General features: G+C 64.2%; 47 protein-coding genes (1 of these 47 running past the window's edge). 37 read left to right on the plus strand and 10 right to left on the minus strand.

From position 1 onward, the window contains the following. Nucleotides 1-613, plus strand: the 3' portion of a protein-coding gene (locus tag Q5923_RS05130) for a 2-keto-3-deoxygluconate permease (RefSeq protein ID WP_303132557.1). 383 nt of this gene lie to the left of the window's left edge; the window shows 613 of its 996 coding nt (coding positions 384-996); its start codon lies off the left edge, out of view; it ends in the stop codon at nucleotides 611-613. A gap of 305 nt (nucleotides 614-918) precedes the next feature. On the opposite strand, the gene Q5923_RS05135 is transcribed toward Q5923_RS05130, so the two are convergent. Continuing rightward, a complete protein-coding gene (locus tag Q5923_RS05135; protein ID WP_303132558.1) occupies nucleotides 919-1,965 on the minus strand; it encodes an aldose epimerase family protein in 1,047 nt (348 codons plus the stop codon). 330 nt (nucleotides 1,966-2,295) lie between these two features. Here Q5923_RS05135 and Q5923_RS05140 point away from each other — a divergent pair, with 330 nt between their 5' ends. The 10 genes from Q5923_RS05140 (at nucleotide 2,296) to Q5923_RS05185 (ending at nucleotide 15,284) form a co-directional block, all read left to right on the plus strand. Continuing rightward, complete coding sequence (locus tag Q5923_RS05140; RefSeq protein ID WP_303132560.1) at nucleotides 2,296-4,806, plus strand: phosphoketolase; 2,511 nt, start codon at nucleotides 2,296-2,298, stop codon at nucleotides 4,804-4,806. A 396-nt stretch (nucleotides 4,807-5,202) separates the two neighbouring features. After that, nucleotides 5,203-6,201, plus strand: a complete 999-nt coding sequence (locus Q5923_RS05145; RefSeq protein ID WP_303132562.1) for a Gfo/Idh/MocA family protein — start codon at nucleotides 5,203-5,205, stop codon at nucleotides 6,199-6,201. A gap of 150 nt (nucleotides 6,202-6,351) precedes the next feature. Next, the gene (locus Q5923_RS05150; RefSeq protein ID WP_303132564.1) at nucleotides 6,352-7,203 is read left to right on the plus strand and encodes a MurR/RpiR family transcriptional regulator; all 852 of its coding nucleotides are present in this window, start codon (nucleotides 6,352-6,354) and stop codon (nucleotides 7,201-7,203) included. A 194-nt stretch (nucleotides 7,204-7,397) separates the two neighbouring features. Then, nucleotides 7,398-7,862, plus strand: a complete 465-nt coding sequence (locus tag Q5923_RS05155; protein ID WP_303132566.1) for a PTS transporter subunit EIIB — start codon at nucleotides 7,398-7,400, stop codon at nucleotides 7,860-7,862. A 5-nt stretch (nucleotides 7,863-7,867) separates the two neighbouring features. After that, nucleotides 7,868-8,830 (plus strand): PTS transporter subunit EIIC, encoded by a 963-nt coding sequence (locus Q5923_RS05160; RefSeq protein ID WP_303132637.1) that lies wholly within the window; start codon nucleotides 7,868-7,870, stop codon nucleotides 8,828-8,830. A 153-nt stretch (nucleotides 8,831-8,983) separates the two neighbouring features. Next, nucleotides 8,984-9,370: a cupin domain-containing protein gene (locus Q5923_RS05165; RefSeq protein WP_303132568.1), complete on the plus strand. Its 387-nt coding sequence runs from the start codon at nucleotides 8,984-8,986 to the stop codon at nucleotides 9,368-9,370. A gap of 181 nt (nucleotides 9,371-9,551) precedes the next feature. Continuing rightward, nucleotides 9,552-10,586, plus strand: a complete 1,035-nt coding sequence (locus Q5923_RS05170; RefSeq protein WP_303132570.1) for a Gfo/Idh/MocA family oxidoreductase — start codon at nucleotides 9,552-9,554, stop codon at nucleotides 10,584-10,586. Nucleotides 10,587-10,602: 16 nt separating this feature from the next. After that, complete coding sequence (locus Q5923_RS05175; RefSeq protein WP_303132572.1) at nucleotides 10,603-12,144, plus strand: Gfo/Idh/MocA family oxidoreductase; 1,542 nt, start codon at nucleotides 10,603-10,605, stop codon at nucleotides 12,142-12,144. Between the two features lie 376 nt (nucleotides 12,145-12,520). Continuing rightward, nucleotides 12,521-13,918, plus strand: coding sequence for a hypothetical protein (locus Q5923_RS05180; RefSeq protein WP_303132574.1), 1,398 nt, complete (start codon nucleotides 12,521-12,523; stop codon nucleotides 13,916-13,918). A 172-nt stretch (nucleotides 13,919-14,090) separates the two neighbouring features. After that, nucleotides 14,091-15,284: a 5-bromo-4-chloroindolyl phosphate hydrolysis family protein gene (locus Q5923_RS05185; protein WP_303132576.1), complete on the plus strand. Its 1,194-nt coding sequence runs from the start codon at nucleotides 14,091-14,093 to the stop codon at nucleotides 15,282-15,284. A gap of 155 nt (nucleotides 15,285-15,439) precedes the next feature. Here Q5923_RS05185 and Q5923_RS05190 read toward each other — a convergent pair whose 3' ends face one another. Both Q5923_RS05190 and Q5923_RS05195 read right to left on the minus strand, forming a co-directional pair. Continuing rightward, nucleotides 15,440-16,588: a toxic anion resistance protein gene (locus Q5923_RS05190; protein WP_303132578.1), complete on the minus strand. Its 1,149-nt coding sequence runs from the start codon at nucleotides 16,586-16,588 to the stop codon at nucleotides 15,440-15,442. A gap of 74 nt (nucleotides 16,589-16,662) precedes the next feature. Next, entirely contained in the window at nucleotides 16,663-17,661 is a 999-nt protein-coding gene (locus Q5923_RS05195) for a LacI family DNA-binding transcriptional regulator (RefSeq protein ID WP_303132579.1), read from the minus strand. 406 nt (nucleotides 17,662-18,067) lie between these two features. Here Q5923_RS05195 and Q5923_RS05200 point away from each other — a divergent pair, with 406 nt between their 5' ends. Next, nucleotides 18,068-19,585 carry a flotillin family protein gene (locus tag Q5923_RS05200; protein WP_303132580.1) on the plus strand — a complete coding sequence of 506 codons (1,518 nt, stop codon included), beginning with the start codon at nucleotides 18,068-18,070 and terminating at the stop codon, nucleotides 19,583-19,585. 192 nt (nucleotides 19,586-19,777) lie between these two features. On the opposite strand, the gene Q5923_RS05205 is transcribed toward Q5923_RS05200, so the two are convergent. Next, on the minus strand, nucleotides 19,778-20,674 hold the full coding sequence (locus tag Q5923_RS05205; protein ID WP_303132582.1) for a MurR/RpiR family transcriptional regulator: 897 nt from the start codon (nucleotides 20,672-20,674) through the stop codon (nucleotides 19,778-19,780). A gap of 113 nt (nucleotides 20,675-20,787) precedes the next feature. Here Q5923_RS05205 and Q5923_RS05210 point away from each other — a divergent pair, with 113 nt between their 5' ends. Beyond that, a complete protein-coding gene (locus tag Q5923_RS05210; protein ID WP_303132583.1) occupies nucleotides 20,788-22,239 on the plus strand; it encodes a glycoside hydrolase family 1 protein in 1,452 nt (483 codons plus the stop codon). A 74-nt stretch (nucleotides 22,240-22,313) separates the two neighbouring features. Beyond that, nucleotides 22,314-23,141 (plus strand): Cof-type HAD-IIB family hydrolase, encoded by an 828-nt coding sequence (locus Q5923_RS05215; RefSeq protein WP_303132585.1) that lies wholly within the window; start codon nucleotides 22,314-22,316, stop codon nucleotides 23,139-23,141. 46 nt (nucleotides 23,142-23,187) lie between these two features. On the opposite strand, the gene Q5923_RS05220 is transcribed toward Q5923_RS05215, so the two are convergent. Continuing rightward, a complete protein-coding gene (locus Q5923_RS05220) occupies nucleotides 23,188-23,790 on the minus strand; it encodes a histidine phosphatase family protein (protein WP_303132587.1) in 603 nt (200 codons plus the stop codon). Nucleotides 23,791-23,905: 115 nt separating this feature from the next. Between Q5923_RS05220 and Q5923_RS05225 the strand changes: the two genes are divergently transcribed. From Q5923_RS05225 to Q5923_RS05250, 6 genes are all read left to right on the plus strand, one after another. Further along, nucleotides 23,906-24,424, plus strand: coding sequence for a PTS glucose transporter subunit IIA (locus Q5923_RS05225; RefSeq protein WP_303132589.1), 519 nt, complete (start codon nucleotides 23,906-23,908; stop codon nucleotides 24,422-24,424). Between the two features lie 223 nt (nucleotides 24,425-24,647). Then, the gene (xylB, locus tag Q5923_RS05230) at nucleotides 24,648-26,126 is read left to right on the plus strand and encodes a xylulokinase (protein WP_303132591.1); all 1,479 of its coding nucleotides are present in this window, start codon (nucleotides 24,648-24,650) and stop codon (nucleotides 26,124-26,126) included. Nucleotides 26,127-26,413: 287 nt separating this feature from the next. Next, a complete protein-coding gene (gene nudC, locus Q5923_RS05235; RefSeq protein ID WP_303132593.1) occupies nucleotides 26,414-27,277 on the plus strand; it encodes an NAD(+) diphosphatase in 864 nt (287 codons plus the stop codon). Nucleotides 27,278-27,365: 88 nt separating this feature from the next. Then, nucleotides 27,366-28,031, plus strand: a complete 666-nt coding sequence (locus Q5923_RS05240; RefSeq protein ID WP_303132594.1) for a phosphoribosylanthranilate isomerase — start codon at nucleotides 27,366-27,368, stop codon at nucleotides 28,029-28,031. A gap of 73 nt (nucleotides 28,032-28,104) precedes the next feature. Further along, nucleotides 28,105-29,157: a Gfo/Idh/MocA family protein gene (locus Q5923_RS05245; protein ID WP_303132595.1), complete on the plus strand. Its 1,053-nt coding sequence runs from the start codon at nucleotides 28,105-28,107 to the stop codon at nucleotides 29,155-29,157. A 172-nt stretch (nucleotides 29,158-29,329) separates the two neighbouring features. Next, nucleotides 29,330-30,673: an ATP-binding protein gene (locus tag Q5923_RS05250; protein ID WP_303132596.1), complete on the plus strand. Its 1,344-nt coding sequence runs from the start codon at nucleotides 29,330-29,332 to the stop codon at nucleotides 30,671-30,673. Here Q5923_RS05250 and Q5923_RS05255 read toward each other — a convergent pair. After that, nucleotides 30,670-30,942 carry a hypothetical protein gene (locus Q5923_RS05255; protein ID WP_303132598.1) on the minus strand — a complete coding sequence of 91 codons (273 nt, stop codon included), beginning with the start codon at nucleotides 30,940-30,942 and terminating at the stop codon, nucleotides 30,670-30,672. The genes Q5923_RS05250 and Q5923_RS05255 overlap by 4 nt on opposite strands. 235 nt (nucleotides 30,943-31,177) lie before the next feature. On the opposite strand from Q5923_RS05255, the gene Q5923_RS05260 reads away from it, so the two are divergent. From Q5923_RS05260 to Q5923_RS05270, 3 genes are read left to right on the plus strand one after another with little or no spacing between them, the layout of a single operon-like run. After that, nucleotides 31,178-31,843: a GTP pyrophosphokinase family protein gene (locus Q5923_RS05260; protein WP_303132600.1), complete on the plus strand. Its 666-nt coding sequence runs from the start codon at nucleotides 31,178-31,180 to the stop codon at nucleotides 31,841-31,843. Then, the gene (locus Q5923_RS05265; RefSeq protein WP_303132602.1) at nucleotides 31,840-32,508 is read left to right on the plus strand and encodes a response regulator transcription factor; all 669 of its coding nucleotides are present in this window, start codon (nucleotides 31,840-31,842) and stop codon (nucleotides 32,506-32,508) included. Before Q5923_RS05260 ends, Q5923_RS05265 begins: the two co-directional genes overlap by 4 nt. A gap of 13 nt (nucleotides 32,509-32,521) precedes the next feature. Further along, on the plus strand, nucleotides 32,522-33,757 hold the full coding sequence (locus Q5923_RS05270; RefSeq protein WP_303132604.1) for a cell wall metabolism sensor histidine kinase WalK: 1,236 nt from the start codon (nucleotides 32,522-32,524) through the stop codon (nucleotides 33,755-33,757). 127 nt (nucleotides 33,758-33,884) lie between these two features. Here the strand turns inward: Q5923_RS05270 and Q5923_RS05275 are convergent, their stop codons facing one another. Both Q5923_RS05275 and Q5923_RS05280 read right to left on the minus strand, forming a co-directional pair. After that, the gene (locus tag Q5923_RS05275; protein WP_303132606.1) at nucleotides 33,885-35,006 is read right to left on the minus strand and encodes a DUF4179 domain-containing protein; all 1,122 of its coding nucleotides are present in this window, start codon (nucleotides 35,004-35,006) and stop codon (nucleotides 33,885-33,887) included. Further along, complete coding sequence (locus tag Q5923_RS05280; protein ID WP_009278644.1) at nucleotides 34,990-35,517, minus strand: RNA polymerase sigma factor; 528 nt, start codon at nucleotides 35,515-35,517, stop codon at nucleotides 34,990-34,992. Before Q5923_RS05280 ends, Q5923_RS05275 begins: the two co-directional genes overlap by 17 nt. Before the next feature lie 485 nt (nucleotides 35,518-36,002). On the opposite strand from Q5923_RS05280, the gene Q5923_RS05285 reads away from it, so the two are divergent. The 3 genes from Q5923_RS05285 to Q5923_RS05295 all read left to right on the plus strand — a co-directional run bounded on the left by Q5923_RS05285 (nucleotide 36,003) and on the right by Q5923_RS05295 (nucleotide 38,373). Next, nucleotides 36,003-36,758 carry a methionine ABC transporter ATP-binding protein gene (locus Q5923_RS05285; RefSeq protein ID WP_303132609.1) on the plus strand — a complete coding sequence of 252 codons (756 nt, stop codon included), beginning with the start codon at nucleotides 36,003-36,005 and terminating at the stop codon, nucleotides 36,756-36,758. Then, a complete protein-coding gene (locus tag Q5923_RS05290; RefSeq protein WP_303132611.1) occupies nucleotides 36,751-37,422 on the plus strand; it encodes a methionine ABC transporter permease in 672 nt (223 codons plus the stop codon). The genes Q5923_RS05285 and Q5923_RS05290 overlap by 8 nt, the downstream gene beginning before the upstream one ends. A 114-nt stretch (nucleotides 37,423-37,536) precedes the next feature. Beyond that, complete coding sequence (locus tag Q5923_RS05295) at nucleotides 37,537-38,373, plus strand: MetQ/NlpA family ABC transporter substrate-binding protein (protein ID WP_303132613.1); 837 nt, start codon at nucleotides 37,537-37,539, stop codon at nucleotides 38,371-38,373. Nucleotides 38,374-38,682: 309 nt separating this feature from the next. On the opposite strand, the gene Q5923_RS05300 is transcribed toward Q5923_RS05295, so the two are convergent. Continuing rightward, on the minus strand, nucleotides 38,683-39,444 hold the full coding sequence (locus Q5923_RS05300) for a MerR family transcriptional regulator (protein WP_303132615.1): 762 nt from the start codon (nucleotides 39,442-39,444) through the stop codon (nucleotides 38,683-38,685). A 422-nt stretch (nucleotides 39,445-39,866) separates the two neighbouring features. Between Q5923_RS05300 and Q5923_RS05305 the strand changes: the two genes are divergently transcribed. Then, on the plus strand, nucleotides 39,867-41,489 hold the full coding sequence (locus tag Q5923_RS05305; protein ID WP_303132617.1) for an aminotransferase class I/II-fold pyridoxal phosphate-dependent enzyme: 1,623 nt from the start codon (nucleotides 39,867-39,869) through the stop codon (nucleotides 41,487-41,489). 161 nt (nucleotides 41,490-41,650) lie between these two features. On the opposite strand, the gene Q5923_RS05310 is transcribed toward Q5923_RS05305, so the two are convergent. After that, nucleotides 41,651-41,845 (minus strand): hypothetical protein, encoded by a 195-nt coding sequence (locus Q5923_RS05310; protein WP_062531798.1) that lies wholly within the window; start codon nucleotides 41,843-41,845, stop codon nucleotides 41,651-41,653. Nucleotides 41,846-42,218: 373 nt separating this feature from the next. Between Q5923_RS05310 and Q5923_RS05315 the strand changes: the two genes are divergently transcribed. The 10 genes from Q5923_RS05315 to cas2 all read left to right on the plus strand — a co-directional run bounded on the left by Q5923_RS05315 (nucleotide 42,219) and on the right by cas2 (nucleotide 51,656). Continuing rightward, nucleotides 42,219-42,797 carry a xanthine phosphoribosyltransferase gene (locus Q5923_RS05315; protein WP_303132619.1) on the plus strand — a complete coding sequence of 193 codons (579 nt, stop codon included), beginning with the start codon at nucleotides 42,219-42,221 and terminating at the stop codon, nucleotides 42,795-42,797. A 292-nt stretch (nucleotides 42,798-43,089) separates the two neighbouring features. After that, nucleotides 43,090-43,368 carry a type II toxin-antitoxin system RelB/DinJ family antitoxin gene (locus tag Q5923_RS05320; RefSeq protein ID WP_009278652.1) on the plus strand — a complete coding sequence of 93 codons (279 nt, stop codon included), beginning with the start codon at nucleotides 43,090-43,092 and terminating at the stop codon, nucleotides 43,366-43,368. 9 nt (nucleotides 43,369-43,377) lie between these two features. Then, a complete protein-coding gene (locus tag Q5923_RS05325; RefSeq protein WP_072500645.1) occupies nucleotides 43,378-43,659 on the plus strand; it encodes a type II toxin-antitoxin system YafQ family toxin in 282 nt (93 codons plus the stop codon). Between the two features lie 248 nt (nucleotides 43,660-43,907). Continuing rightward, the gene (gene cas3, locus Q5923_RS05330; protein ID WP_303132622.1) at nucleotides 43,908-46,256 is read left to right on the plus strand and encodes a CRISPR-associated helicase Cas3'; all 2,349 of its coding nucleotides are present in this window, start codon (nucleotides 43,908-43,910) and stop codon (nucleotides 46,254-46,256) included. A 32-nt stretch (nucleotides 46,257-46,288) separates the two neighbouring features. Then, nucleotides 46,289-46,966, plus strand: coding sequence for a type I-C CRISPR-associated protein Cas5c (gene cas5c / locus Q5923_RS05335; RefSeq protein ID WP_303132624.1), 678 nt, complete (start codon nucleotides 46,289-46,291; stop codon nucleotides 46,964-46,966). Next, entirely contained in the window at nucleotides 46,963-48,792 is a 1,830-nt protein-coding gene (cas8c, locus tag Q5923_RS05340; RefSeq protein WP_303132625.1) for a type I-C CRISPR-associated protein Cas8c/Csd1, read from the plus strand. Before cas5c ends, cas8c begins: the two co-directional genes overlap by 4 nt. Nucleotide 48,793: 1 nt before the next feature. After that, complete coding sequence (gene cas7c / locus Q5923_RS05345) at nucleotides 48,794-49,681, plus strand: type I-C CRISPR-associated protein Cas7/Csd2 (RefSeq protein WP_303132627.1); 888 nt, start codon at nucleotides 48,794-48,796, stop codon at nucleotides 49,679-49,681. 18 nt (nucleotides 49,682-49,699) lie between these two features. Then, complete coding sequence (cas4, locus tag Q5923_RS05350) at nucleotides 49,700-50,347, plus strand: CRISPR-associated protein Cas4 (RefSeq protein ID WP_303132629.1); 648 nt, start codon at nucleotides 49,700-49,702, stop codon at nucleotides 50,345-50,347. After that, nucleotides 50,344-51,363 carry a type I-C CRISPR-associated endonuclease Cas1c gene (gene cas1c, locus Q5923_RS05355; protein ID WP_303132631.1) on the plus strand — a complete coding sequence of 340 codons (1,020 nt, stop codon included), beginning with the start codon at nucleotides 50,344-50,346 and terminating at the stop codon, nucleotides 51,361-51,363. The genes cas4 and cas1c overlap by 4 nt, the downstream gene beginning before the upstream one ends. A 2-nt stretch (nucleotides 51,364-51,365) precedes the next feature. After that, the gene (gene cas2, locus Q5923_RS05360; RefSeq protein WP_303132633.1) at nucleotides 51,366-51,656 is read left to right on the plus strand and encodes a CRISPR-associated endonuclease Cas2; all 291 of its coding nucleotides are present in this window, start codon (nucleotides 51,366-51,368) and stop codon (nucleotides 51,654-51,656) included. Nucleotides 51,657-52,086 lie beyond the last annotated feature (430 nt).

Here is a 52,086-nt window from a genome sequence, read left to right on the forward strand (position 1 = left end):
CTCGCTCTATGCGGGGCTCATGGGAGACTACGGCACCGAGGTCGAGCGTGGCGCCGTCGCCGTGACCACCCTGGTGGTCGGTCCTCCCGTCACCATGATCGTGCTAGGGGCTGCCGGACAGGCGCCCTTGGGCTGGAGCCTTCTGGGCGCCGTACTGCCCATCCTGCTGGGCATCGTGCTGGGCAACTGCTTCCCCAGCCTCAAGAAGACCCTCTCGGCCGGCCTTCCCGGCATCATCATCCTGACCTTCTTCGCGATGGGCTCCACGATGACCCTGAGCCAGATCGTGCAGGCGGGACTTCCCGGCATCCTGCTGGGCGTCATCTGCTCCGTGGGCGGCGCGCTCGTGACCGTCGCCGCCGACCGTGCGACGGGCGGTACCGGCGTGGCCGGCGCGGCCATCTCGAGCTGCGCGGGTGCCAACGTGGCCACCCCGGCGGCCATGGCCTCCGTCAGCGCCGAGCGCTTCGGCGGGGCCGTGCTGGCCACGGCGACGGCGCAGGTGGCGGCAGCCGCCATCGTGACGGCCATCCTGACACCGCTCATCACGGCTTACGTGTACAAGCGCTACCACGTGGAGGACGCAGCGGAGCAGCAGCCCACGACGGCGTAGGCGGGCGACTCTCGCCTGGCGCCACGTGCGCTTTGTCTCGCGATGGCGTCCAACGCGTGCAGCCTGCAGCCGAGTACGTCCGATGCGTCTGAATTTCCGCCGAGTACGTCCAACGCGTCTGAGAGCCTCACGTTTGCCCAGTTGGCGGTGAGCTCAAAGACGCGTTGGACGTTTTCGCGTTTGTATCGCACGCGTTGGACGCTTTCGAGCGCGAGGCGGACGCGTCGGACGCGCTCGTGCACGGGCGGAGCACGGCATGCGCACGGGTGGCGCATGCGATGAGGGAGCTTGCGGCGCTGGCGGCCCTAGCGTTCGGCGTGCCCGAAGGCGAAGACCGTGCGCGAGACGAAGGGGTGTCCCGGCGCGTAGACCGGCTGGGGGAAGTTCTTGTGGTGGATGGCGTCGGGGAAGAACTGGGTCTCGAGGGCGACGCCGTCGAAGCGGCCATGATGCACGCCGCCCTTGCCCAGGGCGTCGAGCCCGCCTGCGGTGTAGAGCTGCAGGCCCGGGGCATCGGTCCAGACGTCCATCCAGATTCCGCTCTGGTCACCCGTGAGGCGGGCGACCCTCTCCACCCTCTCGTCGTTCTTCAGGACGAAGTTGGTGTCATAGCCTCCGGGAACGAGCCATATGTCGCGACCCAGCACCTTCGTGCTGCGGAAGTCGTACGGGGTGCCCGTGACGTCGGCGAGCTCTCCGGTGGGGATGAGTCGGGCGTCGGAGGGGGTGTAGCGGTCGCAGTCGAGCCAGAGCTCGTGCGAGAGGACCGAGCCGGCGGCATGTCCGTTGAGGTTCCAATAGGCGTGGCAGGTCAGGTTGACGATGGTGGTGGCGGAGGGCATGGCCTCGAAGCTCAGCTCGAGATGGCCGTCCTCGAAGAGGCGGTAGGTGAGAAAAACGTCGAGCGCACCGGGGAATCCCTGGTCGCCCGACCTGCTCAGGAGGTTGAGCGTGAGCTGGCAGCTGCCGTCCCCGTTCCGGCGCGGGCCGTCGGCGAGCTTCCAGAGGCGCTCGAACCAGAAGTGCGGGCCCGAGTGCAGGCTGTTGGGGCCGTCGTTTGCCGCGAGGTGGTAGGTCGTGCCGGCCAGCTCGAAGCTCGCGCCGGCGATGCGGTTGGCGTTTCTGCCCACGATGGCCCCGAAGTCTGCGCCGTTGTGCAGGTAGCCGGGCGCGCCGTCGTAACCCAGGGTCACATCGACGAAGCTGCCCCTCCCGTCGGGGACGACGACCGCCTGCAGGCAGGCGCCGAGGTCCGTGACGCAGGCGCGCATGCCCGAGGAGTTCTGAAGCTCGTACAGGTGGACCTCCCGGCCATCCTCGCAGTGGCCAAACGGTCTGGTGGCAACCGGCATAGGAGCTCCTCTCCCCAAGGAATGAGCATGAGCGGGTAGGCCCGCTGACCCGTAGGCTAGCGCGAACGGGAGGGTCCGCGTCCGTGGTTGGTGGGGTTTTCGGCGGGGCAGCACGGGCTGTCGGCGGGGGAGAGGTGCGCCCACTGGTACTAAACGCGCTATTCCATGTTTAGCAAAATTTAGCCAGCAGCAATCGGCCAACGGTCAAAATGAGGGGACGATTATCCACTCGTAGGCTAAAATGGGCAAAGTCATATTGGTGTTTTTTGCGTTTTGGCAGTGTTTATGCGCAAGCGCGTCACCTGGACGTTCGAATGAAGGGAAGTCCGCATGGCAGAAGATTTGGGTACCCCCTGGAAGAAGCTCGACGCCCCCGTCGCTGAGGAGGAGGTGGCCTGGGTCGACAAGTACTGGCGCGCCGCCAACTACATGTCCGTCGGCCAGATCTACCTGCGCAGCAACCCCCTCATGCGCGACGACTTCGTGGACGAGAAGAGCGGCCAGCCCCGCGACTTCGGCCGTGCCGACGTCAAGCATCGCCTCGTGGGCCACTGGGGAACCACTCCGGGCCTCAACTTCCTGATGGGCCACGTCAACCGCTTCATCCACGACCACGGCCAGAACGTCGTGTTCTTCATGGGGCCGGGCCACGGCGGACCCGCCGGCACCTCGCAGTCCCTGCTCGACGGCACCTATCGCGAGTGCTATCCGCAGATCACGGACGACGAGGCTGGCCTGCAGCGCTTCTTCCGCCAGTTCAGCTACCCCGGTGGCATCCCCAGCCACTTCGCGCCCGAGACCCCTGGCTCCATCCACGAGGGCGGCGAGCTGGGCTACACCCTGAGCCACGCCTATGGTGCGGTCCTCAACAACCCCAGCCTCCTCGCCTTCGCCGTCGTGGGTGACGGCGAGGCCGAGACCGGTCCCCTTGCCACCTCCTGGCAGACCAACAAGCTGATCAACCCCCTCACCGACGGCATCGTCCTGCCCGTCCTGCACCTCAACGGCTACAAGATCGCCAACCCCACGATCCTCGCCCGCATCTCTGACGAGGAGCGCAACGAGTTCTTCCGCGGTATGGGCTACCACCCCTACACCTTCGTCGCCGGCTTCGACGACGAGCCGCCGATCTCGATCCACCGTCGCTTCGCCGCCCTGCTCGAGCAGGTCTTCAACGAGATCTGCGACATCAAGTGGCGCGCCCTCGCCGGCGAGACCGAGCGTCCCGCGTACCCCATGATCGTCTTCAAGACCCCCAAGGGCTGGACCTGCCCCAAGTACATCGACGGCAAGAAGACCCAGGACAGCTGGCGTGCGCACCAGGTGCCCCTGGTGTCCGCCAAGGACACGCACGAGCACTTCCGCGTGCTGCGCAGCTGGCTGCGCTCCTACAAGCCCGAGGAGCTCTGGAACGAGGACGGCAGCCTGCGTCCCGAGGTGACCGAGTTCATGCCCGAGGGCGAACTGCGCCTGGGCGCCAACCCCAACGCCAACGGTGGCCTGGTGCGCGAGGAGCTCGAGCTCCCCGACATCCACGACTACGAGATCCCCGTCGCCGAGAAGGGCCACGGCTTCGGCACCACCGAGGCGTCGCGCGTCTTCGGCGACTACACCCGTGACGTCATGAAGCTCAACTTCACCAAGTTCCGCGTCTTCGGCCCCGACGAGACGGCCTCGAACCGCCTGCAGGCCGCCTACTCGCTGACCGACAAGCAGTGGGACGCCGGCTTCAACGCCGACCCCGAGAACGACGTCCACATGAGCTCCGTGGGCTCCGTCATCGAGCAGCTCTCCGAGCACCAGTGCGAGGGCCTTCTCGAGGGCTTCCTGCTCACCGGTCGCCACGGCGTCTGGTCGAGCTACGAGAGCTTCATCCATGTCGTCGACTCCATGGTGAACCAGCACGCCAAGTGGCTCGAGGCCACCGTGCGCCACATCCCCTGGCGCGCGCCCATCGCCTCGCTCAACATCCTGCTCACCAGCCATGTCTGGCGCCAGGACCACAACGGCTTCTCTCACCAGGACCCCGGCTTCGTGGACGTCCTCCTCAACAAGAACTTCCACAACGACCACGTGGTCGAGGCCTACTATCCCGCCGACGCCAACATGCTGCTGGCCGTGGGCGAGGAGGCCTACAAGTCCACCAACAAGATCAACGCCATCTTCGCGGGCAAGCAGCCCTCGCCGACCTTCCAGACCATCGACGAGGCCAAGGCCGAGCTGGCCGAGGGCGTGGCCGAGTGGGAGTGGGCCGGCAACGTCAAGAAGGGCGAGAAGGCCGACATCGTCCTCGCCTGCTGCGGCGACGTGCCCACCCTCGAGCTCCTCGCGGCGTCCGACGCCCTGCAGGACATGGGCCTCAAGGTCAAGTTCGTCAACGTGGTCAAGCTGCTGAGCATCCAGAACGCGGGCGAGAACGACGCCGCCATCAGCGACGAGCGCTTCTCCGAGCTCTTCGGCACCGACGTGCCTGTGCTCTTCGCCTACCATGCCTACGCGCACACCATCCACGGCCTGATCTTCGACCGTCCGGGCCACGACAACTTCCACGTGCACGGCTACATGGAGGAGGGCTCTACCACCACGCCCTACGACATGCTTCGCCTCAACGAGATGGACCGCTGGGCGCTCGCGTCCCACGCGCTCGAGCTCGTGGACGCCGAGAAGTACGCCGAGAAGATCGCCGAGTGGCGCGCCTTCCGCGACGAGGCCTTCCAGTTCGCCTGCGACAACGGCTACGACCACCCGCGCTTCACCGAGTGGGTCTGGCGTGACGTCGTGGGCCACCAGGACAACAGTGCCGCTGCCATGTCCTCGACCGGCGGCGACAACGACGAGTAGCGCCTACTTCGTCGAGCTCGCCCTCTAGGCGAGAGTGACACAGCGTCCGCTCCGGGGGCCGCTTCCAGCTTCAGGCTGGGGGCGGCCCCTCGCCGTATGCGCACGCCCCCCCCGGCGCGTCGTGCCCGCCGCGCGCCAGGACCCGCCGGCGGCGCGGCGAATGCGCGCCCCTCTCGCCTGGTTAGTGTGCACGAACTTGGTAATACGCCGCGAGAGGCGCGATGGGGTGAGTCGCGTCCCGCCTGGACATTTTGTCCGCCCATCGGACGGTTGCCCCAGCCCATTGCGGACCTGCCGTCCAGCAATGCGAACCGTTTCGGATCGCCTCTTGCTGCTGGCTATCTTCTAGCTGGAGGGAAGACACGGAAGGCCGAGGTGCCGGAAGAGGAGACAGAGATGAAGCTCGCAGTCGTTGGGACGGGAATGATCGTAGACCTGCTCGGCTCGCACTTGATCGAGTGGGGGTGCGAGGTGGTGGCAATCGTGGGCACACCGGACACCATGGACCGCGTGCGGGAGCTTGCTGGCAAGATCGGCAGCGAGGGCTGCACCGCCTGGTCCGATTACGCCGAGATGCTGGCCAGTACCACTCCCGACGAGGTCGACACCGTCTACGTCGCGGTTCCAAACTTCTTGCACTACGCCTTCTGCAGGCAGGCGCTCGAGGCTGGTCGTCACGTGGTCGTGGAGAAGCCCATGTGCTCCAACGCGCGCGAGTCCGAGGCGCTCGCGAGCATGGCACGCCAGAGGGACCTGTTCCTCTTCGAGGCCATCACCACCCTCTACCAGCCCAACTTCCTGAAGATTCGCGAGCTCCTCCCCCGCGTGAGCACGATCAAGATGGTCAGCGTGAACTACTCGCAGTACAGCAGCCGCTACGACGCCTTCCGAGGTGGAACCGTGCTTCCCGCCTTCGATTCCGCGAAGTCTGGCGGTGCGCTGATGGACCTGGGCCTGTACTGCCTCCAGTGGATCTGTGGCCTGTTTGGCGAACCGAAGAAGGTCGAATATCTTGCCAACATGGAGCGCGGCATCGACACCTCTGGGGTCACGACTCTTGACTACGGCGATTTCAAGGCCGTCTCCGTTGCCGCGAAGGACTGCATGGCCCCCTGTCAGACCCTCGTCGAGGGTACCGACGGATACATCCTGCAGCTGACTCCCCCCAACAACTGCGGTCCCGTCGAGCTGCACCTCAACGATGACAGCGTCGAGCGTTTCGACCTCAATCCAGAGCTGCAATGGGAGAGCGAGTTCCGCGCCTTCGTCCGCATGATGGGTGCCAGCGACCTCGAGGGCTGCCGCGGGATGCTCGACCAGAGCCTGCTCGTGAGCCAGGTCCAGACCGAGGCGCGCCGCTCTGCGGGCGTTGTGTTCCCCGCCGACCGCGACTAGTCATCCGGCCGCCTCCCGACGACAACCCATCCGAGCCCGTCCTTGCCCCGCTACACTGATGGCGGGGCATTTCCTTTGACATTTGGCATGCGTTGCCGGCGGATGGGCCAACCGGTGCATCGTGCGTTCCGTCGAGAGGGGCGGGGTTTCATGGCGGTTCTTGAGGCGCTCGAGCGCGAGGACGGGTTCACGGACATCGAAGCCGGTCTCGCTCGCTACATCTGCTCGAACGCAGGCGAGGTGTGCCGCATGGGCATCGCTGAGCTTGCAAGGGCTTCCTACACCTCCAACGCCACCATCGTCAGGCTCTGCCGGAAGGTGGGGGTCAAGGGCTTCCGAGACCTGCGCGTGGAGCTCGCCTCCGACCTGGAGAAGCGCCGAAACGGAAAGAGCAACGTCAACGTCAACGTTCCGTTCGAGGCAAGGCAGGACGTCGAGGAGGTCGCCACGAGCGTCCTGGCCCTGATGCACGAGGCGCTGGACGTCTGCTACGCATCGCTTGACCCGGGCGAGGTCGAGCGCGTCGCCCGTGCCATTCGTGGCGCGAGCCAGGTCTACCTGTACGCGCACGGCGACTCCGAGATCACTGCCTTCGCGTTTGCCAACCTCCTCGTGAAGGTGGGCATCCGGGCCGTCGTCGCCAACCAGTTCGGCGAGAGCAGCTCGATGACGCACAGCGCCCGGAGCGGCGACGTGGTGATGGTGGTGAGCTACTCGGGACAGGTGTACGACGACATCGCGCGCTGCCTGCCCATATTCAAGGAGCGGAAGTGCAAGCTCGTCTTCGTGTCCTCCGCCAGGGCGCCCCTGGGCTTCGACTACTCGTTTCGCATCCCCGCGAAGGAGGCCGGCGTTGGCAAGGTGGCGACGTTCTACTCCCAGACCTGCTTCCGCTACATCCTCAACTGCATCTACAGCGAGATCTACATGCTCGACTACGACGCGAACAAGGCCCACAAGGACGCGAGCGAGAGGGGCAACCTCAACGTCTCGAGGGACTAGCGCTTCGCTGACGTGCCCGCCGGCGTTCCGCTGAACAAAAAGTCCAATGCACCCATCTGCCGCGCCACCTCTTGAGAAAACCCTTTTCTGGAGCTTCCGTGATGGCCGGAGACGACCTGCCCGGACCGTACCGTGTGTCCCAGAGCCAAGGGACATCGTCCAGGAAGCTGACGAAGCATCGGGAAGGGAAAGAAATGGCAGACAACAAGCAGGTTGCCACCGACGTCCTCGAGGCGGTGGGCGGCAAGGAGAACGTGAGGAACGCCACACATTGCATGACGCGCCTGCGCTTCAACCTCAAGGACGAGTCGATCGTCTCGGACGACGCGGTCAAGGCGGTCGACGGGGTCTTGGGCGTCGTTCGTCAGGGGGGCCAGTACCAGGTGATCATCGGCCAGAAGGTGCCCCATGTCTACAAGGAGCTCTGCTCCGTCGCCGGCCTGGAGGAGCAGGCGGCCGTTGACGAGAACCTGGACGACGCGGGCGAGAAGAAGCTGACCCCCAAGGCCGTCGGTGCCGCCATCCTCGACTACCTCTCGGGCTCGATGGTGCCCATCGTCCCCATCATCACCGTCGCCGGCCTCTTCAAGGTCATCCAGGTAATCTTTGGGCCCACCATGCTCAACCTGATCGCGAGGGTTCCAACATCTACTTCGTGACCAACATGGTGTACAACGCGGGCTTCTACTTCCTGCCCATCTACCTCGGGTACACCGCTGCCAAGAAGCTCGGCGTGCGCCCGGTGCTGGGGCTCCTGCTCGTGGCAATCCTCATCGAGCCCAGCTTCGTCGCACTCGCCGGAACCCAGGACCCCGCGCTCACGGTGTTTGGCATCCCGGCACCCGTGGTGAACTACTCCCAGTCCGTCATGCCCATCCTGCTCTCCGTCTGGGTCATGAGCTACGTGGAGCGCTTCTTTGACAAGCACGTGCCTGACACGCTGGTCACGGTGTTCGTTCCCTTCCTCACCATGCTCGTGATGGTCCCCCTGTCGCTCTGCGCGCTCGCTCCCATCGGCGCCGAGCTCGGCAACCTCCTTGGCAACTTCCTCTTCTCGCTCGGCAACGCCGGTGGCATCGTCTCGATCATCGCCATCGTCGTCCTCATGGCAGTCCAGCACTTCCTCGTCATCACCGGCATGCACATGGCGCTGGTCACCCTCGCCCTTGTCGCGTACGCCCAGAACGGCGTCGAGACCTACGCCCTCGTGTGCAACCTGATCTCCAACTTCGCGGTCTGGGCCATGGCCTTGGCCGTGTTCCTCAAGGTGAAGGACCCCAACGAGAAGTCCGTCGCGCTTGGCGCCTTCGTGTCCGGCATCGTCGGCGGCGTGTCCGAGCCCTCGCTCTTCGGCGTCGGCTTCAAGTACACTCGCTGCCTGGTGGGCGTCTCCATCGCCAACGCGGTCGCGGTCCTGTTCATCGGCATAACGCACGTGTACTTCTACAACATGGGCGCCACCTCGATCCTGAGCCTGCTCAACTTCATCGCCCCGGACAAGCCCATGAACGTCGTCTTCGCGGCCATCGCGGGCGGCATCGGCTTCGCGCTCTCGCTCGGCATCAACTACTTCTTCGGCGTGACCAAGGAGCAGGCCGAGGCCGGAGTCGAGAAGGCTACGGCGTAGCGTCCGAACAAGCTCAACTTCCTGGCCCACCGACAGCTTCCTGCCGGTGGGCCTCTGGCTTGTCGGTGACAAGGCGACTGGTTGCCCTGAGCGGCCGTCAATCGGCGTGAGACGACGGATCTTGTCCGCGCCTCCGCCAAGAGAGGGGAACGAATGGGCAAGAGTCAGAACGGCGTCACGGTGTTTCTCCCCCAAGACCTGAACCCGGCAGAACACGTCTTCGTGAGTCCGCGCTCGGGTGCCAAGCACCAGGCCATCACCCTGCACGACGATCCCAAGACCGGTATGAACGTGCAGCTCACGCGCTACGAGAAGGGCATGCCGCTCTCGGTTCACACCCACGAAAGCGGCAAGGGCATGTACGTGCTGCGCGGCACGCTCCACACCGATCAGGGCGACCTGCCCGCCGGCAGCTTCGTCTGGTGGGACACGGGCACTCCGATGTTCCACGGCGCGACGGCCGCCGAGGACGTCGACGTGCTCTTCATCATGGACGGTCCCTTCGACATCTCCTACACCGGTGACGTCGAGAGGGTGTAGCAGGCCTTCGGATGCGATCGCCTCTTGGAAAAAAGGTACGGCAAGCTTGCTGCAGGGGCGGGAGGCCGTGAACCTCTGTTCCCACTTCGCGGGTAGGGACCGTCGTCGCCGGACCGCACCCTACAATGGCAACAACAAGCAGGAGAATCGTACGTAGCACGTCACCCAGGGAGGACTTACCATGCAGGACGGCAAGGTCATCGTCGGCTACATCGGCAACGGCAAGAGCGCCAATCGCTACCATGCCCCGTACGTCCTCGACCGGAGCGACAAGTTCCGCATCAAGACGATGCAGGCCCGCCACGTCGACCACTCCGCCTGGGCGGCCATCCCCGGCGTCGAGTACGTCACGGACACGGAGGCGATCCTGGGCGACCCCCAGATCGACGTCGTGGAGATCACCACCCCCTCGGCGCTGCACTACTCCATGGCCAAGCGCGCGCTCGAGGCGGGCAAGCATGTGACGGTGGACAAGCCCTTCTCGGCCACCTACGAGGAGGCCGCCGAGCTCTTCGACCTGGCAGCCAAGAACGGCGTCACGGTCCAGTGCTACCAGAACCGCCGCTTCGACTCCGACTACCTCACGGCCAGGAAGGTCGTGGAGTCAGGCAAGCTGGGCAAGGTCTTCGAAGTCGTCACCAGCTACGACTACTGGCGCCCGACCATGATGGACGGCATGGCCAACGACCCCGTCAACAACGCCCCCTACGGACATGCGAGCCACTGCCTCGACCAGATTATCTCTTGGTTCGGGACGCCCGACCGCGTCCACTCCGACCTGCGGCAGCTCCAGGGCGCGGGCATGGTCTGCGACTACTTCGACTACGACCTGTACTACGACGAGCTGGGCGTCAAGGCCACCGCTCACGCGAACTACCGCATGGCCATCCAGCGTCCGAGCTTCGAGATCTGCGGTGACAAGGGGGCGTACGTCAAGTTCGAGAAGGACCAGCAGGAGCGGGACCTCAAGCACTTCTACCTGCCCGCGGGTCATCCCGACTTCGGCCTGGACGCGCCCGAGCAGTGGGGGACCCTGCGCTACCAGGACGAGGACGGGCTGCACGAGGAGCGCGTGCCCTCCGAGCGAAGCTCCTACTCGCAGTGGTACGACGCGCTCTTCCATACCGTCGCCAACGGCGCGCCCCAGCTCGTGACCCCCGAGGAGACCCTGGCGCAGATGCGCATCCTCGAGGACGGCATGGGCCAGCTGGCGTAGGAGGGGGCAGACGGGCATGGCAGAAGAGGGAGTCGTTTGCTGGGGCATCCTGGGTGCCGGCAACATCGCGCGTCGCTTCGCGAGCAGCCTGAGCAACGTGGAGGCCGCCGAGCTGGTGGCGCTGAGCTGTCGCTCAGCGGACAAGGCGCAGGACTTTGCCAAAGAGCACGGCATCGCGCCCTCCGGTGCCCTGTCCGACGAGTTGCTAGGTAGGCCGGGCGCCGCCCACGAGGCCTTGCTTGCCGACCCCAGCGTGGACGCGGTCTACCTCTCGCTCCCGCACGCCCTGCACCACGACTGGGCCATCCGGGCGCTTCGTGCAGGCAAGGCCGTGCTCTGCGAGAAGCCCGCCTGTCTGGGCGTCGAGGAGGCGGCCGACGTGGCGCGGGTGGCACGCGAGTGTGGCTCGCTCTTCATGGAGGGCATGAAGGCGCGCTTCACCCCCTGTTATCGGACGGTGTGCGAGCTGGTGGACAAAGGCGAGATAGGCGATGTGGTTCGTGTCGAGACCATCCTCTGCAACGATATGCGCGAGCTCGTCCGATCTGGCAAGACGTACCACAGCAATCCCGTGGGGGGAGGGGTGCTCCTCGACTGCGGCATCTATTGCGCGAGTTGGCTCGATGACTTCCTGCCGGCGGGAGAGGCGCAGGTGACTGCCTTCGCGGGCGTCGCCAATGACCAGGGCATCGACATGTACGCGAGCGCCACGCTCGAGGTCGCAGGGCTGAGCGCCACGCTCGAGTGCGCCTTCGACCGTGCGAAGCCCCGCCAGGCCGTGCTGGTGGGCACGAGAGGGCGTGTCGTGATCGAGGAGTTGCATCGCTGCCAGCGTGCGACGGTGTACGCGGACGGATGCGAGCCGCGCGTGATAGACGCCCCCTACGAGGTGGACGACTTCTACGGAGAGGCGCTGCACTTCACGAAGCTCGTAGCCGCCGGAGCAGAAGAGAGCGACGTGATGCCGCTCCAGGCTACGGTGCGTTGCGTGCGCATCGTCGACGCCGTCAAGGCTCGCTTCTCGCTTGGCCGGGACGCCTTGCGCGCCCTCGAGGTTCAGGAAGGGGCGCTGCGCTGGCACGGCGAGTTCACCAGTTCCGACGCACTCGAGCTGGGCAACGCCGTTGCGCGCCTGTCACGGGAGTACGACCGCGGCGTCACCGTGCGCGTCGTGCGCGAGCCGGACGGCCTGGCGATGCTCGAGTGGGCCGCGGACGACAAGGCGCCACGCAACCAGGAGTTCGCCCAGGGCAAGCGTCGGGCGTCTCTCGCTTGCGGCCACTCCTCGCTATGGGCTGACGTGGCACACGAGGTGGACGGCAGCTTCCAGGACCTCGTCGACCGCAGCACACCCGACAAGTTTGGCACGTTCGAGTTCGCCTGTCCGGTGGCCGGGGCCTTCCCCATCCGAGACGAGCGCGGCACCCTGCTGGCCACGCTCTGCGTGAGCGGCCTCCACGAGGGCCTCGACCACGAGCTTGCCGTGCGCGCCCTCGCGGAGGCGGAGGGGAAGGAATGCGGGCGGGACGTCCCCGTCTACGCCTGGCTGGCGAGGTAGCGGGTGATCGTAGGGCTGCGAAGTCGGATTCCCACGGCACGTCCAAGCCCCACGGCACGTCCAAGCCCCACGGCACGCCCAAGCCCCACGGCATGCCCAAGCCCCACGGCACGCACGCTACGCACAGGTCGGGGCCGTGGCTGCCTGCTGGCGCGACGTCCAATCTTGCAAACGCGGACACTTTTCTTGCCCTCCGGCGGCAATTCTGTCCACAACCACAAGATTGGGCCGGTGGAGAGGAGTGGGGCCAGCAAGCGCAGAGAAGCAAGCGGCATGTCTCGCCCGTGAAGGCTGATGTCGTGGCTTGTCCGTATACTGGAAAACGTCTGGTTCCGGGCGAGAGTATCGCCCCCGGTCGCGTGGAGGGCGTGCTCTCATGGAGAACAAGGCTTTGCGGGAGCTGGAGGCAAGGATGGCGCGCCAGGGCTCACGCGCCGACGGCATGCGGTTCGCCCATGGCATGTTTGACCTCCTCGCCCTGGTGGACTTCGCCAGCCTCGCGACCTCCGTCGACGAGCTGCGCCAGGAGGTGCCGGGACGTGACGAGGCCCCCGTCGTCCTCGGCTCGCGCCAAGGCGATGCGCCCACGGCCCCGCAGCCGAGCCCCTCTCCCCAGAACGTGGAGGACGTCACCGCGGAACCGGCGCCTGCCGAGGCGCCGGAGGAGGTCGCCGCCGAGACTGTGGAGGCGGAACCTGAGCTGGCTGCCCCTGCCGACGACCATTGCGCCGCCATCGCCTCTGCCTCTGCCGATGTCACCGACGCAGCTACTGGCACTCCCGCCGAAGCGGCACCGGCGTCGGAGCCGCAGAAGGCGTCGCCCTACGTCCTGCTTGTCGAGGAAGACGCTGCCTGGCGGCCCGGGGAGCTCCCCCGCGTCGCGTTCTTCGGCTACATGGGATTGCTCCTCCTCGTGCTGGGCTTCCCCGTGCTCCGCGCCTCCGTACCCGCCTCCGTCCTCCTCTTTGGCATGGGCGCGGCGGGCCTCGCCTTCGCCACGAAGCGCCTCCTCGACTCCCGCCGTCGCAGGCGCCTCGCCGACATGCTCGCCATGATCTCGCGCTTCGCCGCCGATCGGGAGGTCGTGCCCCTGGCGGAGCTCGCCGAGCGCACGGGAATCGGGCAGGACGATCTTGCCGGCCTCTGCGAGGAGGCCATCCGCCAGGGCTCCCTTCCCCAGGGGCGCGTGAAGACGCTTCCCAACGCCGCGCAGGCGCTCTACCTGAGCGGCGAGGCATACGAGAGGGCCCTCTCCGCCGCTCCCGCTTCCGAGCCGCGGGGCACCGGCCTCGGGGAGGACGTTGCCACGACGACGGCCGATGTCCCTCTCGCCCGCGAGCAGCGCGAGGTGGTCGACGCCTTCAGGGACTTCGGCCAGGTCCTTGCGGGTCGGGCCAGCCAGGCGGCGGACGAGTCGGCGCGCGGCTCCATGGAGGGCATCGCGCGCAGGGCGGGCCTCATCGCGAGCTACGTAGAGGCCCATCCGGAGCTTGCTGGCCAGCTTGGGCGTGCGGTCGGCTACTACCTGCCCCAGACGGCGAAGCTCGTTGCCTCCTACCTCGAGCTCGAGCACAGCGGCGCCGAGGGCGAACGCGCTCGGGAGGTGACGGGCGAGCTCAGGGAGGCCCTCCGCATGGTCGACGACGGCTTCGCGCGGCTCCAGGAGGAGCTCATCGAGGACCAGAGCATCGACCTCGCGGGAGACATCCAGGTCATGAGGACCATGCTCGCCCAGGACGGGCTCACCAAGGATGCGGACGAGCTCAGGCCATAGGCCAGGGGCCTGCATTTTGCGGGCGTCGCTTGCGGTAGGCGCAGGGCCGTCCTGCATGGCGTGGCAGTGACGACTTGCCGACATTTCGAGCACACGGGATTCACGGCCATCGTGTACCTTCATAGGGTGGTTTCTCGCATGTGACTTCAGCCAAACCCAGAGGATGGCCGCCATGGACAACGACGCACAGGACGAGTGGGGCCCCAAGGACCCCCGGACCTCGGCGGACGACTTCGTCCGCCAGGGCACCGACGTCGCCCGTCAGGTGGGTGACGTCCTCAACAGAGAGATTCCCGCAGCCGCCGAGAAGGCGGGCGAGCTGATGTCAAAGGTCGACTTCGATGGCATCGCCAGCTCCATCGAGCGCGCTGCCGCGGCCGTCGCCGCGCAGCTGGGCATGGCGGAGGTGGATTCTTCTCCCTACGTCGTGTGTCGGCATGGCGACGAGAAGGTCCGCGCCAAGGACCTGATCGGCGGGATCATCCTGGGCTACCTGGCCATCATGATGATCGTCCCGACCATCATGATGGCCTTCGACGGCCTCGTCTCGTTCCTCGTTGGTCTGGCGGTTCTCGTCGGTCTGGGCACGGGGGCGGTCAAGTCCTTCGCGAAGGGCGCCCGGCGCAGGAAGATCGCACGTCTCTGCCTTGCGCTCTCGAAGGCCGTGGGAGACGAGACGAGCATGCGCCTGAGGGATCTGGGCGGTAGGGTCGAGCTTACCGTGAAGGAGCTGCAGCCCCTGCTTCAGGAGGCCATCTCCCAGGGACTCATCCCGCAGGGGCACATCGCCTCGCTGGGAGACGGGACGACCCTCTACCTCACCGACGGCTCCTACAAGAGGGCTCGCAAGGAGTGGAACCGCCGCAAGGAGAGCCAGGGAGGGTCCCAGGGCAAGAAGCCCAAGTCCGTGGACGACGGGCTGACTCCCGAGATTCGCGAGCTCCTGGGGGTGTTCTCCGACTTCGGCCGCATGGTCGAGGAGTCTCGCGCGCGCATCGTGGACGAGGGCCTCAGGTCTTCGCTCGAGTCCATCGTCATGCGCACGCAGCAGCTCTCGTCGTACCTGAGGTCGCATCCCGAGTGCGCGTCACAGCTCAGGCGGGTCGCCAACTACTACCTGCCGCAGACCTCGAAGCTCGCCGCGTCCTACGCCGAGCTCGAGCAGAGCGGCTCTGGCGGTGCCGGGGTCGAGTCCGTGCGCGCGGAGTTGGCCCAGACCCTGCAGATGGTGGACGAGGGGCTCTCCCGGACCCTGGACAACCTCCTGCAGGAGCAGAGCATGGACCTCACGGGCGACCTCAAGGTCATGAGGACCATGCTCGAGCAGGACGGACTCACCTCTACGGGGGACGAGCTGCGTCCCTGACGGCGGCCGACCCGCCCGACGGCGTCACCAGGCTTGCCTGAGACAGGCGAGAGGGGCAGCGCCACGAGCGATCGTGACGCCGCCCCTCATGATTGTGCCTGCGGGCTCGCATGCGGGGACTCTCGCCTGCGTCCTCGCCCCTTGACTGGGCGAGCCTAGCGCTGCGAGGCCTCCAGGAGCTTCGTCTTGAGCTCGCCCTCGATCTTCGTGAGCTCCTCCTCGGCAAGCTGGCGCTTCTCGCGCCCTTCGGCCTGGACGCGCGCGACCTCATCCAGGGTGGAGATGAGCTGCTCGTTGGTGTGGCGCAGGGTCTCGAGGTCCACCACGCCGCGCTCGGCCTCCTTGGCGGCCTCGACGGTGGCCACCTTGAGCTGGTCGGCGTTCTTCCTCAGGAGGTCGTTGGTCATCTGCGATACCTCGCGCTGGGCGCGGGCGGCCTGGTTGGCGTGCTCGATGCCCAGGGCGATGACCATCTGGTTCTTCCACAGGGGGATGGTGTTGACCACCGTGGACTGGATCTTCTCGGCCATGACGGCGTCCGAGGCCTGGACCATGCGAATCTGCGGCGCGGTCTGGAGCGCAACCTGGCGGGTGAGCTCGAGGTCGTAGATGCGCTTCTCGAAGCGGTCGCACTTCTGCGAAAGGTCGCGGGCGGCCTGGGCGTCCTCGGCGAGCCCCGTCCTCGCCGCCTTGGCCTGCAGCTCGGCGAGCTCGCCCGTGCGCACCCCCTCGAGCTTCTGCTTGCCGGCCGCCACGTACATGGTCAGCTCCTTGAAGTACGACTCGTTGAGAGCGTAGAGCTGGTCCAGCATCGAGATGTCCTTGAGCAGGGTGACCTGATGGCCCTCGAGTGCGTCAGAGATTGAGCGCACGTTCTTCTCCACGTCGCTGTAGCGCGCCTTCAGGGCCTCGAGGCTGTTCTTGGCCTTGTGGAAGAGGCCCAGGAGGCCCCCCTCCTTCTGGTCGGGGTCGAAGTTCTTGAGGGTCACCACCAGCGAGTTGATCTGGTCGCCCACCTCGCCCAGGTCATGGCCGCGCACGCCGGCGAGGGCGCGCTCCGAGAACTCCGAGACCTTGCGCTGCGACCCCACGCCGTAGGCGAGGACGCCGGCGGTGTCGGTGATGTCGATCTTCTGGACGAAGGCCGAGACCTTCTCCAGCTCCTGGGGGGTGAGGGAGGCGGTTACGGGATCGGACGCGGTCGCGCCGTCGAGGTCCAGCTCGGGCGCCGCGGGCGCGGCGTCGCCAAACTCGAGCTCGGGCTCGGGCGCGTAGGCCTGGAAGTCCGTGTTCTCTGCTGCCATGGCTCCTCCTCCCGCGGACGGCGTCCGCGCAGTCGTGTGCATGAGTCGATTCTAGCCCAGGGGGAGCCCAAACCCTACAGCTGTGCCACGCTGTCCCGCTCTACGAAGGTGGTGGAGACGTGGGTGGTGCAGGTGAAGCCCCTCGGGGCCTTGACCTGTGCGATCAGCTTCTGGACCGCCATGGCGCCGATGTCGTGTTTGGGAACGTGCAGGGTGGTGAGGGCGGGGAGCATCACGGTGGCGACGGGCAGGTCGTCGAAGCCGACGAACGAGACCTCCTCCGGCACCTTGACGCCGCGTTCGAGGAGGGCGCGCATCATGCCGCAGGCCATCACGTCGTTCTCGGCGAAGAAGGCGGTGGGGAGCTCCGGGTCGCCCTCGAGCCACTCCTTGGCGGCGGCGTAGGCGGTGGAGAGGCTCGTGCCCACGGTCACGCAGTAGTCGTCGTTCCAGCTGAGGCCCGCCTCCTCTAGGGCACGGCGGCAGCCCCGCTCGCGCAGGGGGAAGTTGCGGATGACGGGGTTGCCCCTGACGTAGCCGATGCGCGTGTGGCCCTTGCCGATGAGGTAGTGGACGGCTCGGTAGGCGGAGCTCTCGTTGGAGATGACGATGGACTCGATGAAGCTGTGGTAGCACCAGCCGTCCACGATGACCAGGGGGGCGGCGGAGCCGTAGAAGGGCTCGTAGTCCTCCTCCATCATCTCGGTGCCCAGGAGGACGATGCCGCTGGTGGTGTCCTGGCAGAGCTCGCGCAGCGGGGAATGGGCTCCGGGGTCGGCGAGGTCGATGGTGACGTAGCTCGTGGTGAGGCCGTGGAGCTTCGCCTCGCGCTCGACGCCGTCCACCACCGCGGGGTGGAAGTCCGACTCGTCGAGGACCTTGCCGCTCTTGCGCACGACGACGAACTGGATGCGGTCGAGGCGGCTGGGGCGCTGGTAGCCCAGCTCCTGCGCGACCCTGAGGATGGTCTCGGCGGTCTCCTTGCTCACGCCGCGCTTGTGGTTGAGCGCGTTGGAAACCGTGGCGGGGGAGAAGCCGGTCTTGCGGCTGATGTCTCGTACCCCTACCTTCATCTGACCATCCCCAAAAAATTTAGCTTCTATGTTTTGTACTAACTTACCGCAACGAAACAGGCATTTCTCGACATTATTGGGTGATTTCAAGAAAGAAGTCGTTAATTTTCGGGGAGAGGTTCCTATTGTGTTTGGATGGTGTTTTGCTACGGCTCGTGATATCGATGGCCGCTCGCGCCGGGTTGCGCGACCCTTCCCCATTTTGGCCCAGAGTAGACGATTGAAACTGTGAACGACCAGGTCAGACGGCTCGTTGCATCTGTGGTGCAGATGTGGTTCCGGATGGTCCGGCCTTCCGACCGGGATGTTGCCCCTCTCCAATCAGATAACATCTCCTCTGTTCGTGGCCGGCCAGGCCCGTCATTCGTGTCGGGCTGGCGCTGCCTCCAGAAAGGAAGCGTGCGTCATGGAGCTCATAAGGTTCGTCCTCGTTGGCATCGTCGTGATCGCGGTGCTCGTCATCATCGCCTCCGGGTACGTGAAGGCACCGCCCGACCAGGCCTACATCATCTCGGGCGGCGGGAAGAAGCCCCGCTACCTCATCGGGAAGTCCGGCGTCAGGATTCCCTTCCTGCAGCGTGTCGACCGCCTGTCGCTGCGCATGCTCTCCGTCGACGTCAAGACCACGAAGACCATCCCCACCCTCGACTACATCAACATCATGGTTGACTCGGTCGCCGTGGTTAAGATCTCGAACACCGAGGACGGCCTGGCCAAGGCGGCGGAGAACTTCCTCAACCGCGACTCCGACTACATCAACGACATGGTGGTCAACGTGCTGGAGGGCAACCTCCGCGAGATCATCGGCGGCATGCGCCTGACCGAAATCATGAACGACCGCAAGACCTTCGCCGCAAAGGTGCAGGAGAACGCGATGACCGACATGCAGCGCATGGGTCTGGACATCGTGTCGTTCAACATCCAGAACATCGACGACGACGGCATCGGCGTGATCGAGAACCTGGGCATCGCCAACACCGTTGCCATCCAGAAGAACGCCCAGATCTCGAAGGCTAACGCCGAGAAGGAGATCGCGGTCGCCCGCGCCGAGGCCAACAAGATCGCCAACGACGCCCGCATCACGTCCGAGACCGCCATCGCCGAGCAGAACAACGCCCTGGCCCTGCGCCAGGCCTCGCTCAAGACCGAGGCGGACACCGCGGCCGCGAAGGCGGACGCCGCCAAGGGCATCGAGGCGCAGCGCCAGCAGAAGGCCATCAATACCGAGCAGGTCAACGCCGAGATCGCCAAGGCCGACCGCGAGGCCGAGCTGAAGCAGAAGGAGGTAGCCGTCAAGGAGCAGGAGCTCGACGCCTCCATCCGCAAGCAGGCCGACGCCGACCGCTACGCCGCCGAGCAGCGCGCGCAGGCGGACCTCGTGACCAGGCAGAAGGCCGCCGAGGCAGAGCTCTACTCCGCGCAGAAGGCCGCCGAGGCGATTCGCGCCAAGGGCGAGGCCGAGGCCCAGGCGGCCCGCGCCAAGGGCATCGCCGAGGCAGAGGCCATGGACAAGAAGGCGGAGGCGCTGCGCAAGTACGGCCAGGCCGCCCTTGCCCAGCAGATCATCGGCGTGCTGCCGGACATCATCGCCGCAGCCTCCAAGCCCATCGAGGGCATCGACGCCATAAACATCTACTCGACCGTCGGTGGCGAGGGAGAGGGCTCCCCGGCCGCGGGCGTGACGTCCATGGCGCCGCAGTCCATCAAGGCCGCCTTCGACATGGTGAAGAGCGTGACGGGCGTCGACCTGGCCGACGTCATGCGCGCCGACACCTACGACGCGAAGGTGAACCGCAAGGTGAGCATCGACGCAGGCGGACTGGGCGAGGTCGCGGATGCCGCGCGGAAGGTCGCGGACGCAGTCAGCGCAGCTGCCACGTCTGGGGCTGACGGAGCAGGCCAGGAGGGCGCTGCGACTGAGTAAGCGCGTCCGGGCGACATGTTAGGTGAGCGAGGAGGCCCGGGGCTGGCGCCCCGGGCCTCCTGCTGTCGAGCGCGAGCGCACGATGACGCGGACAGGCCGACAAAAAACTGCGCACGATTTCGCCGAATTGTGGAGACGAGCGACGTTTGCCCAGGATTCGCGAGGCCACGCGGCAAATCGTGCGCAGTTTTTCTAGCTTGAGAGCACGTCCGTCGTCTGCATCAACCGCTCGTAGCGCACCACGGCGTCGAGCTTGCGCCGCACGTTCTTCTCGTATGCCGCCTGGAAGCAGAGAGAGAACAGGAGGTCGAGCACGAGGCCGGTGGCGCGCTCGCTGTAGTAGCCGGCGATCTTGCTGTACAGTCGCTCCTCGGGCGGAAACTCCAGCGTGCAGTCACAGGCACGGCTCAGCAGATTCTCTCCCGAGCTGGTGACGGCTATGGTAGGGACGCCACCTCGCCTGAGATCGTCGAGCAGCACCGCCGGGAGGCGTTGTGCTCCGAGCCCCGAGTACGAGACCAGGATTGCACAGCAGTCCTCGACCATGCCCCGTGCCACGAGCGCGCTGGTCGCGAGCGAGGGCACCAGGCACTCGATGCCGATCTGCCTCAGTCGGTGCGCGAAGTTCTGCTCGAAGTAGCGGTTTTGCTCCACGCCGAAGCAGACAACCTGTCGCGCCGCGCACACGAGCCCTGCGGCGCGCTCGAGTGCGTCCTCGTCGAGCGCCTCCACGACCTGGTCGATGGCGTGGCGCTCGACCTCGGCAACGCGGGTGACGACCTCCGTCACACCCGTGCCCTCGTCGAAGGGGAAGTTGCAGTCGACCTCCGCGCGCGCCTCCTCTGCGCTGGCGGCATGCGAGAACGCCTCCTGAAACGCCGGCCATCCCCCGAAGCCCAGCGACTGAGCGAAGCGCACCAGGGACGGCTTCGAGCAGTAGCTGAGCTGTGCCACCTCCGCCATGCTCAGGCGTCCCAGACCCGACCCCTCGCCCAGCACGAGCTGCGCGATCGCGCGGCGAGACCCCGTCCCCGCCAGTGACATGCCCCTCACGCGCTCGAGCAGCTCGTCTCCCGCATTGGCATCCATGTCAGACCTCCGTTTCAAAGCGTTTCACGTTACCTTCTCACGCTTGAAAAATAGCATGTGAGAGGCCAGCATGAAACGTGTAAGCGTTTTGTGAACCAATCAGAGGAGCAGACATGGGCAAGGATGGCATCAAGTTCCCCGACAACTTCCTGTGGGGCGGCGCGACGGCGGCGAACCAGTACGAGGGCGCCTGGGACGTCGACGGCAAGGGCGCGTCGGTCCCCGACCACATGCGTGGCGGCGACATCAACACCCCGCGCCAGATCGACGTCGAGTTCGACCCGAACGCGCTCTATCCCAGCCACGAGGCGACGGACTTCTACCACCACTACGAGGAGGACATCGCCCTCTTCGCCGAGATGGGCTGGAACGTCTTCCGCATGTCCATCAACTGGGCGCGCCTCTTCCCCACGGGAGAGGAGACCGAGCCCAACCAGGCCGGACTCGAGTTCTATGACCGCGTCTTCGACTGCCTGCTCGCGCACGGCATCCAGCCTCTGGTGACCCTCAGCCACTACGAGCTGCCCTACCACCTCGCCGCGACCTACAACGGCTGGGCCGACCGTCGCCTCGTCGACCTCTTCTTGCGCTACGCCAGCTGCTGCCTGGACCGCTGGCACGACAAGGTGAAGTACTGGCTCACCTTCAACGAGATCAACACCGGCACCATGACCATGGGCTGCACGCTTTCCCTGGGCACGCTCAAGGGCTTCACCGGGACCATGGCCGAGGTGAGGGACGACATCAACGAGCGCTACAACGCCCTGCACCACCAGTTCCTGGCCTCTGCCAAGGTCATCAAGTACGCCCACGAGACCTACCCCGACCTCAAGATGGGCAACATGGACTGCTTCATCCTGAGCTACGCCGCCACCTGCGACCCCGCGGACCAGCTGGCCAACCAGGACGAGATGCGCCGTATGAACTGGTACTGCTCTGACGTGCAGGTTCGCGGCGCCTACCCCAGCTACGCCAGGCGCTTCTGGGACGAGAACGGCATCAAGATCAAGATGCAGCCCGGCGACGAGGAGCTCCTGCGCGAGGGGAAGATCGACTTCTACACCCTCTCGTACTACATGAGCTCCGTCGTGGGCACCCACGGTGACGTCGAGCAGGGCAAGGGCAACATGGTCATGGGCGGGCGCAACCCCTACCTGGAGGTCTCGGACTGGGGCTGGTCCATCGACTCCAAGGGCCTGCGCTTCTCGCTCAACGAGATCTACGACCGCTACCAGATCCCCCTGATGGTCGTCGAGAACGGCTTCGGCGCCTTCGACACTGTGGAGGAGGACGGCTCCATCCACGACCCCTACCGCATCGACTACCTGCGTAAGCACGTGCGCGACATGGGCGAGGCGATTGAGGACGGCGTGGACCTCATTGGCTACACCTGGTGGGGCCCCATCGACGTGGTCTCGGCCGGCACGGGCGAGATGCGCAAGCGTTACGGCTTCATCTACGTGGACAAGCACGACGACGGCACGGGCGACCTGCACCGCTCCCGCAAGGACAGCTTCTTCTACTACAAGAGGCTGATCGCCTCGAACGGCACCGAGCTGGACTAGGACGGCACACGTGCCCCGGCGCAGCGCGTCGGGGCACTCTTCCCATGGGGGGACGAGGCGAGAGGGGACTTGGCATGATCGCGTTCGTGGACGTCGACGGTACGCTGGTGGACTACGGCAACGTGCTGCCCGAGAGCGCGAGGCGCGCGGTCGAGCTGGCGCGCGCCGCCGGCCACAGGGTCTACGCCTGCACGGGGCGCAGCAAGACAGAGATGGAGGACCTTCTCGCCCGCATCGAGCTCGACGGCCTCATAGGCGCCAACGGCGGCTACGTCGAGGACCACGGAGAGGTGCTCTTCCACCAGGGCATCCCCGCCGACGTGGAGCGTCGCTTGGTGGACTGGCTCGACGAGCGCGGCCTCGCCTACTTCCTCGAGTCGAACAATGGGCTCTTCGCCAGCAGGAACTTCAGGGAGGGTGCCCGCGGCGCCCTGCGCGCCTACGTGAGGGGCAAGGGCGTCGAGGATGCGGACGAGCTCGAGGCCGACCAGGTCATGACGGGGCTCGTCTTTGGCGGCGAGCTCTACCGCGACGACGTCAACAAGGTCAGCTTCGTCCTGCGCGACTACCAGGACCACCTGGACAGCGCCCGCGACTTCCCCGAGCTCGAGGCCAAGACCTGGGGCGGAAGGGGAGAGGAGGCGCTCTTCGGCGACCTTGGCGCCAAGGGGGTGGACAAGGCCCGCTCGGTAGAGTTGCTCCTCGCCCACCTTGGCGTCCCGCGCGAGCAGAGCGTCGCCTTCGGGGACGCCAAGGTCGACGTCCCCCTCTTCGAGGCCTGCGGCGCGAGCTGCTGCATGGGCTCGGGCGGCGAGGAGGCCAAGGCAGCGGCCGACTTCGTGTCGACTGACGTCGAGGAGGACGGGCTCTGGAACGGCTTCGTCCACTTCCACCTGGTGTAGGGCCTCGGGTGAGAGGGGCGTCCCTCTCACCCGGAACGTCCTCCTCCTAGTCCTGGCCGTCGTCGGGCTCGGGATAGACGATCTCGCGGCACGAGAAGAGGCCGTCCTCGTAGTCGAAGACGTAGGTCATGCAGTTCTCCCAGCGGGTGACCCTGACGCTGTTCCTCGGTGCCTGGGCCTCGAAGAACTTGAGCGCGGAGGCACCGTGACCCACGACGAGCACGTCGCGGTGCCCCTCTCGTCCCATGACGTCGGTGAGGAAGTCGACCATGCGGCGGGTGACCTGCCCCTCGGTCTTGCCGCCGTACTCGGCGAAGCCCTCGGCGCGCCGCTCGCCCTGGGGTTCGAGGTAGGCGTCCTTGCCCTCGAACGCACCGAAGCCCATCTCCTTGAGGGCCTTCGCGCGCTGGTAGGGGAGGTCGGGCGCGCCGAACGCGTCGAGGAAGGCAAGGAGGGTGGCCTCCGTGCGCTCAGAGGTCGAGCAGTAGGCGTGGTCGAAGGTCCAGCCGCGGCGTGCGGCCTCCCGTCCCGCGGCGCGGGCCTGCTCCGTCCCAAGCGGGGTGAGGGGGGAGTCGCGCCAGCCCTGGGTCTTGCCCTGCTGGTTGAAGAGGGTCTGTGCGTGACGCATCAAGTAAAGCGTTTTAAACATCCGGTTTGCCTTTCTTTTGCGAATGACTTAGTAGGATAATCCATATAGCGACCGGGCCAGAGGCCATACCATCGGGGTCGCGACGAGGGGGGACCCTCGGGTTAGGAGGTATTCAATGGGTCTGTTCGACATGTTCAAGAAGCCTTCGAAGCCGGCCGCCCTGGGCGTCAGCGCCCCTGCGGGCACCCTGCTGGCTCCCGTCACCGGCAAGGCCGTCTCCCTCTCCGAGGTGAGCGACCCCGTGTTCAGCAGTGGTGCCATGGGCAAGGGTTGCGGGGTCCTCCCCGAAGGCGACACGGTCTACGCGCCTGCGGCAGGGACCCTGAGCGCCATTGGCGCACCCAACTTCCATGCCCTGGGCATGGTGACCGACGACGGTGCCGAGGTGCTCATCCACATCGGCGTCGACACGGTCGAGATGAAGGGCGAGGGCTTCACCGTCTTCGGCAGCAAGGGTGCGCACGTGAGCGCCGGCGAGCCCCTCATCAAGTTCTCGAGCGAGAAGATCAAGGCGGCCGGGCACGACGACGTGGTCATCATGGCGATCACCAACTCCGACGACCTCTCGTCCGTCGAGCTCACCGCTCCTGGCGCCATCGAGGCAGGCAAGCCCGTCGTGAGCTACGCACAGTAGTCTGGACCTCTTCCCAGCTGCGATTCCGGCCGCCCTGCGGCCATGTGGGACCGCCTGTCTCCGGCGTGGAATGGGCGGTCTTCTATTGTTCGGGGCTTGTCGGTGCCGCGCGCGGTGTGGCACAAGAAGCATCCGCGGCTCCGGCAGGCATAGAATGGGGGACGGCGCGGCGAGGCCACGGCCCTACCGCTCATCTGCCGCAGCTGCCTTAAGGGGGTGTCCCATGTACTTCATCGGACTGGACATCGGCACTTCGGCGACGAAGCTCCTGCTCATGGACGAGGACGGCGAGGTCCTCAACATCAGGAGCCGCAGCTATCCCATCAGCTTCCCCGAGCCGGGCTGGAGCGAGCAGGACCCGATCCTGTGGTGGGACGCCGTCCGCCAGGGCATCCCCGAGCTGCTTCGGGGCTTTGACGCCAGCCAGGTGGCCGGCATCGGCGCCTGCGGCCAGATGCACGGCCTCGTCGTGCTGGACAAGGACGACGAGGTGATCCGCCCGGCCATCCTCTGGAACGACAGCCGCACCCGCTACCAGGTCGACTACCTCAACCGCGAGGTGGGCCGTAGGACCATCGCCTCCTACACCGGCAACGTGGCCTACGCGGGCTTCACCGCGCCCAAGCTCCTGTGGATGCGCGAGGAGGAGCCCGTCAACTTCTCCCGCATCCGCAAGGTCATGCTCCCAAAGGACTACGTCAACTTCCGCCTCACGGGCGTGCACGCGACGGACTTCTCTGATGCCTCGGGCACCCTCCTGCTCGACGTGCGCAACCGCTGCTGGAGCCGTCAGATGCTCTCTATCTGCGGCCTGCGCGAGCGGCAGCTCCCTCAGCTGCACCAGAGCTGGGAGCCCCTGGGGACCCTCCTTCCCGGGGTGGCGCGCGAGCTGGGGTTGCCCGAGGAGACGCTGGTCTGCGCCGGCGCGGGAGACAACGCCTCCGCCGCCGTCGGCACGGGCGCCGTGGGCCCGGGCCGCTGCAACATCGTGATGGGGACCGCCGGGACCATCCTCATGACCACCGACGGCTGCGTGGTGGACGAGCACAACGCCCTGCACTCCTTCTGCTCGGCCGACGGTGGCTGGAACCTCATGGGCTGCATCCTCACCGCCGCCGGCTGCAACAAGTGGTGGATGGACGACATCCTGGGTGCCGATTCCTACGACGCGGAGCAGGCGCTGGTCGCCGGCGGCAAGCTGGGCCAGAACGACGTCTACTTCCTGCCCTACCTCATGGGCGAGAGGACCCCCCACAACGACCCGCGTGCGCGCGGCGCCTTCGTGGGCCTGCGCATGGACACCACCCGCGCCGACATGACCCAGGCCGTGTTGGAGGGCGTCGCCTTCGCCCTGCGCGACTGCCTGCAAATTGCCCGTGCGGAGGAGGTCGAGGTCATGGCCTCGACCATCTGCGGCGGCGGCGCCACGAGCCCGCTCTGGAGGGCCATCTGTGCCGACGTCCTGGGAATCCCCCTGCAGATTCCCCAGACGCCCCAGGCTCCGGCCTTCGGCGCGGCCATGCTCGCGAGCGTCTGCTGCGGGGCCTTTCCCGACGTGGCTGAGTGCGCGCACCGCCTCGCGCGGGTGGAGGAGCAGATGGTCTTTCCCAACAAGGAGATCATCGCGCTCTATCGGGGGCACTACAGCACCTGGCACAGCATGTATCCCGCGCTGAAGGACATCTACCGGCAGATGCTGTAGGGCCACGGCGCGGGAGCGGTCTGCTTGTGGTGGCGCGGTCTGCTCGCGTTTCATTGGGAGAGAAACGCGAGCAAACTGCGCCGTTTCTGCTTTATGGGGCGTGAGACGCCGCTTTGCTTGTGTTTGGACCGTTGAGAAACACGAGCAAGCCGCAGCCCACAAGCAAACCGCAGCCATCTCTCCCCAGATGCCCCAAGACGTCGATTTGCTTGTGCTTTCCCACACCTGCCCCCCGTGGTCGCGGGCAGACGTATCATGTTTCCCCGACAGCCAACGGGGGAGGACCTGTGATCCAGGACATCGGCAGCTACGCCTTCGACAACGCCTATCGACCGCTCGAGGCGCGGCCCGAGGACTACGTGCTGGCCTACGGTCGCGGCCAGGCGGTCGTGCGCCTGGATGGCGGCACGGGCGAGCTCGAGCTCCCGCGCCTGCGCGACTGGGGTTTTTCCGCCCCCGACCTCGCCCCACGCTACCTCTTCTCGATCGACGACCGTCGCTTCTTCATGGCCGAGCGCGATCCGCGCCCCCGTGGCAGCGAGGAGCTGCCCGAGGGCTTCCGCCTCGAGCCCGTGAACCAGTTCCGCTTCCTTCGGCCCCGTTGTCTGGCCTTCGCCGGCATAACTGGCTACCAGCTGCGCAACTGGTACCATTCCAACCGCTACTGTGGGCACTGCGGCAGCGAGCTGGGCCACGTCGCCACCAGCCGGGAGCTCGCCTGTCCCGCCTGCGGCAACGTTCTCTACCCCAAGATCTGCCCCGCCGTGATCGTGGGCATCACCAACGGCGACGAGCTGGTCATGACCAAGTACGCCGGCCGCGCCTACAACCACTACGCGCTGGTGGCCGGCTTCGTCGAGGTGGGCGAGACTCTGGAGCAGTGCGTTGCGCGCGAGGTCAGGGAGGAGGTGGGTCTCAGGGTCAAGAACGTCCGCTACTACAAGAGCCAGCCATGGCCCTTCACCGACACCCTCCTCGCCGGTTTCTTCTGCGACGTCGACGGAGACCCCACCATCCACGTCGACCACGACGAGCTCCAGCTGGGTGGCTGGGTCCGCCGCGCCGACGTCCCCCTCGATCCCGCCGACGACTCGAGCCTCACCAACGAGATGATCGCGCGCTTCGCCAGGGGAGGGGAGCCGCGCGCCTAGGCCGCCCGCCCCTCTCGCCCGTCCGGGCTCCCTCTCGTGCGATGATGCAGGGGTGCGCACGCTTCGTTCTTGGCGAGAGGGGCTTTGCATGCTGGGCCGCAGGATCACCACCATCGTCACGCACGACATCCTCTACAACCCCGACCCCTACACGAGGGTCGAGCTCTGCGGCATCTTCCGCGACGAGGACGTCGCCACGGTCAACGAGCTCAGGCCCGACCTCTGTGGCTTCGTGGTCAACTACCCTAGCTCCCACCGACACGTGGACCGCGACCGCCTGCGCGAGCTCGTGGGCAAGCTGGACCCCACCATCCCCGCCGTGGGCATCTTCGTCGACCAGCCCCTGGGCTACGTGAGCGAGCTCGCGGACGAGGTCCTGGACGTGGTGCAGCTGCACGGAAACGAAGGCAACCCCTACATCACCTTCCTGCGGGAGCTGGTGGACATTCCCATCGTGCAGGCCATCCGCATGGCCGGCCCCGAGGACGTGGAGCGCGCCAACCAGAGCAAGGCCGACCTGGTCGTGCTCTATGGCGGATGGCAGGCAGGGGTCGCCTTCGACTGGGAGCTTGCCGGGGGCGTGTGCCGTCCCTACATCCTGGCCGGCGCCCTCACGTCCCAGAACCTGGGTGGCGCGATCGGCCGGCTTGCGCCCTGGGGCGTCGCCCTCAACACGGGCATAGAGACCGACCGTCTCAACGACCCGGCAAAGATGGCCGCGGCCGTCGCTGCCACCCGCGGCGCATCCAAGTAGTGACGCCACGGGCCGGGCTGGCACTCGCCGCGTCCCGGCTGCGTTCCCATCCACCCAAGCGAGAGGAGCCACCATGCCAGCCCTACGCATAGCCACCATCGGAACGTCCGCCATCGCTCAGCGGCTCGTCGAGGCCGTGGGCGAGGTGGCGGACGTCGAGTACGTCGCTGCCTTTTCCCGCGAGCTCTCGCGGGCCGAGGGCTTCGGTCGCCCTCGCGGCGCGCGCCTCTTCTTCGACGACCTGGAGGCGCTTGCGGCGTCGGACGAGGTGGACGCCGTCTACGTCGCCTCTCCCAACGGCCTGCACGTCCCGCAGGCACTCGTCCTCGCCTCCGCCGGGAAGCACGTCCTGGTGGAGAAGTCCCTGGCCCCCAACCAGCGGCGTGCCAAGGAGCTCTTCGACGCCGCGCATACCAACGGCGCGGTATGCCTGGAGGCCATGCGCAACCTGCACACCCAGGGCTTCGACAACATCGAGGGCGCGCTGGGGCGACTGGGCAGGGTGACCCAGGCAAGCCTGCGCTTCGGCAAGGTCACCTCGCGCATCGGAAGGCTGCGCGCCGGCGAGCACGTGAACCAGTTCGACCCGGCGCTCGGCGAGGGCGCCCTCGTAGACATAGGCGTCTACTGCGTCGAGCCGGCAGTGGCCCTCTTCGGTCGCCCGGAGGCGGTGCGGGCCTCGCTGGTCACCATCGACGTGCCCTGGGGGTCGGAGCCCCCCTATCAGCGCGTTGACCTGGCGGGCAGCATTGCCCTGGAGTACGCGGACAGGGTGGTAGAGCTCAGCTACAGCAAGGTGGGGGACGACCTCCTGGGATCCCAGGTCATGGGCGACGAGGCGACCCTCCTCTGGGACGAGACGAGCTGCCCCCGCGACCTCAGGCTCGTCCACCACGAGGACGTGGGCATGGCCTACTCGACGGTGGGCGGGAGCGAGGAGTTGGTGCGTGCGGACGTGCCCCAGAACGACATGGTCTGCGAGCTGGAGCTCTTTGCCGCGGCAGCGCGGGGCGAGGAGGCGGCACTCGCACGGGTGGCCCGCTTCGAGCGGGTGACCCTGGACTCGCTCGCCGTAATGGACGAGGCGCGCAGGCAGGCGGGCGTGCGCTTCCCGGACGACGAGTAGGGGCCGCGCGCTCGGCGCATGTGGGCGGCGGTTCCGGGCGGCGGGCCGAAGCGACTCTCGCTACGCCGGCTTTTGCCCATCTCTACCTGCAACAATACCTAACTGGCAAGATGAAGTTACCAGTTTAAAATCTAACTGGTAAGATTATATTGCCAGATAGGGAGGGATGAACATGAACGAACTCATAGCCGAGCAGATCAGGGGCTTCGACATAGCAGACTACCTGCCCATCCACGAACGCATGCTCGACCTGGGCAATCCGCTGCCGCCACGCAGGGGAAACCTCGTCAAGGTCGTCGTGGGCATGCGATGCAGCGGGAAGAGCTATCGCCTCTTCCAGGAGATGCTTCGGGTCCACGAGTCCGGCGTGCCATGGGATCGCATCTGCTACTTCAACTTCGAGGATGACAGGCTCGACCCCGTCACGCCCGCCATAGGCGACGAGGTCCTCGAGACGTTCTATTCGACCTGCCCCTCGGCCTTGGAGGAGGGGGCCTACCTCTTCTTGGACGAGCTGCAGGAGATGGATGGCTGGGGCGCGTGGCTGCGACGCGTCGTGGATACGACCAAGGCGACCATCTACGTCAGCGGCTCGTCGTCCAAGATGCTCTCGCAGGAGATATCGACGGAGTTCAGGGGCCGGGCCATCGATTTCGAGCTGCTTCCCCTCTCGTTCAGGGAATACGTCGGGGCGAAGGAGCCGGGGCTCTCGCTTGGTCCGGCGCATTCGACTCTCGAGCGGCTGAGCCTGCGGCGGCTCTTCGATGCCTATCTTGAGGAGGGCGGGTTCCCGGCCGCCTTGGGGTTGCCCACGGCGCAGCGCGTGTCGCTGCTGCAGGGCTACGTGCAGCGCGTCGTGGTGAGGGATGTCGTCGACCGCCATGCCCTCGCCCGTCCGCGCGTGGCGAGCGTGTTCGCGCGTCGGGTGCTGGGGACCAATGCCAAGACGCTCTCGGTCCGCCGCGCCGAGGGCGACCTCAGGGCGCTTGGGCTTCCTACGAGTCGTGCCCTCCTCGCCACCCTGCTGGACTACCTCGAGCAGGCCTATCTGGTCTTTCGCGTTCAGGAGTTCTCGTATGCCCTGGCCGAGGGCACGAGGAAGCCCCCCAAGGTCTATGCGATCGACCCGGGCCTGGCGCTCGCCAATGGGCGTGCCAACTCCAACGAGCTCGGGCAGCGCCTGGAGGACGCCGTGTACCTCGAGCTGAGGCGTAGGAACGTGGGCACGCGTGCGGAGTCGGTCTCCTCCTTCGTCACGAGGGGGCACGGCTACGAGGTCGATTTCGTGGTGGGGGACGTGATGTTCCAGGATGCGCTGGAGCTCGTGCAGGTCAGCGTGGGCGTCGAGGACGAGACGACGCGCACGAGGGAGCTTCGCGCGCTCTGGGAGGCGCTGGAGGAGACGGGGCTCGAGGAGGCCACGCTCGTCGTCGCGGGGGGCGACGAGGCGTCCTACGTCCAGGGGAACCGGAGGATACGACAGGTCCCCGCGTGGAAGTGGTTCCTCGAGGCCTAGCCCCGGCGGGCCTGGGACTGGTAGACGAAGGCCACCGCGAAGCCGGCGATTATCACGGCGGAGGCGGCTATCGTCGCGTGCGGAAAGACTCCCAGCACGACGAGGCCCGCCGCAGCGGAGAGGTCGATGATCCCGCTGGTGCGCGCGCCGATGCGGTCCTGTCGGGCAAGGGCCCCCTCGCGTTGGCGGGCGAGTGGGTTCTTGGCGGTGACCAGCAGGTAGGCGCCTATGGTTGCGAGCAGAAGTCCTATGGCGAGCGTGATTCTCATGCGCGTCTCCTTGCGAAGCATGCCGCCGGGCCGCGTGCCCGGCGTCCTGGGTGAGGGACCCGGCGGTTCTTGGGTGCGGCTCCTGATGGTCTCTTGGTGCGACCCCAACGGACTATGGGTGCGGGTCCAACCAGTCTATCCCTTGTGGCGATTGCATCGCTCGCCGGCTGGCCCGACACGGGCGCAAGGACCTTGGGTATGTTCTTCTCACACCTCAAGCGCAGGGGGCTGATTCATGACGCAGACCAACACGGGCCAGGGCCCGACGCAAGCCGACGCCGTGGCCACGACCGCGGAGGACCCCATCTACGGGGGTCGCCTGGGCGAGCTGGAGTCAGAGCTCGCCTCCCTCATCCAACGCATCGACCGCCTGCGCGCGGAGCTCAGGGACTCCCGTGGGGAGGACCCGGTGGTGCATTGCCTGGGCCGCGTCAAGACGCCCCAGAGCATACGCGAGAAGTGCCTGCGCAAGGGCCTCGAGCCAAGCGCGGAGTCTGCATTCGCCCACGTGAGGGACATCATCGGCGTGCGCGTCGTCTGTGCCTTCCTGAGCGACGTCTACCTCATGCGTGACGTCATCGCGCGCCTCCCGGAAGCGGAGGTCGTGGGCGAGAAGGACTACATCCGCCACGTCAAGCCCAACGGCTACCGCAGCTACCATCTGCTGCTGAGGCTCGAGTCGGGCCTCTTCGCCGAGGTCCAGGTCAGGACCGTCTCGATGGACACCTGGGCCTCGCTGGAGCACCAGCTCAAGTACAAGCGTGACTTGGACGGGGACCTCAGGCTCATAACCAGCGAGCTCAAGCGCTGCGCCGACGAGCTCGCCTCGACGGACCTCTCGATGCAGGCCATACGCGACATGATCCGCGGCGAGCGCGCCGCGGGAGGGGAGGGGCGATGAGGCTCTTGGTTGCGGATGACACGCGCGACCTCAACCGCGCGCTCCAGGCGATCCTGGAACAGAACGGCTACGAGGTGGTCCCCGCCTACGACGGGCAGGAGGCGCTCGACCTGGTCATGTCCCAGAGCTTCGATGCGATCATCCTGGACATCATGATGCCGCGCATGGACGGGCTTGCCGCACTGGCCGAGATGCGCCGTCGCGGCGTGGTGGCGCCGGTCCTCCTGCTCACGGCGAAGGCCCAGGTGGACGACCGCGTGGCGGGGCTCGACGCAGGCGCGGACGACTACCTGCCCAAGCCCTTCGCCATGCGCGAGCTCCTCGCCCGAGTGCGCGCCATGGCCAAGCGTCGCTCGGACTACTCCTCGCGTGACCTCAGCTACGCCGACCTGCGCCTCAGGGCTGACAGCTTCGAGCTGTCAGCCGAGAACACGGTGCGCCTCTCCGTGAAGGAGATGGAGCTCCTGCAGCTGCTCGTGCTCAATGCCGACCGACCGCTGGGACCCGGCTTCATCCTGGGACGCGTCTGGGAGGGGGAGGACGAGGCGGACGAGGACACCCTGGCGCTCTATGTCTCGTACCTGCGCGCGAAGCTCGCCTCGGTGGCGTCCAAGGCCACCATCGTGCGCGGCGAGGACGGCTCTTACAGGCTCAGCGCGGAGTAGGGGGCAGCGATCGATGGGCGCACGTGCCATACAGCGGCTCAGGATCAAGATCATCGCCATCATGCTCGCCGCCTTCTTCGTGGCCATGCTCCTCATCGCCGTGCTGGTCAACGGCGCCCACATCGTGCTCGCGCAGTCGCGCATGGACCGCGTGCTCGACGCCATCATCCAGGGCGGGGGCGTGATCGAGGAGCCCGTGGACGGCCGCTCGCTCGTTGAGTCGCAGCGTGTCCTGCGCTACTTGCTCGTGACCGTTGACGCCGACGGCAGGCTGAGCTCGCTGGTGGGGGGCTACGACGAGGACATGGACGTCCAGAAAGCCCAGGAGCTCGCCCAGGCGGTCATCCCCTCGCTCCTGCGCTCCGGCTCGATTGGCGACTACTACTACAAGGTGGCCGAGGCCGACGGCGGCGGGCACGTCGTGGCCTTCGTGGACGGCAGCGTGGAGCTGGGGGAGGGCAGGGAGGTCCTCTCGCTCACCCTGGACTTCCTGGCGGCGGGGCTTTTGCTCTCGTTCGTGATCGTGTGGTTCCTCTCGCGTCGCGCCATCCAGCCCGAGCTCGAGGCGGCCCGTCGCCAGAGCGAGTTCGTGACCAATGCGAGCCACGAGCTCAAGACGCCGCTTGCCGTGATCCGCGCCAACACCGAGATACTCGAGGCCCTGGGTGGCGAGGGAGAGTGGACCAGCTCGACCCTGAGGCAGGTCGACTACCTGGACGGTCTGGTGAGGGACCTGGTTGACACCGCACGCGCCGACGAGCGGGCGGACTCCCAGGAGCTCTGCGAGGTGGACGTCTCCGCCGCCGCACGCGAGGCGCTGGAGCCCTTCGAGTCGGTGGCGCAGCGGCGCGGCGTGAGCCTGGCGAGCGAGCTCGAGCCCGGGGTCATGGCCCTCGCGGACGTGGAGCGCGTGGTGCAGCTCGTCCGCCTCCTGGTGGACAACGCCTGCAAGTACTGCGACGAGGGTGGCAGCATCCAGGTGTCGGTGTCCCCCGTGAGGCGCGCCGCGCTCTCGGGTCGCAGGAGGCGGGGCGCGAGGATCGTGGTCTCCAACAGCTTTGCCCGGGGGGAGGGTCACGACTGGTCGCGCCTCTTCGAGCGTTTCTACCGTGCGGACGAGGCCCACAGCAACCAACAGGGCTACGGGATCGGCCTCTCCATCGCGCAGCGCATCTGCGAGCAGTACGAGGGCGGCATCCGGGCGGGCTGGAAGGATGGCGTGGTCAGCCTCTCTGCCGTCATCTTCTAGGGAGAGGTCACCGAATCTGGGACAGGGAATGCGAGAGGGACGCGCGGTCCCTCTCGCCTGGCCTCTGGGTCCGTTCGTGCTGCCGTTGCCGCGCTGCCACGTCGGCACCCGTCCGCCTCCCGTGTCCCTACGCCACGGGGATGGTGGCTCCTGCCAGGGAGACGGACTCCACCTGCGTGGGGTCTATGGCCTGGGGGAGGAAGAGGCTCTTCTCCACCGTGGTCGACGTCGCGGAGTTGTCGTCGAAGCTCCCGCCACCGTTGTCGGTGACCTCGACCGTCGTGCCGTCCCTCATGTTGAGCGTCACGGTGCCCAGGTCGAGGAGCTGGTCAATGCGCGCGGACATCTGGTCGCTCATCCTGCCGCTGGGACCCTCGGGGACGTTGGCCGCCTCGTCGAGCTCGTAGCCCAGCTTGAGTGCGATGGACGAGAGGGACGCCTCCCTGAGCTGCCCCTTGATGCCACCGACCTCGATGTCCTGGCCTGCGGGCAGGTCGATGCTGCTGTCCTCGTAGTCCATCTTGAACTTGAGCTTCCAGCCGGCGTCAGCGAGCGTGCTGACGGAACCCGAGTCGTCGAGGAGGCGCAGGTCGCCCAGGCTCACGCGCATGGTCTTGCCCACGAGGCTCTGGCTGTCCACGAGCGAGATCTGGCGCACGAACTGGATGGAGTTGTCACTGGGGTCGCGGTCGTAGAAGTAGCTGCTGCCGTAGGCGCCGCGGACCCCGTCCACCATCACGTCCTCCGTGCCGAACATGAGGTTGAGCTTGCCGTCCTTGGTGGCGCTCAGACCCTCGAAGGGTGTGCCGTCGTCCTTGGCGAGGCTCAGCACGACGACGTAGTTGGAGCGGTCGCCTATGACCGCGTCGGCGGTGACGGTGATGCCGCCGTCCGAGCTCGTTGCGTCGAGGGGGTGTCCCACCTTGTTCACGACCTCGGTCGCGGCAGGGGCGCCGGCAAAGATGTCGTCGAAGATCCCCTGGACGTCTGTGAGGGTGCCGGTGGCATAGGCCACCCCGCCCAGCCCCAGGGCCGCCGTCAGCGCCGCGGCCGCCGCGGCGGCGCGCCACCAGGCGTGCCTGCGGGTGGCAGGACGCGTGACGCCGGATGCGGTCCCCACCGCGCTCGCGCTGTCCCTCTCCCTTGCCAGCACCGCATCTGCCAGACGCCGTGCCATCTGGTCCTTCTGGTCCTCAGAGAGCGAGTACTTGCCCATTCCCTTGGCGTAGTCGTCAAACAGCTCGTTCATCATGCTCCCCCAATCTGGTCCTCAGCATCTGGCGGGCGCGGCTCAGACGCTTGGTCACGGCTGCCGTGCTGTCGCCCGTGATCGCCGCGATTCGTGCGATGTCATAGCCCTCCAGGTAGCGCAGGTGCACTGCCAGTCGGTAGGCCTCGGGCAGCTCTCGCACCGCCTCCAGCAGCTCGTCGTAGCGGCCCGGCTCCTCGTCTGGCGCGGCCGTGGGCTCCGCCACGGAGTCAAGTGGCACCAGTCTCTTGCGCCCCGCACTTCTGAGCAGGTCCTTGCAGGCGTTGACGGTGCAGCGTATGACCCAGGCCCTCTCGTGCTCCGGGCTCTTGAAGCCGCCCTCGTGGCAGAGCAGCTTGAAAAGGACGCCCTGACACACGTCCTCGCCGTCCTGCAGCGAGTGCAGGTAGCTCATGGCCAGGCGCAGGACCATGTCCGAATAGGCATCGACGACGCGCCTGGCCTCCGCTTGGACGGCGCGCTCGTGCCCGCCCTTGGCTCCTTGCCTCATGGGACCTCCCTTCGCGTGTCGTTTCCGCATGTCCTCGATGGCTCCATCTACCAACAACACGAACGAGGGAGGAAAAGCTGACGGTCACCGTCGAGCTCGCACGCTTTTCTTGCTGCCGCGCGCTGTCCCCCCGCGTCGGCGTGCCTGGCATGCCGCCAAGGCAGGTGGCCCTGCCAGGCACGGTGTGCCGCCGGATTAGACGTGCTTTCGAGTGCGGCCGCCATCTCCTCTCGCCTGTTATCGAAATGGCAGATAGCCAGTTAGTGGAACTTGGTATTTGTGACTCGTACCCCTCCCGCCTAAGATATAGGACCTGATGAATGACAGGAGCTCACATACCACCCCGCTCCCGGCCATCCCTGGGATGGACATGAGGATGCCCAAGCCCGGGCGCCCTTGCCTTCGCGCATAGGGACCGGGCTTTCCACGTGGCGGTCCCTGGCAGGGGGCCTGCCCTCCATGCATCTCGCGAGCGGAGTGACGATTTGATATCTCTGGAACACATAAGCAAGAGCTTTGACGCACCGGGCCGAGCCCCTGCGGAGCACGCCCTGAGGGACGTCTCGCTCACGATTCCCGACGGCGACGTCTTTGGCATCATAGGCATCTCGGGTGCGGGCAAGTCCACGCTCGTGCGCTGCGTCAACCTCCTCGAGCGCCCGACCTCGGGTCGCATCGTGGTGGACGGTCAGGACGTGACCGACCTGCAGGGCGCCGCGTCGCGCAGCTACCGTCGCCGCGTCGCCATGATCTTCCAGGGCTTCGGCCTCCTGGCGCAGAAGACGGCGCTGCAGAACGTCTGCTTCCCCTTCCTGGCCGCCAACGGCCGTGTCACCGAGGCGGACCGCAGACATGCCCTCGAGCTCCTGGACCGCGTCGGGTTGGCAGACAAGGCCGGGGCCTACCCGTCCCAGCTCTCGGGCGGGCAGGCGCAGCGCGTCGCCATCGCGCGTGCCCTGGCCCTTGACCCGGAGTACATCCTCTGTGACGAGGCGACCTCGGCGCTGGACCCTGCGAGCACCGCCTCCGTGCTGGACACCCTGCGCCAGGTCAACCAGGAGACCGATGTCACCATGCTGGTGATCACCCACTCCATGGATGTCGTCAAGAGCATCTGCAAGGACGTCGCCGTGCTGGTGCGCGGCAAGCTGGTCGAGACCGGCTCCGTGGACGAGGTCTTCTCCAACCCCCAGGATCCCACGACCCGCGCCCTGCTCGGAAGGGGTGATTGGCATGAGTAGCCTGCAGTCGCTTCTCGACCAGTACTCGGGGCTCCTCGCCCAGGGCTTCTTGGCCTCGCTCGCGATGCTGTTCTTCTCCACCGCGATCGCCTACCTCATCGGCACCTTCCTGGGCGTCGTGCTCTATGTGACGGCCCCCGGAGGTCTTAGGCCCCATCGCGCGCTCAACGCCGTGCTGGGATGGATCGTCAACATGACCCGCTCCATCCCCTTCATCATCCTGCTGGTCGCGGTCATGCCCATGACCAAGGCGCTGGTGGGAACGGTGGTGGGCGTGCGGGGGACCATCCCGCCGCTGGTGCTCTCGGCCGCGCCCTTCGTGGCGCGCATGATCGAGCAGTCGCTGGCCGAGGTCCCGCGCGACTCCATCGAGGCGGCCGAGTCCTTTGGCGCCACCGTCCCTCGTGTGGTCTTCTCGGCGCTTTTGCCCGAGGCCCTGCCCTCCATCGTGCGTGGCGTGGCGGTCACGCTCATCTCGGTCCTGGGATACACCGCCATCGTGGGTGCCGTGGGTGCCGGCGGCCTGGGAGACATCGCCATCCGCTACGGCTACTACCGCTACGAGGACGGCGTGATGATCCTGACCATCGTGCTTTTGGTGGTGCTGGTGCAGGCCATCCAGAGCAGCTGCGACCTCGTGGCCAAGCGCATCGACCACCGCTAGGGGAGGCTTCGGGGCGCTGGGTTGCCCCGAGTGTGACCTCTTGTGCCACGCACTTGTCTGTCCGAATTCCATCACATCAATTAATAAATTATTAGCTAAAGGGAAGGAACAACGATGATCACTCGTAGGAACTTCGTCTCTGCCTCCGCCGCCGCTCTTGCCCTCGCTGGCCTCGCCGCCTGCGGCTCCAAGTCTGGCAGCGGCTCCTCCGCCGCGGATGCGTCGACCCTCTCCGTCGCCGCGTCCCCCGCGCCCCACGCCAAGATCCTGACCGACTTCGCCGCCCCCAAGCTGGCGGAGCAGGGCGTGACGTTGGACGTGCGCGAGTATACCGACTACATCATCCCCAACCAGGTGGTGAGCTCGGGAGAGGTGGACTGCAACTACTTCCAGCACATCAACTACCTCAATAACTACAACGAGCAGAACGGCACCGACCTCGTGGGCGTCGCTGCCATCCACTACGAGCCCTTCGGCGTGTACGCGGGCAAGTCGAGTGACCTCAAGGCCATAGCTGACGGCGCCTCCATCGCCGTGCCCAACGACCCCACCAATGAGGGTCGTGCGTTCCTGCTCCTGCAGCAGGAGGGCCTGCTCACGTTGAGCGACCCCGAGAAGCTCGACGCGACGCCTCTCGACGTGGCCCAGAACCCCCACAACCTCAAGTTCGTCGAGGTGGAGGCAGCCGCCGTCGCGCGTCAGCTCCAGGACGTGGACTTCGCCGTCATCAACGGCAACTATGCCATCGAGGCCGGCTTGCACGTGGCTGACGCCGTGGCCGTCGAGTCGGCACAGAGCAAGGCCGTCGAGCAGTACGCCAACTACATCGTGACCACGCCCCAGAAGAAGGACGACGAGCGCATCGCGAAGCTGGTCGCCGTGCTGACCTCGGACGGCTTCAAGAAGTACCTCACCGACACCTACGGACAGGACGTCCTGCCCGCCAAGTAGCGCAGGTTGGTCGGCCCTCGTGCCGGCTGGGATGGGGAAGGGCTGCGGCTCCGTTTGGGGTCGCAGCCCTTTTGTGCTGCGGGTGCATCGGGAGCGGCGGTGCGTCGGGCCCGCGGATATCGTTCGGGGGCGTCGACTACGTCCGTCGCGTGGTCTTCGTGGCGTCACGCGAAAAAAATTGCGCACGGTAGCTCCGAATTGTGGAGATGACGGACGTTTGCCCAGGTCGCATTCGCCTGAAAGAAATCCAATGCGCAGTTTTTTGGCACGCAGATAGCCTCAAGGGCACTTCGCGCGCCGCCGTGAGGCCTAGAGGTTGGCCTCGAGTGCGGCGACGAGGAACTCCGTCGCCCCCGTCCCCGCTGCACTGTCGTAGTAGTCGATGAAGCGCGGGTCGGCGAGGTAGAGCTTGGCCAGGCCACGATGGGCCTCGGTGCTGTAGCTTTCCTCCCCCCAGTGGATCCTGATCCAGCGCTGGTGGAGCAGGCAGAGCTCCCGGGCCTTGGGTCCGCGCGGGTCGCCGTCCGCCTTGGCCTCCGCAAGGAGCTCGATGATGCGCCCCTCGAGCCGGTCCTTCTCGCTCCACTCCTCCCGGGAGAGGCCCATCAGGCGCTCGTTGGTCTGGTCGATCACGTCGGCCCCATAGCGCTCGCGCGCCTCCTCGCCGTAGCTGCTCTCGAACTCCTCGAGCCGACGCTGCTTGAGCGCCTCGAAGCTTTCCTCGGTGTTCATTCTGCTCACTCCCTCCAGCAGCTCCATGGCTGCCCTCGTGCGCGCGATGGCCTCCTTGACCTGGCGTTCCTGCGCGCGTAGTTCCTCGAGGTGCCGTGCGAGGAGTCCGACCGCGTCGGTGTCGCTGCTCTCGAGCAGCTGCCTGACCTCGGCGAGCGGCATGCGGCAGGCGCGCATCGCGAGGACCTGCGCCAGGCGGTCGACGTCGGCGGGACCGTAGCTGCGGTATCCGTTTGGCCTGCGCTCGGGGTGCAGCAGGCCGACCTCCTCGTAGTAGTGGAGCGTCCGGACGCTCGTGCCTGCGAGCTCCGCCAGCTGCTTTGTCGTGTACTTCTCCACTGTGGCACCTCCTTGGCACGAGCGTACGGCCTCACGTTACGTGGGGGTCAAGGACGATTCTGGCACGGGGTGGGGTTTGTCGTAGTTTCGTGCCGGATGCTTACGCTGACATCGGTCGTCCCATCACGTGCTGGAAAGACAGCAAATCTCACAGAATGCTGTCGATTCTTGCATTTGACCAGTTGCTGGGGAGGAAAGACAGCATTCTGACAGGAATGCCGTCGTTACGTGACCGGTGCTCAACGCGCACGCGAGTGGTGCCGGCGTGCGGCCGACGCGTCCGCTCTCACCCAGGCGACCCGTAGGTGCCACGAGGAGTTCAAAATTATTTTGAACTTGAGCCACTATTCCGGTTGTGTGAGTGCTATTCTCTCCACTAAATTGAACTTCACACGACAAGAGAATTGAACAAGAGGAGGGACATGGCAGGAAAGACCGACGTCCAGGCGTTCTCAGCCCGCCTCGAGCAGGCGATGGCAGAGCGCGGGCTCAAGCAAGTCGACCTCATCCGCGCGGCGGAAGACAGGGGAGAGAAGCTCGGCAAGAGCCAACTGAGCCAGTACGTGAGCGGCAAGACCCTGCCGCGCCCGGCCTCCATGGCGCTGCTCGCGTCGCTCCTCGGCGTCGACGTCGACTGGCTCGCGCGGGGCGATGGGCGAGCTATGGAGGCTTTCGGGCCCGAAGCGACGGAGGCCACGCCCCCGGTGTCCAACGCATCTACGACGCGCGAGCCGTATGCGGCATCTGCAACAACGTCGTTTCCCATGACCCCCAGCCTCCAGACCGACCACAGCCACGCTGCCGATGCGCAGCCTTCGAAGGGAAGCAAGATGCGCCAGTTCAAGAAGTCCAGCAAGCTCGACAACGTCCTCTACGACGTGCGCGGGCCCGTGGTCGACGAGGCAAACCGCATGGAGGAGAGCGGCACCCACGTCCTCAAGCTCAACATCGGCAACCCGGCGCCCTTCGGCTTCCGCACGCCCGACGAGGTCGTCCACGACATGCGCCACCAGCTCACCGACTGTGAGGGCTACTCCGCGTCGCGTGGCCTCTTCGCGGCCCGCAAGGCCATCATGCAGTACTCGCAGATCAAGGGCCTGCCCAACGTCTCAGTAGACGACATCTACACCGGCAACGGCGTGAGCGAGCTGATAAACCTCTCGATGTCGGCGCTGCTCGACTCCGGCGACGAGATCCTGATTCCCAGCCCCGACTACCCCCTGTGGACGGCCTGCGCCACGCTGGCCGGCGGCACCGTGGTGCACTACCTCTGCGACGAGCAGAGCGACTGGTACCCCGACATGGCCGACATCCGCTCCAAGGTCACCGATCGCACCAAGGCCATCGTGATCATCAACCCCAACAACCCCACGGGCGCTCTGTACCCCCGCGAGGTCCTGCAAGAGATCGTCGACATCGCCCGCGAGCACCAGTTGATCATCTTCTCGGACGAGATCTACGACCGCCTGGTCATGGACGGCGGCGAGCACGTGAGCATCGCCTCGCTGGCGCCGGACCTCTTCTGCGTGACCTTCAGCGGGCTCTCGAAGTCCCACATGATCGCGGGCTACCGCATCGGCTGGATGGTGCTGAGCGGCAACAAGCACATGGCGGAGGACTACATGCTGGGCATCAACATGCTGTCCAACATGCGGCTCTGCTCCAACGTGCCGGCGCAGTCCATCGTGCAGACGGCGCTGTGGGGGCACCAGAGCGTGAACGACTACATCGTGCCGGGCGGGCGCATCTACGAGCAGAGGGAGTTCGTGTACAACGCGCTGTGCGACATGGACGGCGTCAGCGTGGTCAAGCCCAAGGCGGCCTTCTACATCTTCCCCCGGCTCGATCCCAAGAAGTTCAACATCCAGGACGACGAGCGCTTCGCCCTCGACCTGCTGCGAGACAAGAAGGTCCTGATCGTGCACGGCAAGGGCTTCAACTGGGAGACCCCGGGCTACTTCCGCATCGTCTACCTGCCGCGCATCGAGGTGCTCGAGGACGCCATGGTGAAGCTCAACGACTTCCTGAGGTATTACCGGCAGTAGGCAGACGAAAGAGAGAAGCCTTCGTTCTTTGCCGCGAGTGTCTCGAGCAGTTTTCTGCGCAACAAACCGCCCCGTGGGCCAGCCGGACCCACGGGGCGTCTGCGCGGCCAGGTCATCGTGCCGGCCTCGCGAGGTTTTTGGGCGGAAGCGCCTGCGACGCGCTAGAGGGGATACAGCCCCTGGGGGCGGATGCGCTGTGCGGAGCTGTCGCAGCGCTTGCTGTGGTTGGCCTCGGGCCCAGACTGGTTCTGCCTCCTGTGGCAGATGGCGTCGATGCCAGAGACAACCGCCGTGAGCAGCAGCACGGCGATGACCGTGAACAGGGAGTCGAAGACCAGAGCACCAGTGACCGACATGGCAACCCACCTTTCCCCGCTAGCGAGCCAACCGCTGACCAAGTTCGTTGTAACATGTTTCCGTACATATTTCAAGATTGTTACGTGATTTGTGTATTACCAGGTGAGAGTGGCGCTACGGCCTTTCACGAAAGATGGTAAAGCATCAAAAAAGTCTCTAAATGACCTGCATGCATTTTCTCGAACATGCAAGACGGCGACTAGATTTGCGACGCCATGCGAAGTCATGAGCAAAGTCGGTCAATAGTTGCATGAAGCTGTGTGCCGCCTCCTTTGGGACGCTTTGTGTCGGCTTGGGCGCCGGATGGCCCGCCATCGTGCGCGATGTCGTATCCTGTTGCAAATCTATTCGCGAGCGGCGGGGGGGTCGCAGGTGAAGCTGCTGGAAGAGCGCATCAAGGCGGACGGCGTTGTGAAGAGCGACCAGGTGCTCAAGGTCGACTCGTTCCTGAACCACCAGATGGACATTGGCCTCTTCCGTCAGATGGCGTGCCAGTGGAGGCACGACTTCGACGGCGCGCCCATAAACAAGGTTCTCACCATCGAGGCGAGCGGCATCGCCATCGCTGCCATCGTGGCCGAGGAGTTTGGCGTGCCCGTGGTCTTCGCCAAGAAGAGCCAGAGCGTGAACCTGGACGGCACCGTGTACTCCACGCGCATAACCAGCTTCACCCACAAGCGCGAGTACGACGTGATCGTGTCCGCCAAGTTTCTCGGGCCCGACGACCACGTGCTGATCATCGACGACTTCATGGCCAACGGCTGCGCAATGGAGGGCTTGGTCCAGATTTGCGAGGCGGCTGGGGCCACCGTCGAGGGCATTGGCATCGCGGTGGAGAAGGGCTTCCAGCCAGGCGGCGACAGTCTGCGGGCCAAGGGCTACCGCGTCGACTCGCTGGCCATCGTGGAGTCGATGGACTCCGAGACGGGGGAGATTGCGTTCCGCGAGTAAGGCGAGACTATAAGGCAGAACGTACGACGCGGCTCCCGGGGGCCGCGCTTTTTTGTGGGGGAGACGATGGTATGAGATTGAGTTGATTCATAAGAATTTATGTCGGCTCTCCGTCTTCAGAGCTAACTGCGTCAATGGCGAGTAAGGGTCTTGACTCTTGTCTGAGCAAAGTCCAAATCGAATGACTTCTCTCAGGCGTGACTTCATGAGACGCAGATTGTTCACTCAAGTTCTCTTGGTACAAATGTGTTACATTAACAACACAATGCAATACATAAGAGAGGATTAAAACATGGCCAAGACAGCCACAATTAGCATGCGTGTAGATCCACAGGTGAAGACTAACGCTGAGTCCATCTTCTCGGACCTGGGCATGACCCTTACCGAGGCAATCAATGTGTTCCTCTGCAAGTCAGTCATGGAGGGCGGACTGCCGTTTGACGTACGCCAGCCTCGCTACAACACGGAAACAGAGGTGGCAATGGTCGAGGCTCGTGACATCATGAATGGGAAGGTGTCGGCCGACTCATACGATTCCGTTGCATCTATGTTTTCCGCGCTGGACGAGTAGGTACGAGCGATGTGGCTGAAGCTTGTATTTACGTCGCAGTTCAAAAAGGACTACAAGAAGGCAAAAAGACGTGGCTTAGATATGAGCGAGCTGCGGACCGTACTTGAAAGCTTGTCTAATGAAGAGACGCTTGAAAAACGATATCGTGACCATGCGCTTGTAGGTAGATACATTGGCTTCCGAGAATGCCATGTTCGGCCAGATTGGTTGCTTGTGTACTCCATTGATAGGGACGCGCTCATACTCGTCGCGGCACGGACTGGAACTCATTCGGATTTGTTTGACGAATAGCCGAGTTGTGCTTCGATGGTAAAGTCAAAACGTAGTGTTGTCGTTGCTTGCCCTTGGCTGCGACGTGGATTGAAACGTATTTATTGGCTGGGTGCTGGCTTCAAAAAAGTCCCACGGCATGTTGGTTTGCCGTGGGACTTTTCCATTTGGCAGCAAAATTCATCCACTCGCGTTTTACTATACCCAACCAAATAATACGAATAATAAAATATTGCCAACGAAACGAAAGACTGATGAGTGGGGGTCGCATGACGAAGTACGCACACTCAGGTCTGCTGCCGGACAAGAGCGACTGGCAGACGCTGGAGGATCATCTCCACGAAGTCAGCCGTATGGCAGGAGAGTTTGCCGCACCATTCGATGCAGGCCCTTGGGCAGAAGCTGCCGGTGCGCTCCACGATGCGGGCAAGGCGTATCCGGAGTTTCAGCTGCGTCTCGAGGGGAAGTACCCCGCCTTCGATCACTCGAGTGCGGGCGCCCGTCTCGCTCGCTTGGTGTATCCGAAAAACCAGATTAATGAGGGGAATCCCCTTGTACCTATAGTTTCTGGACACCATACCGGGCTGCAGAACAATTCGGAAGTCGAGGGAAGAATTCGGCTTGACAGCGAGACACACCCGGATGATGACCTTCGTGACGAATTCGCGGCATATGAAGCGATGCTTCCACCAGAGGATATTTCGACGAGAAGGGCCCTGCTTCCATTGAGGCGTCCAGTCGATTGCAGACGCGAAGAACTCGCGACGTTCAATATGTTCACCATGGAAAGGCTTATCTTCAGCTCTCTCGTGGATGCGGACTGGCTTGATACAGAGCGTGTGAGAAGTCCGGAAAACTACGAAGTCCGCCTAGCAGCCAGGGAAGTGCAATGTACTGTTGAACAATTGCTTGAGCGTCTCGTAACTTATCGATCCGAGCGCTTCTCGGGTGCTCCAAACACTCCGGTTAACTCAGCTCGTGCAGAGATGCTTGAGCGCGCATGCCAGTTGGCGGATAGCCCCACCGGCATCTTCTTGCTTGACATGCCTACGGGGAGCGGAAAGACGCTTACGTCTCTTGAGTTCGCCTTGAGACATGCAAAAAAGAACCACCAGACACGCGTCGTCTACGCGATACCCTTCATGAGCATCGTCGAACAGAACGCTCGAGTCTTTAAGGAGGCGCTCGGCCGAGGAAACGTACTCGAGCATTTCTCTAGCTACGATTTCGGCTTTTCAGAGGTGGGCAAGGATTCGGCCGGCGCACAGCAGGACGATGTTGGCCTAAAAGAGCGCATGCTTGTTCAAAATTGGTCTGCGCCCGTAATAGTGACCACGAATGTTCAACTATTTGAATCGCTCTTTTCAAATAGGACCACGCGCTCGCGCAAGGTGCATAACATCGCCAACAGCGTCATCGTATTGGATGAGGCGCAGAACCTCCCTGATGAGCTGCTCAAGTCGACTCTTGCGATGCTTGAGTCCTTGGTGTGCATCGCGAACGTGAGCGTGGTCATTTGCACCGCCACGCAGCCCGGGCTTGAGGAGTGCATGCCCTTCAGATCGCAGGTCAAATCGATTATTGACGAGCGTACGCGCCATGCTGAGCTCTTCGGCGGACGCGTCGAATTCGACATCTCCCATGTTTCTGAGGAGTCCGGCGGCGAAGGGGCGATTGACATCGATTGTCTTGCCGACGAGATCGCGTCCGCCAATCAGGCGCTCTGTGTCGTCAGCTCACGCCGGGCCGCAGCTCAGGTCTTTGATGCGCTTAGGGAGAGGTTGGGATGCGCCGACAGCGTGCTCCATCTGAGCGCACTCATGGTGCCAGAGCACAGGACGCAAGTGCTTGAGGAGGTGCGGCATAGGCTGAGGGTGGGGGAACCCTGCCGCCTCGTGTCCACCCAGCTGATAGAGGCGGGTGTGGATGTCGACTTTCCACTTGTGCTCAGGGAGCTTACCGGCATCGATTCGATATTGCAGGCTGCCGGTAGGTGCAACCGCGAAGGAGCGCTTGGAAGGCGCGGCCGTGTCGTCGTGTTCGAATGCAAGGACTTTGCAAGCATGCAGAGGCCCTCGCGTAGTTGGCTTGCGAAGGTGAAGGCCCTAGGAAGGGAGACGCTCAAAGTTGCCGCACTTGAGGGCTGGGAACCATTCGGTGCTCAGTCCGTTGCCTACTACTTCAAGAGGCGCCATCAGGTCGGAAATCTTGATGGGGCTGATGGGAAGCCGATCTACGGATGCATCGTCGATGACCACTGGCAGAAATACTTTTCTGATGGGAGCTATCCCTTCGAGACGATTTCCGAGAGATATCGTTTCATCGACAACGAGGAAATAGGCGTTTTTGTCCCATGGGGTGAGGGGGGAGAGAGGCTTTTGGGACGCATAGAGTCCGATGAGGCCTGGGGATATGGCTTCTTCCCCCAGATACAGCGCCACTCAATTAATGTCCCACCCTGGAGTTATAAGAAGCTCCAGGAGGCAGGGCTGATTCGGCGAATCGATGGCTTCCCGATTCCGGTCCTGGAAATGCGCAATGGGAGTCGTCCTGTCTATGACGAAGAGAGGGGGCTGCTTGATCCGGAAACCGTTGATCTTTCGGCACTGATTGTTTAGCTCTTTGGCAATGAAGGGAGGAAAAATACGACATGGGATATGGCGTAAGGGTTCGGATAAAGGGTCCAAGGGCCTGCTTTACACGGCCGGAGATGCACGTCGAGAGAACGAGCTACGACGTGATCACTCCCTCTGCCGCAAGGGGAATCTTGGAGGCGGTCTATTGGAAGCCAGCCATCCGCTGGGTAATCGATCGCATTGAGGTGCTTAACCCCATAACCTTTGACACAATCCGTCGTAATGAGGTTGCGTCAAAGGTTTCGTATAGAGCGGCGAAGGCGGCCTATACGTCTGGTACGGGGGCCCTTGGCGTCAATGTGGTTGAGGACCGCCAGCAAAGGAATACCCTTTACCTCAGGAATGTTGACTACGTCGTGGATGCCCACTTCGAAATGGTGCCCGAACGGGCGGGGGAGGCTGACACCGCCTCAAAGCACTACAACATTGCCTTGAGGCGGCTACGTTTGGGACAGTGCTTTAACCAGCCCTACCTGGGCTGCAGGGAGTTTCCTGCGGAAGTTGAAGCCGTGGGGGAGGAAGATGAGCTACCGCCTTCCTACTATGAGGGTGAAGCGAGCCACGACCTCGGCTATATGCTCTACGACCTCTCCTATAAAACAGGTCAGGATCCAATGCCCCAGTTCTATAGGGCCGTTATGCATCGTGGAGTAATCGATGTTGCCGCGGCGCGTACGGCGGTGGTCGCATGATGCTCAGAGACCTTTGCGACCTCTTTGACCTCAAGCGACAGACCGATCCAGATGCAATTCCCCCCAGACGATGGTGCCGCACGAGTGTTGGGTACGAGCTGACCCTTGATCGGGATGGGACAATCGTCTCATGCGTGCCGCTTGCAGCGGAAGGGCAAAAGCTTCCGAAGCTCGTGGTGCCGATGGCGTATGTCACTAGGTCGGGCCAGAAGCCCGTGCCTGGATTTCTCTGTGATGACGCTCAGCACGTGTTTGGCGTCGGAAAGAACAAGTTTCGCGAGGAGCTCCGCTTGATGCACGAGCAGCTTGCGAAAGACGTTCTCTCTGAAGTCGACGACGACGGCGCTCGGGCCTACCTAAGCATGCTCAGGCATTATGGAGCGGGCATGCTCCCTCGTCTGTGTGCGGAGGCCATGGGCGAGGACGTGCGGCCAGGCTCGAATGAGAAAGAAAACCCCAATCTTAAGTCGAATCTGGTCTTCCGTTTCCTCCCTGACGGGAGCCTCCTGCACGAGCGTACCGCCATCGTCGCGGCTTGGGACCGTTATGCGGAGGCAGCGGAGCAAGAGTCGGAACAGTGTACTTGCCTCGTGTTGGGGAAGGTTGCCCCAAGGGCGAAGCTCTTTCCTCAAGTGAGCGGTCTTGCTGGTGCGCAGAGCGCCGGGGCTGCCCTGGTTTCCTGCAATGCTGACGCCTTTAGCTCCTACGGACAGAAGATCGCAACGGTGGGTTCTATATCACGGGAGGCGGCAGAGAAGGCAGGGGGTGCCTTGAACTACGTTCTCAAGGATGATTCTCACCATATGCGTCTGGGTGATGACTACGTCTGCTTTTGGACCAATTCGAGCGACTCGATAGCTGACGCCTGCCTTTCGTTTATTTTCGACAGCGACGGCATCGGGGGCTCTAACGCCATCATCTCTGGTAGGGGTGAAAACGTCGAGGTGAGGGATGCCGTCCAGGAGGCACTGCAGCAGATGACCCATGGCCTTCCACCCGTAGACGTTCCGGCGGACACAAAGTACCACGTGATGGGAATCGCTCCATATCAGGCACGTCTCGCTGTCCGCTTTTATCAGACCGGAAGTTTCGGTGACCTTGAGCGCAACGTCTCACTGTTCCTTCGTGACACCCAAATGGTTGGGGTAAGGCTTTGTTCCCTCAAGAGATACCTAGAACAAGCTGCAGTGCAGGTTGAGTCAAAGAACCTGCCAAGGTCGCTCATCACTTCCTGTGTGAGGGCCCTGCTTGATGGGACAGCATTCCCAGATTCTCTTGCAAAAGAAATTATCTTGCGCACAAGGGCCGACCATGGCTCCAGGAATACCTTTGATATGGGGAGGCGTGCGGCAATATTGCGAGCGTACCTCCTGCGAAAGTCACGCAATGCAGGCCAAGTAGTTAGGGAAGACACAGAAAGGAGATTTACCGTGGCGCTTAATGAAGAGAATGAGAATCAAGGATACCTCCTCGGCAGGTTGTTCGCCTTGCTGGACAAGGTGCAGGTGGACGCTGTGGGCGACATAAATGCGGGAATTCGCGAGCGCTACATGGGCGCCGCTTCGACTACTCCAGCACGGGTGTTTCCCCAGCTTTTGAAGTTGGCGCAGCATCACATCAGCAAGAGTTCATGGGGTAGCCGTATAGATGTCCTCGTCCAGAGGGTCATCTCCAAAGTCGACGATAGCGGATTCCCAAAAACCCTGTCATACGATGACCAGGGGGAGTTCTACATCGGTTTCTATCAGCAACGCGAGGCGCTTTACAAGAAGTCTGAGAAAGGCGACAAGACAGCAAAAGTCGATGTGACGGAGAGGATTGACTAGCATGGAAGCGATCAAGAATCGTTATGACTTCGTCTTTTACTTTGACGTGGAGAACGGCAACCCCAACGGAGATCCAGACGCAGGTAACATGCCTCGCATCGACGCCGAGACCGGCATAGGCATCGTCTCCGACGTGTGCCTCAAGCGTAAGGTCCGCAACTATGTTGACCTTACGCGTGAGGGTACTGCGGGCTATCGCATCTATGTGCAGAACGGTGCCGTGCTTAACGATCGCAACAAAGAAGCATACATCAATAATGACATTAAGCAGGAGTCCAAGAAACTGCCAAAGAACTTGGAAGACCAAGTCAAGGTCACAAAGTTCATGTGTGACAACTTCTATGATATTCGCACTTTCGGTGCGGTAATGACCACCGAAGTCAACTGCGGTCAGGTAAGGGGTCCCGTGCAGCTTTGCTTCTCCCGATCCGTCGAACCCATCATGCCTGCCGAGATGAGCATCACTCGCATGGCAGTTACCAATTCAAAGGATGCCGACAAGGGAAAGACTATGGGACGCAAAGAGTACGTGCCCTATGGCCTGTATCGTCTCGAGGGCTTTGTCTCGGCTTCCCTCGCGGAGAAGAGCGGGTTCTCCGACGATGACCTGAACCTCCTCTGGGAAGCTCTCATGAATATGTTCGAGAACGACCGTAGCTCGTCTCGCGGACTCATGACCTCCCGAAGGCTGATCGTGTTCAGGCACGAGAGCAGGCTCGGAAATGCCCCTGCGCACCGACTGTTCGATCTCGTGAAGGCAGAGAGGGCGGATGCGAACCCCTCGCGTCCGGGGCGTCACTTCTCCGATTACATGATTTCGGTCGATGAGGGTAACCTGCCAGCAGGTGTGACGGTGAGAAGCTTCGACTACATCCCGCCCCAGGAGTAGGGAAGCTCGGGAGAGATGATGAGATCTCCTAGCGATATATACCAGGATGACGAGCTGCTGGCTCTTTCGGGCCTTCAACACCTCGCCTTCTGCGAACGCCAGTGGGCACTCATCCACCTGGAACAGATTTGGGAGGACAGCGCAGATACGTTGCGCGGTGATTACTTTCATGAGCGAGTGGACGCCGCAGGATATTCCTGTTCGGACGACATAAAGGCTGAGCGCGGCGTCCGCCTCGTTAACCGAAGGTTGGGCATTTACGGTATCGCCGACATCGTCGAGCGTAGCACTGGTGACGCAGGCCTCCTCGTGCGTCCCGTTGAGTACAAAGTCGGTAGGCCAAAGGTGGAAGACTGGGATTGCGTGCAGGTGACAGCACAGGCACTCTGCCTCGAGGAGATGCTTGGCGTTTCCATAGCGGAAGGTACCCTTTTCTACGGCGAAACGCGGAGACGGGAAAGAGTTGACATTACGCAAGAGCTTCGCGATAGGGTGGAGACCCTTGCCGCTCGCATGCATGAGCTCTTCTCGTCGTCTATTACTCCTCGCGCTGAAATGGGGACGAGGTGCAGACGTTGCTCGCTCGTAAATGAGTGTTTGCCTGAGGTTGGTAGCTTGACCGTGCATGACTACTGGGCACAAAACGGCGAGGAGGCATTGGTATGAAGAGGCTTCTTAATACCCTCTATCTCACAAATCCCGATGCCTATCTCCGCAAGAAAGATGACGCGCTGGCAGTGTATCTTGGTGATGAGAAAGCGATGAGCGTGCCATTTCATCTGTTGGACGGGGTGGTGCTGTTTGGTCACGTGGGATGCAGCACCTCGGTTCTTGGCGCATGTGCTCTGCATGGCGTAACAGTTGTCATTCTTGACGAGACCGGGCGTTTCCAGGCTCGCGTGTGTGGTCCTACGTCGGGAAATATCCTCTTGCGACGCGAACAGTACCGCCGTTCGATGGACGAGGGCGCCTGTCTCGATGTGGCAAGGCGGTTTGTTACGGCTAAGGTGCATAACGGGAGGCTCGTCCTGCAGCACTATTTGAGGGACTACCCCGACATGAAGGAGGGGAACGCCCCTGCGGTCATCGATGAGTTGGCGGAGAGCAAGAGGAATGTCGCGCTTTGCAATAGCCTTGATGAGCTGAGGGGCGTGGAGGGAAATGCCGCCCACGCTTACTTCTCGGTGCTGGGAGGGGCGCTGCGTAACAAGGACATGGACTTCCTGGGTCGCACTAAGCGTCCTCCGGAAGATCCGGTCAATGCCCTTCTCTCATTTCTTTACACGCTGCTGGCCAGGGAACTCATTTCTGCCTGCGAGTCTGTTGGGCTGGATCCACAAATGGGGTATCTGCATGCGTGTCGGCCAGGTCGGGCAAGCCTTGCGCTCGACCTCATCGAGGAGCTTCGATCGCCCATCGTTGACCGTTTCGTATTTTCTCTCTTCAACAGAAGGCAGCTGTCGGAGAGTGACTTCCAGGGATCCTCTCAAGGATTTCTCCTGCGAGATGGAGCTCGGAAGAAAGTGATTGGCTGGTGGCAACAAAGGAAGCAGGAACAGATTGTCCACCCGTTCTTGAAAGAAAAGATGCCCCTTGGTCTTGTACCGTTCGTGCAAGCACAATTGTTTGCGCGCTTCTTGCGTGGTGATCTTGATGACTACCCGGCCTTTCTCTGGAGGTAGCGATGTATGTTCTCGTGACGTATGACGTGGCGAGTAGCGATGCGGGTGGTTCTGCGCGGCTGCGCCGGGTGGCAAAGGTATGTACGCAATATGGGCAGAGGGTGCAGTATTCCGTCTTTGAGTGCCTCGTGGACCCTGCGCAATACGAGAGCATGAAGCACGAGCTATTTGGGCTAATCGACAAGGAGAGGGATAGCTTGCGGTTCTATAACCTTGGCAAACGCTGGGAAAGCCGCGTGGAGCATCTTGGTGCCAAGGAAACGTACAACCCCGAAGGGGTTTTATGCATATAGCCATCCGATAGCCTGCGCGAACCTGTAGTGCCGGAGTAGCTCTGGGAGGTTCGCGCCATTTCTGTCCTCAGTGTGCATGATTGATTGTTTTGACAATGCAGCTTATGGGTGGCGTTCCTTGAGAATGGAATGTAAGCTTACAGATAATTCATGGCTGCGCATGAATTGACAGTCGCGCCCCGCACGGGGCGCGTGGATTGAAACCAGGACCTCTCGTGGCACCTCGCGCTCTGGAAGCGGTCGCGCCCCGCACGGGGCGCGTGGATTGAAACTCCATCGCCAAGAGGTGGGCCTCCCAGGGCGTCCCGTCGCGCCCCGCACGGGGCGCGTGGATTGAAACTGGCCCTCGCCGCCCGTGTGCCTCAGGGTGCCGTCGTCGCGCCCCGCACGGGGCGCGTGGATTGAAACTCGGTGTACTTGGAGAGCGGGA

This window comes from uncultured Olsenella sp. (genome assembly GCF_959602185.1).
In the GTDB taxonomy this organism is placed as follows: domain Bacteria; phylum Actinomycetota; class Coriobacteriia; order Coriobacteriales; family Atopobiaceae; genus Olsenella_I; species Olsenella_I phocaeensis.

Coding starts and splice junctions, on each gene's coding strand:
- Q5923_RS05205 (WP_303132582.1), bottom strand. CDS start 20,674: ATGGATGCCAATGCGGGAGACGAGCTGCTCGAGCGCGTGAGGGGCATG.
- cas2 (WP_303132633.1), top strand. CDS start 51,366: ATGTATGTTCTCGTGACGTATGACGTGGCGAGTAGCGATGCGGGTGGT.
- Q5923_RS05325 (WP_072500645.1), top strand. CDS start 43,378: ATGTGGCTGAAGCTTGTATTTACGTCGCAGTTCAAAAAGGACTACAAG.
- cas5c (WP_303132624.1), top strand. CDS start 46,289: ATGGGATATGGCGTAAGGGTTCGGATAAAGGGTCCAAGGGCCTGCTTT.
- cas7c (WP_303132627.1), top strand. CDS start 48,794: ATGGAAGCGATCAAGAATCGTTATGACTTCGTCTTTTACTTTGACGTG.
- Q5923_RS05250 (WP_303132596.1), top strand. CDS start 29,330: ATGAACGAACTCATAGCCGAGCAGATCAGGGGCTTCGACATAGCAGAC.
- Q5923_RS05245 (WP_303132595.1), top strand. CDS start 28,105: ATGCCAGCCCTACGCATAGCCACCATCGGAACGTCCGCCATCGCTCAG.
- Q5923_RS05320 (WP_009278652.1), top strand. CDS start 43,090: ATGGCCAAGACAGCCACAATTAGCATGCGTGTAGATCCACAGGTGAAG.
- Q5923_RS05170 (WP_303132570.1), top strand. CDS start 9,552: ATGCAGGACGGCAAGGTCATCGTCGGCTACATCGGCAACGGCAAGAGC.
- Q5923_RS05220 (WP_303132587.1), bottom strand. CDS start 23,790: ATGTTTAAAACGCTTTACTTGATGCGTCACGCACAGACCCTCTTCAAC.
- Q5923_RS05165 (WP_303132568.1), top strand. CDS start 8,984: ATGGGCAAGAGTCAGAACGGCGTCACGGTGTTTCTCCCCCAAGACCTG.
- Q5923_RS05270 (WP_303132604.1), top strand. CDS start 32,522: ATGGGCGCACGTGCCATACAGCGGCTCAGGATCAAGATCATCGCCATC.
- Q5923_RS05160 (WP_303132637.1), top strand. CDS start 7,868: ATGGTGTACAACGCGGGCTTCTACTTCCTGCCCATCTACCTCGGGTAC.
- Q5923_RS05260 (WP_303132600.1), top strand. CDS start 31,178: ATGACGCAGACCAACACGGGCCAGGGCCCGACGCAAGCCGACGCCGTG.
- Q5923_RS05275 (WP_303132606.1), bottom strand. CDS start 35,006: ATGAACGAGCTGTTTGACGACTACGCCAAGGGAATGGGCAAGTACTCG.
- Q5923_RS05180 (WP_303132574.1), top strand. CDS start 12,521: ATGGAGAACAAGGCTTTGCGGGAGCTGGAGGCAAGGATGGCGCGCCAG.
- Q5923_RS05150 (WP_303132564.1), top strand. CDS start 6,352: ATGGCGGTTCTTGAGGCGCTCGAGCGCGAGGACGGGTTCACGGACATC.
- Q5923_RS05210 (WP_303132583.1), top strand. CDS start 20,788: ATGGGCAAGGATGGCATCAAGTTCCCCGACAACTTCCTGTGGGGCGGC.
- Q5923_RS05280 (WP_009278644.1), bottom strand. CDS start 35,517: ATGAGGCAAGGAGCCAAGGGCGGGCACGAGCGCGCCGTCCAAGCGGAG.
- cas4 (WP_303132629.1), top strand. CDS start 49,700: ATGAGATCTCCTAGCGATATATACCAGGATGACGAGCTGCTGGCTCTT.
- Q5923_RS05215 (WP_303132585.1), top strand. CDS start 22,314: ATGATCGCGTTCGTGGACGTCGACGGTACGCTGGTGGACTACGGCAAC.
- Q5923_RS05145 (WP_303132562.1), top strand. CDS start 5,203: ATGAAGCTCGCAGTCGTTGGGACGGGAATGATCGTAGACCTGCTCGGC.
- cas8c (WP_303132625.1), top strand. CDS start 46,963: ATGATGCTCAGAGACCTTTGCGACCTCTTTGACCTCAAGCGACAGACC.
- Q5923_RS05240 (WP_303132594.1), top strand. CDS start 27,366: ATGCTGGGCCGCAGGATCACCACCATCGTCACGCACGACATCCTCTAC.
- Q5923_RS05155 (WP_303132566.1), top strand. CDS start 7,398: ATGGCAGACAACAAGCAGGTTGCCACCGACGTCCTCGAGGCGGTGGGC.
- Q5923_RS05290 (WP_303132611.1), top strand. CDS start 36,751: ATGAGTAGCCTGCAGTCGCTTCTCGACCAGTACTCGGGGCTCCTCGCC.
- Q5923_RS05305 (WP_303132617.1), top strand. CDS start 39,867: ATGGCAGGAAAGACCGACGTCCAGGCGTTCTCAGCCCGCCTCGAGCAG.
- Q5923_RS05225 (WP_303132589.1), top strand. CDS start 23,906: ATGGGTCTGTTCGACATGTTCAAGAAGCCTTCGAAGCCGGCCGCCCTG.
- xylB (WP_303132591.1), top strand. CDS start 24,648: ATGTACTTCATCGGACTGGACATCGGCACTTCGGCGACGAAGCTCCTG.
- Q5923_RS05255 (WP_303132598.1), bottom strand. CDS start 30,942: ATGAGAATCACGCTCGCCATAGGACTTCTGCTCGCAACCATAGGCGCC.
- Q5923_RS05200 (WP_303132580.1), top strand. CDS start 18,068: ATGGAGCTCATAAGGTTCGTCCTCGTTGGCATCGTCGTGATCGCGGTG.
- Q5923_RS05135 (WP_303132558.1), bottom strand. CDS start 1,965: ATGCCGGTTGCCACCAGACCGTTTGGCCACTGCGAGGATGGCCGGGAG.
- Q5923_RS05185 (WP_303132576.1), top strand. CDS start 14,091: ATGGACAACGACGCACAGGACGAGTGGGGCCCCAAGGACCCCCGGACC.
- Q5923_RS05295 (WP_303132613.1), top strand. CDS start 37,537: ATGATCACTCGTAGGAACTTCGTCTCTGCCTCCGCCGCCGCTCTTGCC.
- Q5923_RS05190 (WP_303132578.1), bottom strand. CDS start 16,588: ATGGCAGCAGAGAACACGGACTTCCAGGCCTACGCGCCCGAGCCCGAG.
- Q5923_RS05265 (WP_303132602.1), top strand. CDS start 31,840: ATGAGGCTCTTGGTTGCGGATGACACGCGCGACCTCAACCGCGCGCTC.
- Q5923_RS05310 (WP_062531798.1), bottom strand. CDS start 41,845: ATGTCGGTCACTGGTGCTCTGGTCTTCGACTCCCTGTTCACGGTCATC.
- Q5923_RS05175 (WP_303132572.1), top strand. CDS start 10,603: ATGGCAGAAGAGGGAGTCGTTTGCTGGGGCATCCTGGGTGCCGGCAAC.
- Q5923_RS05140 (WP_303132560.1), top strand. CDS start 2,296: ATGGCAGAAGATTTGGGTACCCCCTGGAAGAAGCTCGACGCCCCCGTC.
- cas3 (WP_303132622.1), top strand. CDS start 43,908: ATGACGAAGTACGCACACTCAGGTCTGCTGCCGGACAAGAGCGACTGG.
- cas1c (WP_303132631.1), top strand. CDS start 50,344: ATGAAGAGGCTTCTTAATACCCTCTATCTCACAAATCCCGATGCCTAT.
- Q5923_RS05195 (WP_303132579.1), bottom strand. CDS start 17,661: ATGAAGGTAGGGGTACGAGACATCAGCCGCAAGACCGGCTTCTCCCCC.